We start from the raw sequence: 57,671 nt of genomic DNA, 5'->3' as shown, positions 1-57,671 counted from the left end.
TCACCGACGGGCCGGGGATCACCTGACCCGGCTTCACCGGCTGATCGCAGCGCGCGCCCGGCGCGGGGCAGGTGAGGATCTGGTTCGGATCGCCGAACCAGGGGTTGGCGCCCGCGGGAACGTAGGGTTTGGGATCGCGACATTCGCGCGGGCTGGCCGCCCGCTTTCCCGGCACGTCGACACAGGGGATGTTCCGCGAACCGCGGACATTGTTGGCGGGGGTGTCCATCGGAATCTTGCAATAGTTTCCGCTGGGCACCGGAATCACGCTGGTGTCCGCCGGCGAGCGCCACTCCGATGGCGGAATGAAGCCACTCAGACACGGCGGCGGCTGATTGATCGACAGGGCGATGTCGAGTGCGGCTTGGTCGGGAAACGGCGTGGCGATCGTCTGGTCGATCGAAGCGCCCTGCGGCATGTAGACCAGATACTGCTCAACGCCTTTGTGATAGCGCTTGAACAAGTCCAGCACCACTTCGATGTTCGCCAGGGTCTGTGGCAGTGCGTCGCCCACGTCGGTGAAGACGGACTTCACCTGATCGGCCGCTGGAGCAGCTTGGGACAGAACGCTTTTCAGGTTGTGGTCGCGCTGCGCGGCCTGTGCGGCCAGCACGTCGAGGTTGTGCGCCCATCGCTCGATGGCGGCCGCCGAGCCGACCTGACTGTTCAGGATGGGTCCCGAGTGCGCGATGATGTCGTCGATGTCGCTGAGTTGCGCATGAAAATCGCGGGCGGTTGCCTGGGTCGAATCGACCAGTCGTTGCAGTGCCGGGCCCAAACCCCCGACCGACTGCGCCGTCTCATCGAGCAGCGAACCGATCTTGTCGGTGGGCAACGCCGCAAGTCCCCGGTTGGCGCTGTCCAGGGCCGGCCCGATTTCGCTGGGCACGGTGGCTTTGGTGATCGTCTGCCCCGGCTGGAAGAACCCGCCCGGATTACCAGTCGAAACGAGGTCCAGGTATTGCTCACCGACCGCCGACACCGAGTGCACATTGGCTGTTGCGTCGATCGGGATCTGGTAGCGCGTGTCGATGCTCATCGTGACCCGCACGCCGTCCGGCGTCGGCTCGACGTCGGTGACTTTGCCGATCGTGATGCCCCGGTAGGTGACGTTGGCCGTGGGATACAGGCCCCCCGAGACGGGCAGCTGCGCGGTGAGTGGATAGCGATCGACACCGAACATGCTTGGAATCTCTAGGTAATACACGCCCAGCACCAGCAAAGCGACCACGGTCAGGATGCCGAGCACCACCAACTGGCGTATCTCGAACCGGGTTATGACCATTCGTCGGCTCAATCCCTTCCGCCAGGCCCTTGCTCGGGGTCGCGACACTGTCGGAAAGACCGGCCCCCGAGATTGAACAAGCCGCCTGTAGCGATCTCAAGTGAGAGAGCTTGCTGTGGTGCACTTTTGGCGCAACTGTGTGCGGTTTGAACAGTGCTATGTCAACTTGTTCGACACTGCGCCGCTAGCAGACGAGGCCTTTCACCACGCGGCCGTCCTTGATGATGGCGGCGAAGGCCTCGTCAGGTCGGGCGATGAGGGAGATGTCGGCTACCGGGTCGCCGTCGACGAGGATCAGGTCGGCCAAGGCTCCTTCGGCCACCACCCCCAAGCGTCCGGGGTAGGGGTTGCGTGGGCCGGACAAGGCCAGTAGCTCCGCGTTGCGAAATGTCGCTTGCTGCAACACTTCTGCCGGTGTGAACCAGCGGGTGAGTTTGGTCAGCATCGCGCCCTGCCTGCTGGCGAGGCCGGGGGCGAACAAGATGTCGGTGCCGAATGCGATCTTGACTTGATGCTTGATCGCGAGCCGGTATGCGGCGTCGGTACCGGCGGTCATCTCCTGCAATTTGGCTTGGTTCTCCGGCGGCAGCGGGACGGTGTCCTCGTCGCCCAGAAACGGTTGCAGTGACCACCAGATGTCTTTTTCCGCGAGCAGTGCGGCGGTGTCTTCGTCTATGAGCTGGCCGTGCTCGATGCACCGGACACCGGCGGCCACCGCGGTGCGGATCGCGCGCGGCGTATATGCGTGCACCGTGACGTAGGTGCCCCAATTTTCGGCGGCCTCCACGGCCGCGCGCATCTCGGCCAGGGTGAACTGGGAGACGTCGAGCGGGTCATAGCTCGAGGTCACGCCGCCGCCGGCCATCAGCTTGAGCTGTGATGCCCCGCGGCGCAGCATCTCCCGCGCACCACGCAGCACCTCGGCCTCACCGTCGGCGATCACCGCGGCACCGATGATTTCGGTGTAGCTGAGGTGGCCGCAGATACCTCGCGGCACCTCGTTGGGCATCCGGAAGTCGCCGTGCCCGCCGGTCTGGGAGATGAAGCCGCCCGCGGGGTAAATGCGCGGGCCCGGGACCAGGCCTTCGTCGATGGCCTGCTTCATCCCGAATACCGGGCCGCCGAGGTCGCGCACTGTGGTGAAGCCGCGCAACAGCGTTTCACCGGCGCTGACGATTGCGCGGGCGAAGACGTAGCCGATGTCGCTGGTCTGTGCGAGGAGGGCGGGGATGGTGGTGAACATGGCGTGCCAGTGGGCGTCGATCAATCCCGGCATCAACGTCTTGCCGGTGCCGTCGATGGTTGGCCCGGTGAAGTCACTTGCCCCCGGCGGGGTGAGCGATGCGATGAGATTGCCCCGAACGGTGACGTCCATCGGCCCGATGATCCGGGCCTGGACGCTGTCGAAGACCTTCGCGTTCGAGATCCGCATCTCGTGTGTGTCCATGACGGCTCCTCGCTCAGACTGCACGAACGTAACGTTTGTTGCCGGCTGAAGTCCAGTGGCGTTGGCGCTTATTACTTCAGGGGTCCCGCCCGCATGAAAGTCCTTGCAGCGCTTGGTGTTTCGTTGTGTGCCGCGGGCCACAGACGACATGCGCGGGCCCGGATCAGCTATGTGGAGACGGGTTCGGATCTAGGTCGCTTACGTAGCGGCGGCGGTCTTTTGCAAATCGGAACGGGCCGACGAGGTCCGTGGAGACACTGCGTTGATCGCGGCGCCGCAACAACGGCTGACCAATCACCCGTGACGCTCCTTGTAAAGGTTGGGCCGTCCGTCGTTAGGGGTGTACATGTAATGGTCACGCACCTGAAGGACCGATGACCACCGCGGAAAGCCGGCAATTATTTCCGCATCGGATAATTCTGTCATGTTCGGTGGTGCGCCGTCGAGTCCTTCGACATGTCCAATGTAGATTCGAGCGGTTAATCCCGATAGGGAAAGCCAGTCGAACTGCAAGATGTACTCCGCAGTTTTCTCCGTAGGAGGCGCGGTGGTCAGATAAGCGGCTGCAAGTTCATCAGCGTCGTTTGCCCACATATCCTCATGGTCCGGAATCATTGGCTGAGAAGATTCACTCGCAGTCGGTGTCCAATAGCCTCGCGTTGAGTACCACGGGTAACGTCTACTGGCGTCGTTTAACCAGGTGGCCTTCCCGACGCCGGTTAACACAACAAGTGCGGTGTTCGATCCTTTGAAATTGCACCAGCGAATATCGAATATAACGCCAGCGCGCGAACGCTGCGGAGAAAGGCGCATATCGATAAATTCGGCTTCGTTCAGGGCGCCCTGCTCAATCAACGGATTTGGACGCGAGGATATTGTCAACCCCACGTCCGGGGTGAACTCGTAGAGTTCGTTAATCGGGTAATCGGGCATGTGAATGATCAATTTTGAAGTTCGCCGCCGGATCGATCCATAGCGATAGCTTTGCTGGGGACTTTTATCGGAACTGCAACGGTGCCGGGCTCTTACAAGGTTACTGTCGCGACATCAATACCGACGGTCAGCCAGCGTTCACGAACCGCGTCAAGTTGATCGGCAGGAGCTGTGAGGATTAAGGCAAAGGCCGCTGGCGGCCTCGCCTCATCGCGATAATAGTTTCGATAAACCGGCATTTTACTGGCGAACCAAAAGAAATCCTCAGGTTGGTCAACCAAGAATAAGTGTGCATCAGTAATGACGCTCAGATAGCCGCGGGCGGGGGGCTTGCCTGTCGCTGTATTAAGCATATTGTCCAGATCGCGGATAAAGTCATTGAACGCATCCTTATTGCGTCCAAACCATGGCGGGAAGTGCCAAGCGGCGGCGAAGGCGTCGAATAGCGCATCTACACTATTGACACGTGCACCGTCGATAGCCCGTACCTCGATATCAGGCGGGACCGCCCACGTCGATGGTATCTCGGCCTGAATACCCACACAGGGTCCTTGGGCGGCTGCCGCCAACAAAAACTCGTTTAGGTTCACAGTTCAGTGCACCGCTATCGAATCCGATGAAATGTTCGGTAGTGATCGGTTGTGTACCACGCTGACCCGTCGCTGCCGGTCACAATGCGCTCGGTGTCCCGATCGTGGTTCGGTAGTCTTGGGTTGACATCCCACTCCTTGTATGTGATGGGGTTTCCAGACGCGTCTCTGGTCGGGAGGGTCTGATTGTCATTGTCGAAATTGCTGCCACCTTTAGTGCCGGGCGCATTTGCCGCTCCTGGCCATTTTCCAGCATCTATCTGATTCATCGTGTCCAGTACATTTTGCGGTACTGGCGGTTCTCCTGTAGTGGGAGGGGTTGGCTCGTCGTCGCCGACTGGTACGTCCAGTTCTGCCAGCCGGTTTCTAATCGCGGCCTGCCTCTCGAGGAGCGGTCCCCGGTCGGCAACACAGGTTTCGTAGGCTGCTTGCTCGTTCGGCAGCAGAAAGGTGCGTCCGCATCGGGCGTTGAATTGAGCGATGTCGGCGTTTACCGCCTCCCAGGCTGCGCGGGCCTGGGCTGCTGTCATGTCTTTTGGGTTGTCGGGCGTCGGTAGTGCTGGGTCTCGTTTCCAGGTGCGGTAGACCGCCTGAATTTGAGATTTGTGGCTATGTGGTGTCTCCCGGAAGGCGGTGGATGCCATTCCGGCCGTCGCGGTGGTGATCTTGGAGGCCACTTCGTGTTCGAGTCCGATGAATTGTGTTGCGTGCTGGCGGATGTCGCCGGCAAACGCTTGGGCTTGGACTTTGCGAGCGCTAAGTAAGGCCGTGCTGCGGCTAATTCGGGTGTCGGTGACCGACAGGTCTTCGTCAACGGCGAAGCCAGCGTGATGAGCATCTTGGATGCGGTAGATGACCCGGCGCTGGGCGGCGCCAATAGCTCCGGCGCCGTCACGGGCAATGGCCGCGGCCTGGCGCAATTGTTCGGCTTTGGCGCTCACGAGCGCCAAGTCGGCAGCGGTTCGTTGCCGTAGCCGATCACCACCGACGCCTTCCCAGGTGAGAATGTGGGATTGGGTGCGCACCTCGAGGAACACGTCTTCCCACTCATCGGCAGTTTTGGTCCAGCGGGTAGCCGCCTCGATGAGATGTTCGGTGTCCCAGGTGTGGAGTTCCGACAAGGTCGGCAGCACCTAGACCCTCCGCGATCGCACGGCGGCAATCGCGGCCGCGGCCGTCGTCTCGTTGTTGGTGTATCCCGCAGCCCCGGCGTCTACCGCGCTGCTAGTCGCCTGCGTCCGGATGGTCAGCGCCCCTGCTGCCAGGTCAACCGCTGCGTGCACACTGCTCACCGCCGCCGCGGTGGGTTGACGCGGCTGGCGCGGTAGGGGTGGTGCCGCGATGTCAAGTCGAGCGCTTGACTGACGCCATTGGTTGGCGGTGGCCCTTAGCTGGTGGATATCGACGCGCAGCTGACCAGATTGCATTTCGGGAAGTGTAACGGCACAGTAAGGATCGGCAACTCACCACGGGCCTGCAGTGTGCCACGACGCCTGCGCCCCGCCGACCCCTCACGGCACGGCGAACTGGCCACCCTGCGGTGGTAGTGGGGGCACCGCCCCATAGGCCATCTTGAACAAGAAACCGTGGTTGATTCGCGGCGCTACACTTCCAGAAAGTGCCTGGTGGGCGGGTCGGCGCGGACGAAAAGGGTGGTCGCCATTACGGCAGACGCTGCAGCCGAAATTTCACCGTTCGTCGGGGACAGCGAGATGGCGCTTCGCATGTCCGAATTCGACTGGGCGGCTTCGTCTTTAGGCCCGGTGCACAGCTGGTCGCGAAGTCTGCGCACGGCGGTAGGCATCTGTCTGAGTTCGCGCTATCCCATGGTCATCTGGTGGGGGTCGGGGTTGGTGCTTCTCTACAACGACGCGTGGATCCCCATCCTCGGCCCCGAAAAGCATCCGGCTCTTGGACAAATCGGTCGGCAGGTTTGGCCCGAGATGTGGCACATCATCGGCACGCAGCTGGCAGGTGTGCTCGCCACGGGCGAAGCCACCTGGTCTGATGATCAGTTGCTGCCGGCGATGCGCTTCGGATACCTCGAGGAAGCCTATTTCACCTACTCTTACAGCGCGATCCATGACGAGATGGGCTCCGTCAGTGGCGTTTTCACCGCCGTGACAGAGACTACGCAGCGGGTGCTCAGTGAGCGGCGACTGAGCATGCTGACTGCATTGGGCGAGGCCACCGGTCTGGCGTCGGCCGGTAGCAGCGCCAGCGTTGAAGACGTCTACGAAGCCGCGATGACGGCGTTGTCGCGCAATCGAGCCGACGTTCCCTTCGCCGCGGTGTACCGGCGTTCCGCCGGTGAGAGGCCAGGCGGGTTGGCGGCGGCAATGGGAGTGGCGGATCGCTCCCTGCTGGAACCGGAAACCGACCTGTGGCCCGGTCTATGGTCGATTTCGGCGCCGACCATTGCGTCGGTATCGACTCGATGCGCGCAGGCCATCGCGCCGGGGGCCAGCCCAGTCGGGGACTGGCCTCCCGCGAGTGCGTTGTTGTTGCCCTTGCAGAGCGCTGGGCAGAATGCGCCCGCAGCTGTACTGGTGCTGGGCATCACCGTTTACCGTGAATTCGACGAGCAGTTCCGGGGTTTCCTCGACTTGACAGCAGCTCAAATCAGCCGGGCTGTCAGCGATATCGTGTCCTACCAGGCCGAGCGGAGCCGCGCGCAGGCGCTGGCCGATCTTGACCGCGCAAAAAGTGAGTTCTTCGCCAACGTGAGCCACGAGTTTCGGACGCCGTTGGCCTTGATCGCCGGGCCTAGCGAGGACGGGCTTGTCGACGCGACTGAGCCGCTTGGTCCCAGGCAGCGCGAACGGTTCGAAATAGTCAGTCGAAACGCAGCTCGCCTGCGCCGCCTCGTCGACGACTTGTTGGATTTCTCGCAAATCGAGGCCGGCCACCGACAGCCCGAATGGCAGCTAGTCGACCTCGGCGCCGTCACACAGGAGTTAGTGCTGTCGTTCCAGCCGGCTGCCAGCCGCGCCGGACTGGCGCTTGGCACCGACATCTCGTTGTTGAATCAACCGGTATTGGTCGATATCGGTATGTGGGAAAAGATCGTCCTCAACCTGTTGTCCAACGCGGTCAAGTACACCATGGCTGGGCACATCGACGTCGAGTTCGGCGAAACGGCTGACCGGCTGACCCTATCGGTCAGTGACACCGGCATCGGGATCCCAGATAGCGAGCAGCCCAAGGTTTTTGAGCGTTTCCATCGTGTCCGCGGACACGACGGACGCAGCCACGAAGGGGCTGGCATAGGGCTTGCGCTGGTCGCCGAGCTGGTTCGCCTGCACGACGGCGAAGTCTTCGTGACATCGCAGAAAGATGTCGGTACCACCTTTACCGTCCAATTGCCGAAACGATCCGGTTGCGCTGAAGCCGCCACCGGTTCCCCGCGTGAGCGCCGGTCCGGCCGGGCCGCCGCCTATGTCGATGAGGCACTGCAATGGTCAGACGCTGCCGGGGGTGAGGGCGGTCCGGAGCGCGATGATGATTCGGCGAGCAAAGACGCGTGTGTCCTGATCGTTGAGGACAACGCCGACATGCGCGCCTTCATCCGGAACGCGTTGAGCCCGCACTGGCGTGTGCTGGAGGCCACGGATGGCCGCGAGGGCCTGCGGTTAGCGCACACCGAACACCCCGATCTGGTGCTGACCGACGTCATGATGCCCAAAATCGATGGGTTCGGACTACTTTCAGAGCTGCGCGCAGATTCGCGTACCGCCTCGGTGCCAGTGATATTCCTGTCCGCCCGGGCAGGCCAAGAAGCGGCTGTGGGTGGTTTGAATGCCGGTGCCGACGACTATCTCGTGAAGCCGTTCTCGACCATCGAGCTGGTCGCACGGGTGCGATCCAATTTGGAGATGGGCCGGTTTCGCAACCGGGAAGCCGACTTTCGACGAGCGCTCATCGATTCGATGCAGGAGGGGTTCTTCGTCGCCGACGACAAGGGCACGATCACCGAGGCCAATCATGCATTCTGCGACCTCACCGGCTACTCCGCAGACGGGCTGCCCTATCCCTGGCCACAACCCTGGATCCCGTCTCGCCGGACCGATGCCGAGGGCTGGGCCGTGCACCGCGAGGCATACCGTCGCTACCTCGCCGAAGGTGGCGGCAACTATACGGTCCCACTGCACCGGCCCGACGGGCGAGTGGTGTGGATTGCCTGCTCGACAGCGCGGGTTAGCGAACCGCACACGCGGCAACCCCGGTATGTCGGTACCGCGCGTGATATCACCGCCGAGTACCGCGCACGTCAGCGCGACGCCACCCTGGCGCGATTTGCCGGCGCACTGACACCACACGGTTCCAGCACCGCGCTGTTGCGGGCGGGCGCCCGGCAATTGCAGGAGGAATTTCGCGCCGCGCGAGTCATTGCGGGGCTGTGGCCGGTACGAGAAACCACGCCGCAGTTGTTCATGTGGCCGGATACCGAAATCTCGTACGAGCAGTGGCAGCGGCTGTGTTCGGCGCTTGATGAATCGCGGTATCTGAGCAGCTCGGTCGCTGAGCGTCGCGCCGACGACAACACCGTCGTGTATTCCGTGCCGCTGGCTGGTGTCGCTTCGGCAATAGCGATGGAAGTGGCTGTCTATCAAGGAGATACAGACAACCGCGAGCTGTTCGGATTATTGACCAGCCACCTGGCGCAGGCGCTGGCCACCGCACGCGAACTTGAGCAAGCCCGAGCGGTGGCCCTGACCTTGCAGCATTCGATTCTGGGTCCAACGGATCTGCCGCATGGCTTCGCGGTGCGCTACACACCAGCGGTTGAACCGCTCGAGGTAGGCGGTGACTGGTACGACGTGATCCCGTTGGACATCACCCACATTGGAATCGTGGTGGGAGACTGCGTCGGCCGTGGTTTGTCGGCTGCGGCAGTGATGGGTCAGCTCCGATCGGCAGCACGCGCGCTGCTGCTGCAAACGGCCGATCCGGCACGTGCTCTCGACGGGCTGGACTACTTCGCCCGGACCCTTCCCGATGCCCGATGCACGACCGTATTCTGTGCCGTGATCGATACGGCGGCTTGTACTGTGAATTACAGCAGCGCAGGGCATCCTCCCGCCGCGATCGTCGACGATGCCACCGGCCCCGTCCTACTCGACGCGGCACAGCAACTCCCGCTGGCGACTCATCCGACGAACCAGCCGCGGCCGCAGGCCACAACCCGGTTACCCCCGGGCGCGACGCTGATGGTCTATACCGATGGACTCATCGAACGGCGCGGGGAGCCGCTTACCCAGGGAATTCTGCGTGCGGCGGCCGTCGTGCGACTCATGCATGAGCAGCCCCCAGAGGCAATCGCCGACAGGGTCATATCTGAGCTGGCGCCCTGCGGCGGCTACGACGACGACCTCGCTTTGCTGCTCTTTCGCCAGCCGCCCGCGCCGCTGATCTTCACGCTGCCCGCGGCGCCGAAAAGCCTGGCCGACATACGTTCCCAACTTCGCCGGTGGCTCTCGACCGCGGCGATCGACCACGCCATTGCACACAAAGTGTTGCTGGCGGTGGGAGAGGCGACGTCCAACGCAGTCGAGCACGCCGGCGGCCCAAGCGACCTACCGGTCAAGTTGACGGTAACCGCGCAAATCTTGGCAAACCAGCTCACACTGACCATCGACGACACTGGCCAATGGCGACCAGCGGCGGCGAGCGCCAACCGAGGACACGGGATGCACGTAATGGAAGCACTAGTGGACACCATGCAACTGCGCTGCGGCGCCGACGGCACCAGCGTAGAACTCGGTATCGAGCTATGAACGCTCAGCAGTTCCATTTCGCCCCTGGTGAAGGTGACCGGGCGCCGGTCGTAACCGCCTGTGGCGACATCGATTTGGCCAACGTCGGCGAACTGCAAGAAGTGATCGCCTGCGCGATGGTTGCGGCCAACGCCGTCACCCTCGACCTCACCGCGGTGACCTATTGCGACAGCAGCACCGTTCGTGCGCTATTTGATGCCGCGGCGACCACTCAAGTCACCATTGTCATCGCAGACGACAGTGCGGTGAGAACGCTGTTGTCCATCTCTGGACTGGACCGCGTCGCCAACGTCATCACTGCGAATCGCGGGCAATCACCGGCGTAGTTCCGAGTCGCTTACCGGCGTATTCATCAACACATATAACGGGTGTTGACGCCGGGCTTTCTGCCAATTTCGCATCGTCGAACTCCCATACGACTGCGGCCGGCCCGATCTGCACCTCGGCTGCGCCCGGTTGCCGCACCATCTGACGATCGATTCGGGTGATAGCGAAGCGCGCAGGCCCTTGCATACGCAAGTACTACGTCCCGTTACGAATGCGAACCCTTCGGCGAATTCAAGCGGTCTCACAAGGTTACTGTCGCGACATCAATACCGACGGTCAGCCAGCGTTCACGAACCGCGTCAAGTTGATCAGCGGGAGCGGCGAGCAAGAGGCCGAACGCTGCTGCTGGACTGGCTTCGTCACGGTAGTAATCACGGTAGAACGGCATGCATGTGGCGAACCAGGAAAACGCTTCGGGTTGGTCGATTAGGAGCAAGTGTGCATCGGTTACCACAGTCAGGTAACCGCGAGCAGGGGGCCTTCCGGTAGCGGTATTGACCATGGTGTCCAGGTCGCGCATGAAAGCATCAAAGGCATCCATATTTCGGCCAAACCACGACGGGAAGTGCCAAACCTCCGCAAAGACATCAAACAAGGCAGCCCGAGTTTTGGCACGCGCCCCATCGACCATTCGCGCCTCGACACCGTCTGGGGAGACAAGCGGTGAGGATAATTGCGGGTATGCGCCTACGCACGGACCATAGTGAGCGGCTTGTGAGACGAATTCTTCTAAATTCACGTTCTGTGTCATTGCTATCGAATCCGATGGAATGTTCGGTAATGATCAGTTGTATACCACGCTGACCCGTCGCTGCCACTGATGATGCGCTCAGGCGTCACGGTCCTGGCCAGGCACCCTTGCGCCGGTCGACGCCCGCAAAATCTCGCTAATGTCACACGTATTCATCAACAGATATAACGAGTGTTGACGCCGGGCTATGGATATAGTCTATATAGTGATGCACCGCGTGGCTTGCGTTGATCATGGAAACGTTTTTCGCAGCAATTTCTGCCAATTTCGTATCGTCGAACTTCCATGTAATAGCGCCTGACCCGAGCTGCACCTCGGCCGCGCCCGGTTGCCGCACTATCTGATGATTAATTCCGTTGATGGTGAAGTGCGCTTGCCCTTGCATCCTTGCTGTCAATACCGCTGACTGGAAGGCGCGAAGCCCATCGCGATCCGCAACAGCAAGTACTACGTTCTCGTTGCCTAATGCGAACCCTTCCGCAAATTCAACCCGAAAGATACTCATCTTTCCTCATCATTTGTGCGTCTGAAAATCGCCGATGGAGATATTTTGCCACCCAGAGTTCGGTGTATCGTGCGGATTATAATCCCAATGCGGGTAGTGCCATCTATCATTACCAGGATCGAACCGCCATTCTCCGCCCCGATCGTCCCACAGACTTGAGCCTCCCCGAGCTTGTTCGCTAGGACGGCTGGGCTGTCCAACCGTTAGGTTGCCTTCGACGGGCGGGGTTATACCTGCTGGGGGTAATCCCCGGCCCGGCGGTTCGCCGGCGGGATCCGGAGAAGGTGGAAGCACACCTTCTACGGAGATACCCAGTTCCTCTAACCGAGCTCTGATCGCGGCTTGCCTCTCAAGGAGCGGTCTCCGGTCGGCAACACAGGCTTCGTAGCCTGCTTGCTCGTTCGGCAGCAGAAAGGTGCGTCCGCATCGGGCGTTGAAGTCAATTCACGCCTGGCGGTTAACCCTCACTCCTGCAGCCGCATCCGTAATCCCGTCGCGCGCAGGGCTCGTCGCTCAACCGCGTCCCGAACTTGCTGCTCGGATCCGACCACCCGTACCTTGTTCTTCGCCCGGGTGACCGCGGTGTAGAACAGCTCTCGCGTCAGTAACCGCGAATCGAGCTGTGGCATAAGAACCGTCACCTCATCGGCCTGGCTGCCCTGGCTCTTGTGGATCGTCATGGCATGCATGGTCTCGACGTCGGACAGCCGCCCGGTCGCGAAGTCGAGCCGCTCGGTAGCCCCGGCGATGACGGCCCGCAGCCCCTCAGGACCGACCACCGCGATGCCGGTGTCGCCGTTGTACACCCGCAGCCCGTAGTCGTTGGCGGTCACCAGCAGTGGCCGGCCGGCATACCACTGCGACCACGGCGGCTGACCCGTCTCTTCGGCAAGCCAGTTCTCCACTTGCCGATTCCAGTGCTGCACGCCGAACGGCCCGCGCCGGTGCGCGCATAGCAGACGATGTTCGTCCAACGTAGCCAGCGCGACCTCGACCGCACCCAACAGCGCCGCCTCGCGCAGCCGCAGCGCATGCGGCAGCAGAATGGCGCGCAGTCGCGCACCGGGGTCCTCGTCTTCGACGAACTCAATGTGATCGTCGCCCGTCCGCAGCAGGGCGATCACCTGATCTCCGTCGCCCGCGCGAATCGCTTCGGCCAGTGCCCCAATCGATTTCCCGAACCGGTGTGAAGTGCGCAGCGCCGCCACCCGCACGTCGGTGCGCGCCGACAGGCCGTCCACCAGATCCGCCAGCACCGCACCCGCCTCCACCGACGCCAGCTGGTCGGCGTCGCCGACGAGGATGAGCCGGGCTCCCGGACGCACCGCTTCCAACAACCGCGCCATCAACGTCAGGGAAACCATCGAGGTCTCGTCGACGACAATCACGTCGTGCGGCAACCGGTTTGACCGGTCGTGCCGGAACCTTGCCGAAGTGTCCGGTTTGCGGCCCAGCAGACGGTGCAGCGTTACCGCCGGCAACGGGCCCAGTCGCGCTTGATCGGCGGCGTGCAGTCCGCGAACTTCGTGCTGCACCGCCTCGGCCAGCCGCGCCGCCGCCTTACCCGTCGGCGCTGCCAGGGCGACCCGGGGCCGCGCCCGTCCGGCGAGCGCCGCCTGATCGGCGACCAGGGCCAGGAGGCGGGCCACGGTCGTGGTCTTTCCGGTTCCGGGGCCGCCGGTGAGGACGGTAACACCCTGGGAGAGTGCGGTTTCGGCCGCTGCGCGCTGTTCCTCGTAGCCGGGCGGGAAGAGTCGCTCAGAGGCGGGCATTTGAGTGGTTGGTCTGCAGGACAGCAACGCCAGCAGGTCGTCGCACACCTGCTTTTCCTCGCGCCAGTACCGGTCGAGGTACAGCAGCCGGTCGTCGTACAGGTGCAACACCGGTGGGGTGCCGCACAGTTGGCTCGCCCGCACCGCCGAGAGCCACGGCCCGAACGAAGGCCACGGCAGTTCGGCGCCCGCCTCGGCGACCGTCGACAGATCAACGCACACCGAGCCGGCCCGCAATGCGCGCACGGCCAACGCTAATGCCAGCGCCACCCGCTCATCGGTCTCCCGGCCCAATGCGCAAAGCCGCTGCGCTACATGAACATCCGCCAGATCCAGCACCTCGGCCTGGTTGAAAAGCTGCAACAAGCCGGTGGCCGCGACGGCCACTTCGACCTCGGTAACCGTCATGGCGCCCCCGCGTCTAGCAGATCCGATACGGCCACCACCAGTTCCGCCGGCGGAAGCCAGCTGAACACACCAGCCGGATGCCCGTCGGTGACCGGCGTCTGGGCACCGCACATACCCCGCACAAAGAGATACAGCACCCCACCGACATGGCGCGCCGGCTCATAACCGGGCTGGCGCCAGCGCAGAAAACGGTGCAGCACAACCGTATACAGCAATGCCTGCAGCGGATAATCCGAATGCAGCATCGCCTCGACCAGCCGCGGAAAACTGTAATCCGCGGCAGTAGGACCCAGGTTGTTGGTCTTGTAGTCCACCACCAGATAGTGCTGGCCGGGCAGCCGCAACACGACGTCGATGGAGCCTGCCAGGTAGCCTCGCAGCGATTGGCGGCCCAGTGCGGCCGAACTCAGCCGATCGGCATAGGAGAACAGCGGGTCATCGGCCGGCAGATGCAACCGCAGCAGCGAACCAACGTCGGACAGTGAAACGTCGGGAAGCTGGGCCCGCAGATCACCACCGGCTAAAGGCATCTCGAAATCCAACTCCCGCAACCGGTCTCGCGCCCCGATCTGCCGCAAGGTCATCCCTGCGGCCAGCGGCCCCAGCGAAGTGTCCTGCATCGGTACCAGCGCGGCACCGAGCACGGGGCCCGGGTCGGGCGCGCCGGTATCGATAGGCCACCACCCGATATGTCGCCGTACCTGCTCCGAGAGTTCGCCGGCCAGATCGGGAGCGTGCGGATCCGCGGTTTCCAGCACCGCATGCACCAGCGAGCCGAATGTCGCGCCCGACGTCATGTCCGCCAGCGGCGAGACGACGTCGGCACCCGCGCGCGGCGCGGTCACCACCGTGGCGTCCACCTCGTCGTCGCGGACTTCGACCTCCGGTTCGCTGACCACGTCGACGGCCTGGGCGTCGCGCACCAACGCCGAATACGACGTGCGCCGCCAAGCGGTGTCGATCGTCCGGTGAAAGTGCCGCACCGCCAACCCTGTTGCCGGCGCGACGGTATCGGGCGCAGCTGAGGGCACAATCTCCGACACTTCTACCGACGGCCCGCCCGCTGCTTCCCACTGCGCGAACACCGCGCCGGCATCCTCATCGCTGACGCGCGGGTTGCAGCTGTCAGGTACCTGCGAATCGCCGATGCCGCGACCACGCAACAGTCGCGACAAGCCGCCGTTGACTTCGTCTTTGGTCGGTGCCCACCACGCCACCAGCTGTGACTGGGCCCGGGTTAGCGCGACGTAGGTCAGCCGGATGTTGTCGCGCGCCGCCTCGACGCGATTGAGCTCCTCGACCTCCCGGCGGGCCGGACTGCGTCGTGAGCCGCCGATATACAGACAGCGGGTGTCCGTCTCGTCGTGGTAGAGCAGGATGTCGTCGCTGCGCACGTGCCGATTGAACATGAACGGCAAGTACACGATGGGGAATTGCAGACCCTTGGCCACGAACACCGTCATGATCTGCACGGCAGCGGCGTCGCTGTCCAGCCGGCGATTGTGCTCTATTGCACCGCTGCGGCCGTCGCACTGCTTGCGCAGCCAATCACGCAGTGCCGGAAGGCCATACCGCTGCTGATGCGCGATCTCGTGCAGCAGCTGGGCGATATGCGCCAGGTCGGTCATATGACGCTCGCCGCCGCGTTGCGCCAACACGCGGCGCCCCATGCCGGCCAGCTGGGCCGCTTCGAACACCGCCGCGACACCGCGCTGACGCGCCTGATCGGTCCATTGGCGCAGTGTGCCGGCAACGCGGTCGGTAAGCGCATTGCCCTGAGCGGCAAGGGTTTCAGCCGTCTCACCGAAGAACATGGTGCAGGCCGCCGCGCGGACCAGTCCGCTGCGCTGCGGCGCATCGAACGCCTCCAGCACACACAGCCAGTCCTTGGCCGCCTGCGATGCGAACACATCGGTGTCACCGGTGTAGATCGCCGGTATCCCCGCTGCGGCCAGGGCATCCCGACAGGCCCGCGCGTCTCGGTGGTGCTCGACGATCACCGCGATGTGCCCGGCCGCAACCGGCTGCCCGTCAAATGTCGCGCCGCTGGCCAACAGCGCCGCGATATCGGCGGCCAGGTCGGTGGGAATGTGGCGGCGCAGTACCTCGATCGGAACATTGGCGGTGCCCTCATAGCCGACCGCCGGCCGCGTGACGATACGCAGCCGAAACGGCTGTCCATGTGGCGCGCCGGCCAGGCGGTGCCCGCCGTGTCGGGCGTCGATGTCGTGAACGACGATCTCGGGATGGCCCAGGGTGGCACCGCGCAACACGGACTGCAGGCTCTGGACAAGTACCTTGTCGCTGCGCCAGTTGACGCCCAGTGTGTAGCGAGCATCGGCGGACCGGGCGGCCTTGAGATAGGTGTGGATATCTCCGCCGCGAAAGCCGTAGATGGCCTGCTTCGGGTCGCCGATCAGGATCAGCGCCGAATGACCGTGGAACGCGCATTCGAGTACCCGCCACTGAATGGGGTCAGTGTCCTGAAATTCGTCGACCAATACGATCCGCCAGCGTCTGCGCATCCGCTCGCGCGCCGGAGAATCCTCTGCCTCGAGGGCTTTGGCCAACCGGGTGAGCAGGTCGTCGTAGCCCAGGATGCGCAACCGGCGCTTGCGCTGTTCCAGCTCGTCGACCACTTCGGTGGCAAAGCGCAACCGGACCGCGGCTTCGCTGTCGGGTTCCGGGTCAAGCGGGCGCAGCTGCGCGCACGGGTCGTTCACGACCTCGCGGGCCAGGCTGAGGGCTTGAGCGTAGGACAGCACCGGATCGTCTTCGCTGCGACCGAAGTGTGCCAGGTAGCGGTCGTCGACGATCTCGGTGACCAGGTCGTCGAGGTCCTCGACCAGGGTCAGGCCGGTGTCCGTATCGCCGGCCACACCAAGTGATTTCAGCACCGAACCGCAGAACTCGTGGGTGGTGGCAATGGTAGCCGCATCGAAATTCGCCAGCGCGTCGCGCAGCCGGACACGCCTCGCGGCAAGTTCGGGGCCGCTGCCGCACACCAGATGCTCCACCAGATCGCTGGCCGGCGGCAGTCGACCATCGAGGGCAGCCACCGTCGCCACGATTTGGTCGCGAACACGTTCCCGAAGTTCGCGGCTGGCTGCGCGGTTGAAAGTGATGAGCAGCATCTCGTCGAGGGTGACGTCGGTTTCGGCGAGATAGCGGGTCACCAGTCCGGCCAGCGCGAATGTCTTGCCGGTGCCGGCACTGGCTTCCAGCACTGTGGTGGAACCGATTGCGGGCAGCGCACCCTGGAGATCGAAGCGTTCCATCAGCCGGGCTCCCGTTCCGAGCGCAGCACCGGTCGCCACAACCGCATCGCCAGCGCGCCCAGCCGGGTGTTTTCGCCCGGGATTTCTTCGCCGGCCCGCGGTGGGCCCAGCAGCGCATCGAGGGCGGGCCGCTCGCCCCAGACCCGCACATGTGCGGGTTCGCTGTCGTCACCGGGGCGGTAGTTGTTGGACTGCCAAGTTTGCAGTGCGGCCGCGTACGGGTCCTCGTCGTCGCGGCGCGCCTGTGCCCAGGCGCAGGACGTCTTCAGCGGCAGCGGTAGCGGCTCGCGACGGCCCGCGTCGTACAACGAAACCAGGTCTTGTAGCACGGCCGGCGGATCCGGCGGCGGCGCGAACAGTCGCTGGGCGATGCGGTTTCGGCTCTTGCCGCGCCCGATACACAGTGCGGTCCACTGCTGGCCCGGCGACTGCGCCGCCAAGGCGACCAACGCGATCCAGGCGGCCAGCACATGCTTGGGCGCCAGTTTCGAGTAGGTCACCGCCACCGTGTGCGCGCCGAACACCGGCGCGACCGTTCCGGTGAGCCGGCGCCCGCTGCCGAGGTCCACGTCGATGTCGTACGCGTCGCCGTCGCCCACGCGATGCCGCAGCGCGACCAGCGCGAGATCGCGTGCCAGGTCGCGGATTTCGGTTGCCTTGCGCATGCCGAGACGTCCGGGTGGCAGCGTGCCACGACGCCACTCGGCATGGGCGGCGGTATCGGGATGCATGCCGGCCAGCATGTCGCGCAGCATCCGGTCGCCGACGGTCCACGCCTCGAGGGCATCGATCTCGACGGGCATCGCGTCCTCGACGGTGTCGACGTCCCAGGGCAAGGTGTAGTCGAGCGCCCGGAAGAACCCCTTGACCGGGTCCTTGAAGAAGTCGAGCAGATCGGCCAGGGTCACGTCTTGCGGCGGTTCCGCCGGCAGCAGATCGGTGATGAAAGCCTTTGGGGTGCAACGCAGCCCGCTCACCGATTCGGCGGCGGCCAACGCGGCGGGGTCGAAGGTGAACGGCTGGCCGGGCAGCAGAGCACCGGGTGCGACGTTCTTGCGGTCGAACGGCTGCAGTGGGTGGCGGGTGACGACGTGCTCGCGAGCCGGCGCCTCAGTTGTGCCGTCCAGCGCGTCGAGCAACTCGGCCAGCGGGACCGACGGCGGCCGCGGCTGACCGCTGTGCTCGTCGGCGCCGGTATAGGTGATCACCAGCGTCTCGGTGGCAGCACCGATGGCGTCGAGCAGCAATTGGCGGTCCTCGGCGCGGATGTCACGCTCACCGGTCATCGGTTCCAGCGCCAGCACGTCGTCACCGTCGGGGATACCGTGCCGCGGGAAACGCCCGTCATCCAGCCCGACCAGGCACACCACCCGGTGCGGGACCGAGCGCATCGGCACCATCGTGCAGACCGTCAGCGTTCCGGTGCGGAAGTTGGCGCGGGTTGGGCGCCCGGCGAGGTGGCCGTCCAGCAATGCCGACACATCGGACAGGCGTAGTCGTGCTGACGCGCGGGGGCCGGCCTGGGCGACGACGGCGGCGAACTCGCGCTGCAACTGGGCGCGCGGCCAATCCTCATCGGTGCGGGCCAGCAGGCTCACGCCCGCGGCCAGGGCATCGAGCCATTCGGTCAATGGCCTGGTGCCGCTGAGGTTTTCGGTGACCAGCCGCAGCCGCTCGACGTATTCGGCCAGCCGGCCGGCCAATTGCACCCGATTGCTGCCGACGTCGTCGAGCGGCAGTGCGGTGTCCAGCCAGGCCCGCGAATCGTCGGACATCGCCACCCCGGTCAGGATGCGGTCGAGGCCGAAACGCCAGGTGTTGTGCACGAAATGGTCCAGCCCGTAGGGCAGGCGATGGCGCGAGTCGAAACCCCACCGAACGTTCGACTGGCGCACCCAGTCGGTGATCGCGTCCAGGTCGTCGTCGGTGAACCCGAAGCGGGCCCGCACCGGCGGGGCCTGGGCGAGGTTGAGCACCTGGCTGGCGGTGGCGCGGGTGCCGGCGATGGCGAGCAGTTCCGCGGCGACGCCGAGCAGCGGGTTGGTCTGGATGAGCGCCCGGTCGGCGAGCTTGACCCGCAATCGGTGCGCGGGGTGGCTGTCGCCGCTGACCTCGCCGAGCCCGAAGCCGGCGACGATCAGCGGCGCATAGGTTTCGATGTCGGGACACATCACCACGATGTCGCGAGGGTGCAACGTCGGGTCGTCCTCGAGCAGACCGAGCAGTACTTCGCGCAGCACATCGATCTGCCGGGCCGGTCCGTGACAGGCATGCACCTGCACCGTCCTGTCGCCGACGGCCAGTACCCGTCCGTCGGGACGGACTGCATTGGCGGCGATGTCGGACTGCAGCCAGCCGAGCAGGGTTTCGGGTTTGGTTGTGCCGCCGATGAATTCGTCAGTGGCGGGGGAGCCGGGCAGCGCTCGTTGCAGCTCGCGCAGGTCGCGGCCCAGCGTCTCGAGCAGCGGATGCCGGGCGGCTTGCCGGCTGGTGTCCATGCGTCGCGGAACCGCGCCGTGCAGGCCGCTGAGCGCCCGCCACACTTCGTCGCTGGGGTGCGGCAACCACAGGTGCAGATCGTGGTGGGTGGCCAGCGCGTCGAGCAACTCGATGTCGGTGACCGGCAGCCGGGTGTGGCCGAACAGCGACAGTCGGGAGGGCAGATCGGCGGGGGAGGCGTGCAGCCGGGCCACGGTGTTGGCGTGGCGGACGTGCGGCGGATCGGCCGATACCTGCGCGACCAGCGACCGCCACAGCGATGCCTGCCAGGCCAAGTCGCCATCGAGGCCGTCGCCCACATCGCCGTCCAGCCAGTCGGCCAGCAGCCGGGGCCGTTGCCGGGCATAGGAGGCGAACAGGCCGGCAAGCCGGCGGGCCACCGCGTAGCGACGGCCGCTGCGTAGCCGCGCCTCAGCCCCAGTGTCGAAGTGTCCCAAGTGTTTTGCCAGTGTGTGGCACCACGGCTCGTTCAGGCCGGCGTCGATCACTTCCAGCAGCGGCCACGTCATCGCTTCCGGCGACCACGGGTCTTCCTCGACGGTGCCGGTGATCTCGGCGATAAGCGACGCGGGACTGCGGAACGTCACGCCCGCGCATACGCCGTCACCAAGGCCACTGCCATGTGCCGCGCCCAAGACGTGCGAAAGCCGCTGACTTAGCCAGCGTTCGACCCCGCGCGCCGGCACTAGCACGAGTTCCTCGGCGAACGGGTCGGCCTGCGGTTCGGCCAGCAGCGCGCCGAGCCCATCGGCAAGTAGATCGGTGCGCTCGGCACGGTGGAGATGAAGCGCCATCGGGCGCCACCATAGACCGCCCCACCGACAGCGGTGGCACGATGGTCAAGACGAGGGAGGGGTGCGATGGAGACGTGGGACGCGATCTGCGCTCGGCGCAATGTCCGCCATTACGGGTCCGAACAGGTGTCAGGTGCCGGTGGCCTTCGTCCCTCGGATGGCGCATGTGGTGCGGCGGACCTTCGTTTTGCACGCGGCTGGTCAACGCCACGAAACCGCGGTGATCGGTGACCTGTAAACGGCATATCCCGTTTGCAGTGTGTCTTATGGGGTCTGTATGGGTCTGAAAATCGGCCGTAAACGGGCATGCTGGGGCAATGAACAGAAACGAGATCACCGAACAGATCGTCGTGGCCCGGCTGACCAAGGGCCTGAGCTGGCAGCAACTGACCGACGCCATCGACAAGCCGGTCATGTGGACCACTTCGGCGCTGCTCGGTCAGCATCCGATACCCGCCGAGCTCGGCAAGATCCTGGTCGAGATGCTGGGTCTCGACGATTCCGCGGTGCCGGTACTGGCGGCGTCACCGATGCGCGCCGGCCTGCCCAGCGCAATCCCCACCGACCCCACGATCTACCGCTTCTACGAAGCGCTTCAGGTCTACGGCGGCGCGATCAAGGAGCTGATTCATGAAAAGTTCGGCGACGGCATCATGAGTGCCATCAACTTCAGCGTCGACATGCAGAAGAAGGCGCACGAATCCGGTGACCGTGTGGTGGTTACATTCGACGGAAAGTTCCTTCCCTACCAATGGGTTTCGGCGGACAGCTGAGAGGGCGGTCCATGGCAGATCAGCGTTCCCCGCGGCCCAAGCCAGTGGACTTTGTCCTCTCGGGTGGGGGCGTCAAAGGTGTTGGCCTGGTCGGTGCCGTCGTCGCCGTCCTGGACGCCGGATACGCGGTCAAGCGGGTGTCGGGCGTCTCGGCCGGTTCCCTGGTCGGATCGATCCTGGCGGCCGCCTCCAACGGCGATCAGCTGACCACCGCGGACATCAAAGAAATCGCACTCACGTTGCCGTACGAGAAGTTTCGCGACGCCGGCCCCATCGGCCGGCTGCCGGTCCTGGGCCAGACCTGGGGACTGTTGCGTGACAACGGAATCTACCGCGGCGACTTCGCGCACGAATGGGTCCGCAGCGAACTGAAGAACCTCGGCGTGAGCACCTTCGGCGACCTCGCCCTTACCGACAAGCAGATTCGCGCGGAGCGTCGCTACCGTTTGGCGGTCACCGTCACCGACATCACCACCGGCCAGCTGGTCCGGCTGCCCTGGGACTATCAGCGCGTCTACGGACTGGATCCCGACGAGCAATCGGTTGCCGACGCGGTTCGCGCTTCGATGTCGATTCCGTTCTACTTCCGGCCGGTCACGCTGACCAGTGCCACCGGACTCACCTCCACCCTGGTCGACGGTGGAGTGCTGTCGAATTTCCCGATCGACTCGTTCGACCGGCCCGACGGAAAACCGCCGCGCTGGCCGACTTTCGGCGTCACCGTGCTGCCGAACCTGCCCGAAGGCAACGACCAGCTGATCCCCGGGGTGGGTGCGCTGCGTCTGCTGGGCCCGCCCTCGGTGCTGCTTGAACAGCTGATCACCACCATGTTCGTCGGGCGTGACCAGACTCATCTGAACCAGCCTTGGGTCAGCGCCCGCGCGATCCGGGTCGACTCAACCGCGGTCAACTTCCTCGATTTCGGCATTTCCCGCAAAGACGCCGAAGCGCTCTACCACCAGGGCTACCAGGCGGGACAGGAGTTTCTCTCGACCTGGAACTGGGTCGAATACCTCGAACGGTTCCGCCAGTACCACTAGCGGCGCAGCGCTAACTCGTCAACACCTGCGGCGAAAGTTCCTTGAGCATCGCGTTGGCCCAGCGCATCTGGCGCAGCGTTTCGGGATGACACCGGGACGTCAGCGCGACGAGCTCCTGGTCCTTGGCGGCCTGCGCGGCCTGCCCCAGCAGCTCCCAATCCAGCGACACGCCCGCGGCCAGCCGGTGTGTCCGGCGCAAATCGGCGAGCAACAGCAGCGCCGGTTCCGGGCGGTTGCGCAACAGCCCACTCGTTCGCGACCACACAATCCTGGCCGTGGCCCCCGTACGCGGATTCTCCGACAGCCGGAGCCCGTAGTTGCTGCCGTGGCTGGCCAGTTCGGACAGGTGGTGCTGTGACCACTGCGCCAGGTCGTGTGCGATGTGACAGATGTCCTGGTCGCTGTGATGCCGTGCGGCGATCACGTTGAGCCGGTGGGCCAGTTTGCGTTCGGAGCGATGCAGTTCGCGGATCGCCAATTTGAGCTTCATCGCGGGCCCTCCGCCCGCACGCGCGCGGCGGCCGTCTTGAAGATCGGCTGCTTGGACACCGGATCCCAATCGGTAAGGGTCAACTCGTTGCCGGCCCGGTGATGACCATCGTCATACCCGGTGTCCCAATAGCCATAGTGGAACGGCACGAACAGCACGCCGTCGCGGATGCCGTTGATGCGCACGGCGCAGGTGATGCTGCCCCGCGGTGTGCTCACGCTGACAAGATCACCTTCGGCTATCCCGAGCCGGCGGGCATCGCTCTTCGACATCTCCACCCACACTTCCGGAGCGGCGTTCTGAAGTTGGGGCGCCCGAGCGGTTTTGGTCCGGGTGTGAAAGTGATACACGGTACGGCCGGTGATCAACGCGAACGGATAGTCGCTGGACGGCTGCTCGTGTGGCGGGACGTACTCGGCGGCCTTGATGATCGCCTTGCCGTACGGATTCATTGCGCGGTACTCGGTGGGCTCCAGCGGTGCGCCGGTGATCAGGTCCTTGCCGTACGCCTCGCAGTAGTCGGGGGCCGACCAGAACTTCCCGTCCGCGTAGAGCCGCTCGGTTCCGTCGGGATGCTCTGCGTTGCAAGGCCATTGGATTCCACTGCCACGCAGTTTCGCATAGCTCAGGCCGGTGTAGTCACACGGCCGGCCGGCGCTGCATTTCTGCCATGCCTTGAACGCCGACTCGGGATCGGTCCACGGTGGCAGCGGCCGGCCGTCCTTGTCGCGGAAGTCCATGCGCCGCGCATAGTCGAGGAAGATGTCGAGGTCGGACCGCGCCGAACCCGGTGGCGCCACTGCCTTTTCGGACAGATGCACGGTCCGGTCGGCGTTGGTGAAAGTGCCCGTCTTCTCACCCCATGCGGCCGCCGGCAACACCACATCCGCCAGTTCCGCGGTCTCGGTCAGGAAGATGTCCTGGACGACGAGGAACAGCCGGGGCTGGGCGAGGATGTCGCGGATCCGGGACAGCTCCGGCAGTGACACCGCCGGGTTGGTTGCGGTGACCCACAACATCTTCAGGCTTCCCTCTTCGGCGAAGCGGAACATCTGCATGGCATGCGTCGGCGGTGCGTAGTGTGGAATCTGTTGCATCTCAAGGTTCCACAGCTTTGCGAGCTCGGCAATATGGTCGTCATTGGCCCAGTTGCGGAAGCCCGACAAGTCGCCGTCCGCGCCGCACTCGCGGGTGTTCTCCGCGGTGGGTTGCCCGTTCATCTGCAACAGCCCGCAGCCCGGCTTGCCGAGCATGCCGCGCAGCAGATGAATGTTGTTCACTTGCACACTGGCCGCCGTCGCCTGGTGTGACTGGTAAAACCCCTGCAATACCGTGGACAACAGCCGCTTAGCGGTCCCGAGAAGCCTTGCCGCACAGCGGATGTCGTCGGCGTTCACATCGCAGATCTGTGCCGCGCGCTCCGGCGGAAATTCCGCGACGCGACTGCGCAGTTCGTCGAACCCGACGGTGTGCTTGCCCACATACTCGTGATCGACCCAGTCGTTGGCGATGATCTCGTGCAGTAGCCCGTTCATCAAGGCGACGTTGGTCCCCGGCAGTGGCGCCAGGTGAACGGTCGCGTGCTGGGCCACCGGCGTCAGCCGCGGGTCGACACACACGATGGCCGGCGGCCGGTCACCGGCCAACCGGTCCAGCATCCGCATCCACAACACCGCTTGCGTCTCGGCGACGTTGTGCCCGAAAAGCGCGATGACGTCGGCGTGGTCGACATCGGTATAGGAGCCCGGCTGCCCGTCGCTGCCGAACGTTTCCTTCAGCGCCTCAGCCGCGGTGGCCGTGCACAGCCGGGTGTTGCCGTCGACGTGATTGGTCCCGATCGCGCCGTGCGCAATGACGGCCTGGGTGTAGTACTCCTCGAGGAACAGCTGCCCCGAGGTGTAGAAGCCGATCGAGCCGGGGCCGTGGCTGTCCAGCAATTGCTTGCTGTGCGCGACGATGCGCTCCATGGCGGTGTCCCAGTCGCACGGCCGCAATTCGCCGCGCACCCGAACCAGCGGCGAGGTGAGTCGGTCCTTGGCGGCGTTGGCCTGCCAGCCGAACATGTCCTTGGGGTCGAGGCGACCCCGGTTGACCCGGTCGACGCTGCGCCCGCGAATCCCGACGATGCGGTCGTCTTTGACCGCGATGTCCAACCCGTCGCCGTTGGAATGCAGTACCGCCGCCGACTGAACCCACCGGTCCACGGCCTCGGCCCGAACACCTTCGGCCAAATACATGTCGACCCGTTCTGGCCACATCTCGCCGGGGCCGTACGCGGTCCGGACGCCCCACGGGTCGGCGATGCGATCTATCGCCACCATGTGAGTTACGTACCCGGGGCCCGCCGGGCAAAACGTTTACAGGCCGAACTCGGCCTCTATCCCGTCGATACCGGCGCGAATCGCCTTGAGCGCGTCGGCGCGGGCACGCAACTTTGTCGCGGCATGGGCCTGTTGATGGAGGTTGGCGAATTCGTGCGCGGCCTCTTCGGCCCGGCTGACCAGTACCTCGGGCAGCGCAATCTCGTCGACAAAGCCTGCCGCGATGGCGGTTTCGCCGAAGAACGTCTTGGCTAACCCGGCTGCCTGCTGATAGGCCGACTGGGTCAGCCGCAGCTTCAAGATCTCCATTGCCGCCCACGGAATGGTCATGCCGATCGCGACCTCGTTGGCCTGAATGTTGTACGCGTGGGCCGCAATTCGGTGGTCACCGGAGCACAGCAGAAACGCTCCCATCGCGATGGCGGGCCCGGTGCAGGCGATCACCACCGGCTTGGGGTAGGACAGCAGGCGGTAGGACAGCTCGAAGCCGCCGCGCAGCATGTCGATCGCGGGCTGCGCCTCGCCGGAGGTCAGGATCTTCAGGTCGAAGCCGCCGCTGAACACCCGATGGTTACCGGTGATCACGAGCGCCCCGACATTGTCGCGGTCGGCGTTGTCGATCGCCTCGTTGAGTGCCTGCTGCATGGTCGGCCCCAGCGCGTTCACCTTGCCGTCGTCCATCCGGATGACCGCGATGTGCTCGTCGCGGGTATACGTGACCGGACCGCTCATTGCATATTTCCCTTCGATAGTCAGACGCGCTGGCTGCGATGTTTGCCTAGGTCGGCTTCGCCGTCACCCCAGCGCAGGCTGACGTCGGTGGGCTCGTCGAGCTGCCGGGTGCGCCATCTGTCCTGTGTTTCGGTCACGGCGCGGTTGATTCGGTCGATCTCGGCGCGAAACACGTCGGGGCGTGTTTCCTTGCTGGCGTAGTGGAAGTAGGTCAGCAGGCTGCGCAGCAGCTCCAGCTTCTGCTTCTCGCGTTTCGCCAGGTCGTGTGTGGTCATCAGCTCGATCCGCTGAACCGGCGGCAGGGCGTCCCAGTCCAGCACCACTTTGGTTTCCAGCGGACGCCGGTCCCGCTGCCAGAACCGCCAGCCCCGGGGCTGCGCGGGCCGGTCGAAGTAGGTCACCGTCCCCTCGAAGCGGGATTCCACGCTACGTCCGATTTCGGCGCGATCGAGTGCCGAGTCCCACACCATGCGCCATTCCTGGCCGGGCGCCAGTGTCGGCAGCTCGCGGGGCAGCTGCAGTTCGACGACGTCGGCGTAGCCCTCGGACGCATTCTCGTATTCGGCCACCGTCGGAGGATTAGGGAAGGAGAACCGGACGTCGTAGGCCGCGGTGCGGCCGAAATTGCGGACGACCAGCTCGATCACATGCCAATCGGCGACATGTGGCTCCATCAGCATGGCCACGTACGGACGGACCTGTTCTGCGGCCAGTTGCCGGTTGCGCTGGATCTGCCGATTAGTGACGACGAGCGCAACGACGCCCAGTGCGATTGCCGCCCATGCCGCCCACGCTAGCCAAGTGCTGGACTCGACGCCGGTGACCCCATTCCAGCTGCCTTGGACCCACCCCATCGAATCCACCCTCCGCTTATACCACAGTGGTTGCGAATGACCTCGGACCCGAACTTAGCCCCTCAGCCGCCCATCAGCATTCGCCACTGATCGAGATTGGTGGCTCGATACACGTAATTGGAACGTTTCACCGCAGAAAGAGCAGCGCTGGGTTCGGCCGAATACCAGTGCCCCGGAAACACCGTCGGATCACCGGGCAGCGCGGCCAGCTGCTGCAGGCTCCGGTAGATCTCGTCGGAATCGCCACCGGGAAAATCCGTGCGTCCGCAACCTTCCAGGAACAGCGTGTCACCGGCCACCAGCCGGCCGTCGAGCAGAAAGCACTGACTGCCCGGAGTGTGGCCCGGTGTGTGCAGCAGCTCTATCTCGATATCGCCGATGCTGACCGTGTCGCGGTGCTCGTGGGTGGTCAGGTCCCCGATGGGGATGCCGGTGATCCGCGAAACCCACAGGGCCTCATGGACATTCACGTGTACGGGGACGGTTTTCCGTTCCAGTAACTCGGTCAGCCCCTTGAGTTCGAAACCCATCATCGACCCGCCGACGTGGTCGGGGTGATGGTGGGTCACCAGGACTCCGGACAGGTGCATGCCGTCGGCCTCAAGTGCGTCCACGAGGTCTCCGGCGGCATAGGCCGGGTCTACCACCACGGCGTCCCCGGTTTGGCGGTCACCGATCAGGTAGGCGAAATTGCGCATTTGCGCCGCGATCATGTCGTTGGCGGCGAAATCGCGGCCGGAAAGCAGTTGGCGGAAGTACAGCCGGTCCGAATCTGACACGTCACCAGAGTATGGCGCGGCCACAGTCGGTCCAATCGGGCCTCACGATCCAGCGCGCGGTGCGGGCACCGAAGGAAACCTCGCGTAACGTTCGCGCCTTTTTTGGGTGCTCGGTATTGTTGGCCCATGCTCAAGAGGGTCGAGATCCTCGTCGACAATGACCTGCTTCAAGCGGTCATTCGTCGGTACCACCTGGCTGACGCACGCGAGGCGGTCCACCTTGCTCTCAAGGCGCTCCTCGACGAGGTCGATGGCGCCGAAAATGGGTCGGAAGAGGAAGAGTACGACGAGTTCAGCGATCCCAGTGCCTGGCTGCCCCGGCGCAGCAGCAGCGACACCGGATGACACGACCACACTCAGTAACGCGAGTGGTTTTGTGACGCTGCCGGGCACGCTGTAACCTCTTTTAGGCCCTTAAGAGCGCACCTGCACGACTGGTCGCTACGGGTGAACGGCCCCCTTAGCTCAGTCGGTAGAGCGTTTCCATGGTAAGGAAAAGGTCAACGGTTCGATTCCGTTAGGGGGCTCGGGCGGACGCCGAGCAGGCGGACGGCCCCGCTCCGCAAGGGGTGGGCCAGAGGCGATGTAGCTCAGTCGGTTAGAGCGAACGACTCATAATCGTTAGGTCGCCGGTTCGAGTCCGGCCATCGCTACAACACAACAACGAGACGTATAGAGAGACGGGCATGGCTTCCAGTACCGACGTGCGGCCGAAGATCACTTTGGCATGCGAGGTGTGCAAGCACCGTAACTACATCACCAAGAAGAACCGCCGCAACGACCCCGACCGGCTGGAACTGAAGAAATTCTGCCGCAATTGCGGCAAGCACCAGGCGCATCGCGAAACGAGGTAGGTCTAGAACCGTGGCGTTGACCGAAAGAATCGTCGGGATGCACTACCGGTACCCGGACCATTACGAGGTAGAACGCGAGAAAATCCGCGAGTACGCGGTAGCTGTGCAAAACGATGACCCTATTTTCTTCACGGAGGACGCGTCCGCCGAATTGGGCTACCACGCCGTGGCAGCACCGCTGACATTCATCAGCGTGTTTGGCTACAAGGCGCAATTGGCGTTCTTTCAGAACGCCAATATCGCGGTCCAGGACGCGCAGATCGTCCAGGTTGACCAGACGCTGAAATTCACGAGGCCCATCGTCGCCGGTGACAAGCTTTACTGCGACGTGTACGTGGATTCGGTGCGTGCGGCCCACGGCACCGAGATCATCGTGACCAAGAACATCATCACCAACCAAGCCGGTGAGCTTGTGCAGGAGAGTTACACGACCCTGGCGGGCCGCGCCGGCGACGACGGAGAAGAGGGATTTTCTGATGGCTCTGCGTGAGTTCAGCTCAGTGCAGGTGGGTGACCAGCTTCCGGAGCGGACCTACCCACTGACTCGCCAGGATCTGGTCAACTACGCCGGGGTGTCGGGTGACTTGAACCCGATCCACTGGGACGACGAGATCGCCAAGGTTGTCGGGCTGGACACCGCGATCGCGCACGGGATGCTGACCATGGGTATCGGCGGCGGCTATGTCACTTCGTGGGTTGGTGACCCCGGTGCGGTCACCGAATACAACGTGCGGTTCACCGCGGTGGTACCGGTGCCCAACGACGGCAAGGGCGCCGAGCTCGTGTTCAACGGCCGGGTCAAGTCGGTCGATCCGGACAGCAAATCGGTGACGATCGCCCTCACGGCCACCACGGGCGGCAAGAAGATCTTCGGCCGGGCCATCGCGTCGGCGAAGCTGGCCTAGCGGATGGCCCTCAAAACCGATATCCGCGGGATGACGTGGACCTACCCCGATTACTTCGAGGTGGGCCGGGAACAGGTTCGCGCATTCGCTCGCGCCACGAAGTGCAAGGATCCCGCCAATTTCGACGAACAGGCCGCGGCCGAACTCGGCTACGACAACATCATCGCCCCGCTGACCTTTGTGTCGATCTTCGCCAAACTCGTCCAGGACGATTTCTTCCGCAATGTCGACGTGGGATTCGAAACGATGCAGATCGTCCAGGTCGACCAGAAGTTCGTCTATTTCAAACCGGTGAGCGTCGGTGACAAACTCTTCGCCCGAATGGACGTTCATTCGGTGGACGAGCGTTTCGGCGCCGACATCGTCGTCACCAAGAACACCTGCACCAATGCCGATGGCGACGTGATTTTGGAGGCCTACACCACCTTGATGGGCCACGAGGGGGACAACTCCATCCAGCTCAAGTGGGACAAGGAAACCGGCCAGGTCGTCCGAACCGCGTAATTAGTATCTGGCTCGTGCGCCCATGTACACTCGGGCCTCGGGGTTTCCCAACATCAGCGCGCTTTCCGGGTTCGCGATCACCGAACGGGGAGCGCGTGTGTTGTGTAAGCCGCGACACGAGAGGGTTGGCCTGCCAACCGCGAAGGGGCGTAGCTCAACTGGCAGAGCAGCGGTCTCCAAAACCGCAGGTTGCAGGTTCAAGTCCTGTCGCCCCTGCTGTAAGGCGCAACGGTATCGTGCCATGGAGGACACTGGGAGTGTTCCCCATCACAGCGGGACGGCTCGCGGGATAGCTAGCGAACAAAGGAGCATGCGGTGAGCGACGAGGGCGACGCTGCCGACGACGCTGCCGCCGGCGGCGGCGACACGCAGGACGACCGCAACAGCGGTGGTCGCACCGCCCTGGTGACCAAGGCGGCGCGGCCGCAACGGCCGTCCGGCAAGCGTTCCCGGCAACGTGCACTGAGCGCCGACGACGATGAGTCGTCGACCGACGAATCGTCGGCAAAAGCCGAGGTCGCCAAGAAAGACTCGGCCAAGAAGGACACCTCGAAAACGGCCAAGGACAAGGCAGCCGCCAAGTCGAAGAAGGCCGGCAAGCCCGGCACCCGCAGCGTCAACCCGATCGCATTCGTCTACAACTACCTCAAGCAGGTCGTAAGCGAAATGCGGAAGGTGATCTGGCCGTCCCGCAAGCAAATGCTCACCTACACCTCGGTGGTGCTGGTGTTCCTGGCCTTCATGGTGGCGCTGGTCGGCGGCACCGACCTGGGCCTGAGCAAGCTCGTGCTGCTGGTGTTCGGCTGAGGTTCGAGAGTTACAGAGAGGACTGAAAACCGTGACTACCTTCGACGGTGACACGTCCGCGGGTGAGGCGGTCGACTTGCAAGAGGCGAGTCCCGCCCCGGAGGCAGCGGCCCCGGCCGAAGAGGTCGACCCCGCCGCGGCGCTCAAGGCAGAGCTGCGCAGCAAGCCGGGCGACTGGTATGTCATCCACTCCTACGCGGGCTACGAGAACAAGGTGAAAGCCAACCTCGAGACCAGGGTGCAGAACCTGGATGTCGGCGACTACATCTTCCAGGTGGAGGTACCCACCGAAGAGGTCACCGAGATCAAGAACGGCCAGCGTAAGCAGGTCAACCGCAAGGTGCTGCCGGGCTACATCCTGGTGCGGATGGATCTGACGGACGACTCATGGGCCGCGGTGCGCAATACGCCCGGCGTGACCGGGTTCGTCGGTGCGACCTCGCGCCCGTCGGCGCTCTCGCTCGATGACGTGGTGAAGTTCCTGCTTCCGCCGGGCGCGACGAAGAAGGCCGCCAAGGGGACGGCCGCCACCGCTGCGGCCGCCGAGACGGGTGGTCTGGAACGTCCGGTTGTCGAGGTCGACTACGAGGTCGGCGAATCGGTAACGGTCATGGACGGACCGTTTGCCACATTGCCGGCCACGATCAACGAGGTCAACGGCGAGCAGCAGAAGCTCAAGGTGCTGGTCTCCATCTTCGGCCGCGAAACTCCGGTGGAACTGACCTTCAGCCAGGTCTCCAAGATTTAGCCCGCTGGGCACTCAAAAGCAGGAAGGAACATAGACATCTCATGGCCCCGAAGAAGAAGAAAGTCGTTGGGCTGATCAAGCTGCAAATTACGGCGGGGCAGGCCAACCCTGCGCCGCCGGTTGGCCCCGCGCTCGGTCAGCACGGCGTCAACATCATGGAGTTCTGCAAGGCGTACAACGCCGCGACGGAAAACCAGCGCGGCAACGTCATCCCGGTGGAGATCACGGTTTATGAGGACCGTAGCTTCACGTTCGCGCTGAAGACTCCGCCGGCCGCCAAGCTGCTGCTCAAGGCCGCCGGCGTGGCCAAGGGCTCGGCGGAGCCGCACAAGACCAAGGTCGCCAAAGTCACCTGGGATCAGGTCCGCGAGATCGCCGAGACCAAGAAGACCGACCTCAACGCAAACGACATCGACGCGGCCGCCAAGATCATCGCCGGCACCGCTCGGTCGATGGGCATCACGGTCGAATAGCTCGACCCCGATAAAGCGTGGGAGGGCCAGCTTCGGCCCGTTCCTAACCACGAACCCAACCTGGATTGGATATTTCAATGAGCAAGAACAGCAAGGCATACCGCGCCGCCGCCGAGAAGGTGGACCGGACCAACCTCTACACCCCGCTGCAGGCGGCCAAGCTCGCCAAAGAGACGTCATCGACCAAGCAGGACGCGACCGTCGAGGTGGCGATCCGGCTCGGCGTGGACCCGCGCAAGGCCGACCAGATGGTCCGCGGCACGGTCAACCTGCCGCACGGCACCGGAAAGACCGCCCGGGTGGCGGTGTTCGCGGTGGGGGAGAAAGCCGATGCTGCCGTCGCCGCGGGAGCCGACATCGTCGGCAGCGACGATCTGATCGAGAAGATCCAGGGCGGGTTCTTGGACTTCGACGCCGCGATCGCCACCCCCGACCAGATGGCCAAGGTAGGCCGGATCGCTCGCGTGCTGGGTCCCCGCGGTTTGATGCCCAACCCCAAGACCGGCACCGTCACCCCCGACGTCGCCAAGGCCATCACCGACATCAAGGGCGGCAAGATCAACTTCCGCGTCGACAAGCAGGCCAACCTGCACTTCGTCATCGGCAAGGCCTCCTTCGACGAGAAGGCGCTGGCCGAGAACTACGGCGCGGCGATCGATGAGGTGCTGCGGCTCAAGCCGTCGGCGTCGAAGGGCCGGTACCTGAAGAAGATCACCGTGTCCACGACGATGGGCCCGGGCATTCCGGTCGATCCTTCGGTCACCCGCAACTTCGCCGCGGGGGAGTGATTTGTCCTCCGCCAATTGAGGGAGAGCGATTCGTCCATCAGCCTCTCCAATTGGCGGAGCGAGTTCCATCCATCACATGGGTAAATTCATCGGCTAACGGCCGCGACTGGCGCCGGAGTTTTCAACCCTGATTTCGCGTTGGATGGAATTTGCGCTGCAATGACGCAACTTGACGAAGCACTGGAACGATCCGCGGTTGCGCGCCGTGGTCCGCATTTGCGCAGCCATATCGAGGCCGCCGCCGATCACTTGCGCAACGATTCGGAAGAGATGCGCCAATGCTCGCCGGAACAGCTGCTGTACCACGAGTACCTGCAGGCCGGCGCGCCGCACGGGCCGGCGCTGTACGCCGTCAAGGGCGAACACTGGAACGGCGTCAGCCCGAAGTTCCTCGAATTCGTGAATGCCTTCCAGTTCGACCGCGCCACCATGGGGTACGCCGAATCCGGCTACGGCATCCAGCGCCACCGCAATTTCCTGCGCGGCCTGATCGTCGGAGAGCATGACCTGACCGGACGCGAGCCTGCCGCGGGTCTGGACATCGACGTGGGTTGCCTGGCGATGACGACCCGGATGGCCATGTATGACATGGCGAAAGTGGCGATGCGCCAAGCAAAGCAGAACTTTCCCGGGACGACTCCGGTGGCGCTGGTGCCGACGCCAGCATGGGACTACCGCGGCATCTTCAAGGACGTCGGGTTCGAAGTCGTGTTCCTGCCGCTGACACCCAAGAACGGCTGGCTGCCCGACCTCGAGGCGTGGGATGCGATCGTGCGCGACACCGTCGCGGACGGTACCCGTCATGTCGCCATGGCCGTGACCAACCCGCAGCACAATCCGACCGGCATGCAGTGGCCGGTCACGGTGACGCAATACCTGCTCGAACTGACCGCACGGCAGGGCGGCTTCCTGCTGCTCGATGACGCTTACTACTGCGTGCACGATCCACGGGTGGCCCGGGTGAACCACCTGAAGGCGATGCTCGATGCGTTCGACCGCAACGACGGAGACAATGAGCTCGTCGCCTCCGGCATGTTCGATCGCTGGGTGGCCACCCGTCCGTTCGGCAAGCAGTTCTCGTGCAACACGATGGGCGTGGCCGCCATCACTACGTCGCCGAAAATGCTGCGCCACCTCAGCCGCGAATCGTGGATCAACCGGTACCACACCAATACTCACAACGCCGAACTGATGTGCGCATGGCTGGCCACACCCGAGGCGGCCGCCTGGACGATCGAGACCGGTCTCTTCTACACCCGCCAAAAGGAATTGGTGCGGACCCGGCTGAAGGCACGGATGGGCTGGCCGGATACCGGGCTGTGCGTCGGTCCATCGACTTCCTACATGCTGATCGAAATACCGAAGGTGTACCAGCGCGCCGAGGGTGGTATCGACTGCTTCCGAGACGATCTGTTCTTTGCGACCGGAACGCTGGTGTCGGCGTCGCTGTTCAACCAGACGGCGCCGGTACCGTTCGTGCGCCTGCATCTCGGCAGCCATCCGGACGTGATCGAGGAATTCCTGCGCCGCTGGCAAGCTGCCGGTTTGCATTACGACATGCCAAAGCCGTTCGGCGGCAAGGCAGCGCTGGCGAGGCCGCTGGTGTTCTGATGTTAGGTCGTCTATCCGCCGCACTCGGCGATGCGCCGCCGCATAAAGTCACGGCCCGGCTCGGAGCCGTTGGACTCCAAGGCAATTCGGTACCAGTGAACGGCCTCGGGCCGGCGTCCAGCGCGCCGTAGCAGGTCCGCGCGCACTGACGCCACCAAATTCGACCGGGACAGCCGCGGATCGTCGGCGACTTCGTCCAGTGCGGTAAGGCCGGCGTCGTACCCATCGCGGAAGCCGACCGCCAGCGCGCGGTTGGCCAGCACCACCGGCGAGTCCGTCAGCTGTAGCAGCCGGTCGTAGGCGGCGCAGATGGTGGTCCAGTCGGTCTGCTCCCATGACGGCGCCGTGGCGTGCACCGCCGCGATCACCGCCTGCGGCAGGTAGGGGCCGGTCGACCCCTCGGCCTGCCGCAGCCGGTCCAGTCCCCGGGCGATGCGGCCGCGATCCCACCGGCGACGCTCCTGATCCTCGAGCGGCACCAACGCACCCGCGCCGTCAACGCGGGTTGCTCGCCGCGAATCATGTAGCAGCACCAGGGCTGTCAAGGCGTGGGCCTCAGGCTCGTGCGGCATCAGGGCGCACAATTCCCCGGCGAGCCGGACCCCTTCATCGCAGAGTTCGTCCCGGATGGCCGACGGGCCCGCCGTCGACCAGTAGCCCTCGGTGAAAACCGAGTAGATGCAGCCCAGCACGTGCGGTGTGCGCTCGGGTAACAGCTCGGCCGGTGGTACCCGCAGCGGGATATTGGCATGACGAATCTTGTTCTTGGCCCGCGTGATTCGCTGACCGATGGCCGCCTCGGTCTGTAATAACGAGCGGGCGATCTCGGCGACGGTCAGCCCCGACACCAGTCGCAGGGTAAGCGCCAATTGCGACTGCCGGTCCAGCGCCGGATGCGCGCAGGTGAACATCATTCGCAGTTCGTCGTCCCGGACCGGATGCGGTTCGGTGTGATCGGTACGCGCCCGGATGTCGTCCAGCACAGCGGCCAATTCCCTTCCAGGACGCACGGATTCACGGCGCAGCCGATCCCGGGCGCGATTGCGCGCGACCGTGATCAGCCACCCCCCGGGACGATCAGGCACCCCGTCACGCGGCCAGCTGCGCAGCGCCTCGGCGCAGGCTTCCTGGACGGCATCCTCCGCGACGGTCAGGTCGCCGGACCACCGCGCGATAGCGGCAACGGCGGGTCCCCACTCCCGGCGAAAGATGCCGTCCAGGTTGGTCATTGGCCCCAACTACAGCCCGGACACCCCAGCCAGCTGCCGCAATTCCACGGCCGATGCGGGAATCATGGCGGCGATCTTGACGGCCTCATCACGGTCGTCGGCGGCCAGCAGATAGAAGCCGCTGGCAACTTCCGCACCTTCCGCATACGGTCCGTCGGTGACGATCACTTCGCCGTTGCGCACCCGCACCGTGGTCGCCGCGGAGCGTTCATGCAAAGCGGCGCCACCGATCACGTGGTTGCCCGCGGCGGTCATGAACTCCCCGTGGCGCGCAGCCGCCGCCTCCCATTCCGGCGTGCCCGGCGTGTGCGCGGACCCCGGTGGTTCCAACAGCAGCGCGAGCCAGTCGTTGCCGGTCAGCAGGCGGGCCGGTTCAAGCGAGTGGACCGTCGGCCAGACCTCGACCGCGCCGTACTTGGCCAGAGGAATATCGCGGGCCAAAGCCAGTGCCTCGTCGAGGTTTTCGGCTTCGAATACGTAGTAGCCGCCGGCTACTTCGGCCCCTTCGGCATAGGGGCCATCCGTGATCATCGGCGCGTCCGGACCCCCGCCGACGCGCACCGCGGTTGCGGCGGATGCCAGGGCGTCACCACTGAGAATCGCCGACGCGGCTTTGGCGTGAAAGGCGCCATAGGCCGCCATCTCCGCGGCGCCCTCCTCAGGCGTGCGCTCTTGCTCCGTGCCGATCAACAACGCGAAGTACTGCATTTCTCGTCACCTCCGGTAGTGAGCGAAGCCGTCTGCTCCACTCTCTACCCATTCGACGAACGGCGCAGCCCCGATCCGACAGTCAGGCGGCAGCACCCGGTTTGAGGTAGGTCACCAGGCTGACGTCGAGCATCTCGTCGGTGAAGTAGTGCTCGCAGCCGCGCAGGTATTTCATGTACCGGTCGTAGACCTCTTCGGAGGTGATCGCGATGGCCTTGTCCCTATTGGACTCGAGCGTGTCCCCCCAGATGTGCAGCGTCTTGATGTAGTGCGGCCGCAACGAAAGAGGCTCGGGGACAACAAAACCAGCTTTTTCGCCGCGCTCGACCATCATCTCGGTGGACGGCAGCCGGCCACCCGGGAAGATCTCGGTGACGATGAACTTGATGAAACGCACCGTGTCGAAGGTGATCCGCTTGCCGCGGGCCGCCATCTCATAGGGGTGGTAGCTGACGCTGCTCTGGACGGTCATGCGGCCGTCCTCGGGCATGATGTCGAAACACCTCTTGAAGAAGTCGTCGTAGTTCTCGTGCCCGAAGTGTTCGAATGCCTCGATAGACACGATCCGGTCGACGGGTTCGTTGAAATCCTCCCAGCCGTGCAACAGCACCCGGCGTGAGCGATCGGTGTCGAGTGACTCCAGCACCTGTTGGGATCGCGCGTGCTGGTTCTTGGACAGGGTGAGCCCGACGACGTTGACGTCATACCGCTCGATGGCGCGCTTCATGGTGGTGCCCCACCCGCAGCCGATGTCCAGCAGTGTCATCCCCGGCTTGAGGTCCAGCTGGTCCAAGTTCAGATCGATCTTGGCGATCTGGGCTTCCTCGAGCGTCAGGTCCGGCGGCTCGAAGTAGGCGCAGCTGTAGGTCCGAGTCGGGTCCTGGAACAAGGCGAAGAAATCATCGGAGACGTCGTAGTGTGCCTGGATGTCTTCGAAGCGCGTCCGCGTCGGCGTGGTGCCGATCGGCTTTTCGACCATAATTGTTGTGTTCTCCTGATGATGTGCGTTGCCTAGTCGCACGCGTGACTGCGCCTGGTACCCGTGAGTGGCATCGAAAGTCTACTTCTGCAGCGTGAACTGGTGGCAGCCGACGTAGCCGACCCGGAATGACTTGGCGCATCCGGTCAGATACTTCATATACCGCTCGTAGACCTCTTCGGATTGAATCGCGATGGCATCTTCCTTGTGCGCCTCTAGGGCCTCGGCCCAAAAGTCGAGTGTTCTGGCGAAGTTCAGCTGCAGCGGATGAACGCGGGCCACGGTGAAGCCCGCCTTGGCCGCGTGGTCTTCGACCTTCTCAATCGACGGCAACCGGCCGCCGGGGAAGATCTCGGTGATGATGAACTTGATGAAGCGAGCCATCTCGAACGTCACCGGCATGCCGCGCTCGACGATCTGACCGCCGGTCAAGCCGGTGATCGTGTGCAGCATCCATACCCCGTCCGGCGGCAGGGTGTTGTAGGCCCATTTGAAGAACTCGTCGTAGCGCTGAAAACCGAAATGCTCCAGCGCTTCGATGGTGATGATCCGGTCCACCGGCTCGGTGAAGTCCGCCCAGTCGCTCAGCAGTACGCGGTACGAGCGGTCTGTGTCCACGCCGGCAAGCAGCTGCTGGCAGTAGGCGTGCTGATTCTCCGACAGTGTCAGCCCGATGACATTGACGTCGTACTTCTCCAGGGCGCGCTTCATGGTCGAGCCCCAGCCGCAGCCCACGTCGAGCAGGGTCATCCCCGGCTCGAGTCCCAGCTTGTCCAGTGACATGTCCAACTTGGCGATTTGGGCCTGCTCGAGGGTCATGTCCTCGCGTTCGAAGTACGCACAGCTGTAGGTCCGAGTCGGGTCCGTGAACAACTCGAAGAATTCGTTGGAGATGTCATAGTGCGCCTGGACATCGTCGTACTTCTTTCGCGTGTCCGTGGCGCCCGATGAGTTCTCAGACATATGTCCTCCCAATGGGACAGCACCCCCACGGGGCAACCATCTCCGGCACCCTACACGGACTAGGGCGCAACCCTGGCATTTGCGCTCGGTAGATCCGCACTTTCTGAACCGCCACTCACCTAGTGCGCACTCGGCGCTGCGGAGTCACTACTTTTCCAGCGTGAACTGGTTGACGTCGATGTAACCGGTGCGGAACGAGTTGGCGCAGCCGGTCAGGTACTTCATATAGCGCTCGTAGACCTCTTCGGACTGGATCTCGATGGCCTCGTCCTTGTGCGCCTCCAGCGCCTCGGCCCACAGGTCGAGCGTCCGGGCGTAGTGCGGCTGCAGCGACTGGCGGCGGGTCAGCGTGAAGCCCGCCTTCGCCGAATGCTCGCCGACCATCTCGATCGTCGGCAACCGGCCGCCCGGGAAGATCTCCGTCACGATGAACTTGATGAACCGGGCCATCTCGAAGGTCATCGGCATACCGCGTTCGGCGATCTGCGGCCCGGTCAAGCCGGTGATCGTGTGCAGCAGCATCACGCCATCGGCGGGCAGGATGTCGAAGGCGAACTTGAAGAAGTCGTCGTAGCGGTCGTGACCGAAGTGCTCGAACGCGCCGATCGACACGATCCGGTCGACCGGCTCGTCGAACTCTTCCCAGCCATTCAGCAGCACCCGCTTGCTCCGGGGGCTGTCCATCTCGTCGAAGGCCTTCTGGACGTGAGTGGCCTGGTTCTTGGACAGGGTCAGGCCGACGACGTTGACGTCGTACTTCTCGATCGCCCGCCGCATCGGGGCACCCCAGCCGCAGCCGACGTCTAGCAGCGTCATGCCGGGCTGCAGGCCGAGCTTGCCCAGCGCCAGGTCGATCTTGGCGATCTGCGCCTCTTCCAGCGTCATGTCGTCGCGCTCGAAGTACGCGCAACTGTAAGTCTGGGTCGGGTCCAGAAACAGCCGGAAGAATTCGTCGGATAAGTCGTAGTGCGCCTGCACATCGTCGAAGTGCGGTGTCAATCCCTGAGCCACGAGGTTGTATTGCCTTTCTGGACCTAGCGGCCCCACGGTGCATGCAACATGTAGTCAAGCCCCCCGGCATGCACGTTGCATGCTAGCCGACTTGGCGGGGCATCTCTAAATTGCGAAGCAATTTCCGCTGGTCAGAGTGGGTGCGTTGGGAACGGCAGGCTATTTGATGAGGGTGTACTGCGCGACGTTGGAGAGGCCCTTGCGAAAGAGTCCCGCGCAGCCGGTCAAATAGCGCATGAAGCGGTCGTAAACCTCTTCGGACTGAATGGCGATGGCGCTGTCCCGATTGGCTTGCAAATTGTCCGCCCAGATGTCCAAAGTGCGTACGTAGTGCGGCTGCAGGTATTGGATTTCGTCGACCGAGAATCCGCTGGCCTTCGCGTTGTCGACGATGTCGGATTCGCCGCACATCCCGCCGCCGGGGAAGATCTCGGTTGCGAGGAAGCGAAAGAACCGCAGATCGCTCATCGTCACCGTGATCCCGTGGTCCCGCCAGTAGGTCTGCGGATGCGTGAAGATGCTGTGCAACAGCATCCGCCCGTCGGCGGGAAGGATGTCATAGGAGCGCTCGAAGAACGCGGGCCAACGCTCCTTTTTGAACGCGTCGAAAGCCTCGAAGCTGACGATCCGGTCGACCTTCTCGTCGAACTCTTCCCAGCCCTGCAGCCGGGCCTCCGTGTGCCGGGTGGTCGGGATCGCCTCCAGTCGTGCTTTGCTGCGCTCGTAGTGATTTCGGCTGAGCGTTATGCCGACGACATTGACGTCGTATTTCTCCACCGCTCGGACCACCGCCCCGCCCCACCCGCAGCCGACGTCGAGCACCGTCATCCCGGGCTCGAGGTTCAGCTTGTCGAGGGCAAGGTCCAACTTCGCGGTTTGCGCCTCTTCGAGGGTCATGTCGTCGTTCTTGAAGTAGGCGCAGGTGTAAACCATATTGGGGTCCAGGAACAGCGCGAAGAATTCGTCCGAAATGTCGTAGGTCGCCTGTGATTCTTCGTAAAACGGTCTCAGTTCGGCCATTTTCGACAACCTCCTCGCGTCGTGCCGGTCATTTAAGTCTTAGGCTCGCCGAGCGACCGCTTCAGCCGGCCGCGGCGAAATTGGTTTTCAGCTCGCCTATCACTCGATCCCACAGCTGCCTGGGCAGGTCATGGCCCATACCGTCGACCAGCACCAACCGAGCACCGTCTATGGCGCGAGCGACGGCGCGGCCGCCGAACGGCCGCATCAGCTTGTCGGCCCGCCCGTGAATTACCACAGTCGGGGCGACGATTTGACGATCGTAGTGCAGCAGGCTGCCACTGCCCAAAATTGCGCTGAACTGTCGGGCCATGCCCCACGGGTGGAAATTGCGGTCGTAGCACTCGGCGGCATCGGCGCGAACCTGCTCGTCGGGTATGCGGTACTGCGGGCTGCCGATGATCCGGCTGACCCGTACCGCGTTGTCGAGGATGACGTCTCGCGGGGAGTCCGGAGCCGGGCCGCTGATGAGCGCAAGCAGCGCACGCGGCGCCGGCGGCGGCAGGAACCTGTGATTGTTGCTGGAGAAGATGACGCCCAGGGTTCTCGTGCGCTCGGCGAACTGTGCCGCGAAGATCTGGGCGATCATGCCGCCCATCGACGCCCCGACGATATGGGCGTGCCGGATGTCGAGATGATCGAGCACGGCCGCGGCGTCGCGAGCCATGTCTTCCAGCGTGTAGGCCGCCTTGCTGGGCAGGCCGAGCCAGGACCGGGCCAATCGGGTAACCAGCGGCTGCGCATCGCGCGTGGGCGGGGTCTTGCTGGACAGTCCGACGTCCCGGTTGTCGTAGCGGATGACGCGCAGGCCGTGCCTGACCAGTCGCTCGCAGAAGTCCGTCCGCCAGAGCAGCATCTGGGCGCCCAGGCCCATGATCAGCAGAACGGGCGGATCATCGAGGTTGCCCATGTCCTCGTAGTGCAGCTTGACGTCGCCAGATTCCGCTCTGGATATGGCAAAGCCGCTACGAACGTCCAACTAGGCCCCCTTACACCTCAACATCAGATTGATGCTCACGACTGACTTCGACCATAAAGTTGGCGAAGTAGCCGGTCAGCTGCGGGTCGGACATCATTTGCCATTTCGGCGCCAGCAGCTTCATATACCGCTCGACGTAGAGGAACTGCTTGCCGATCAGCACCAGCTCGCGGGGCAGCTTGACGTCGTATGCATCGGCCAGCGCCGACAGCTGGCGGCCGATGTCGGCATACGACATGTCGCCCAGCGTCTGCATGGTCAGCGGAGTGGCGAACTTCTCCAGGTCCTTGGCGGCTTCCGCCTCAGGCTTCATGGTCCCGACGGCGCCCATCAACACGACGATCTTGCCGGCCGCGGCATGATCCTTCTTGACCAGCAGCGCGTACACCAGCTCGCGCAGCAGCCAGCGGGTCCGCGGATCGATGCGGCCCATGATTCCGAAGTCGAAGAACACGATGCGGCCCTGGTCGTCGACGTAGAGGTTGCCCGCGTGCAGGTCGCCGTGAAACAGCCCGTGCCGCAGACCACCTTCGAAGACCGAGAACAGCAGCGCCTTCACCAGCTCGGTGCCGTCGAACCCGGCCCTGCGGATGGCGGCGGCGTTGTCGATGCGGATGCCGTGCACCCGTTCCATGGTCAGCACCCGCTCACCGGTGAAGTCCCAATGCACATGCGGCACCCGGATGTTCTTGCCCAGCGGCGAGGCATGCAGGTGCGAGACCCAGGCTTCCATCGACTGAGCCTCGAGCCGGAAGTCCAGCTCCTCGGCCAGGTTGTCGGAGAAGTCCGCCACCACATCTTGGGCCGAGAGCCGGCGGCCGACTTTGGCCAGCTCGACGGCTTGGGCGAAGCGCTGCAGGATCTGCAGATCGGCGGCTACCCGGCGGCGGATGCCCGGCCGCTGGATCTTGACGACGACTTCCTCGCCCGTCTTGAGGGTCGCGAAGTGGACCTGGGCAATGGACGCCGAGGCAAACGGTTCTTCGTCGAAGCTGGCGAACAGGTTGGCCGGCTCGTCGCCGAGTTCCTCGATGAATAGCTTGTGCACTTCGTCGGTGTCGGCGGGCGGCACCCGGTCGAGCAGGCCGCGGAATTCGCGCGACAGCGATTCGCCGAATGCGCCGGGACTGGACGCGATGATCTGTCCGAATTTGACGTAGGTCGGCCCCAGGTCGGCGAAGGTCTGCGGGATCTCTTTGATCACTTTCTGCTGCCATGGGCCTTTGCCCGGCAGGTTGGTGACGACGCGGGCGGCGGTGCGGGTGACCTGCCATCCGGTGACGGCTACCCGGGCCGCTTCGACCGGCAACGGCACCCGATCCAGCTTGGCCACCTCACGGTGTTTGGTGGAACTCATTCAAGCAGTGTGCCAAATCCGGGCAGTCAATTCCCAATTCGCGTGAGCCCACACACGCCCGAAATTCGGGGCGATTAGCCGTTCGGATTAGCGTTTCTGCCAGGGCGTGAGCCACGGCCGCGGTTCCCAATTCTCCAGGCCCGCGATCAATTCGTACATGGTGGCGCCCGCCGGCCGCTCGCCGAGATTGCCGTGAGGGCCGTGATTCGGGCGTCAATCACAACCTTGGTGGCAATCTCGGCGCGGCACGTGTAAGTACAGGTCGCGAAGACAGGCGATTTCGGCGCCGTGGTGGATCGCTTCGCGGTTGATGTGCAGGATCAGTTCGCTCAGCGAGTGCTCGGCGTAGGGGCCTTCGGCGGGGCCGCACGGCCGGTCGAGATCGGCCGCCGACAAGGACCGCACGCCGGCAATCCAGGCCGCGTAGCTCTCGTCGAGTTGCTGCAGCGCGGTCGCCGCGTCGGTGGCGTACTGCCAACTCTGATAGTCGGCGGGCGGTCCCGCGAAATGGTTGTGGTTGCGCATGGCGAACACGCCGACGATGACATGCGCCAGCCGCCAGGCGATGGTGGTGAACGGCACCGGGCTCGGTGGTGGGAATGCGAAGTCGATCGAGCCGTCGGGATGGATGGTCCAGCAGTTGGGCACCGGCTGCCAGAAGTACTCGTCATCGGTGAGCCCGTCCAGGCGGGGGCGCAGTTGCGCGCGCCAGTGCCAATCGAGCTGGTCGGCCAGTTGGTTGATCAGATCCGCCATAACCCGAGCGTAAGGTGCTGGCATGCAGGTGGTTTCGGCCGAGTCGACCGAACTGTTCGTTGGTCCGCCGCAGGCTCCGGTGCAGCTGGCGCGGGTGACGATCACCGACTGCACCGAGCCGGCAGCCATTCGCGTCGAAGGTGACGGTCTGCGCGGCGAGGCGGTCGCCGCACCCGGGACTGCGGTCGTCGAGGTCGCTGTCGTCGTCGATCAACCGCTGGTCGGCCAGCGGCGGGCCGCGGTCGTGCACGCGGGCGACAACGGCACTGAAACCAAGCCGTTCGAGTTCACCGTGGCTGAGCCGGGGTGGACCATGTTCATGGTCAGTCACTTCCACTACGACCCGGTGTGGTGGAACACCCAGGGCGCCTACACCAGCGAGTGGACCGAAGACCCGCCGGGCCGTGCCCGTCAGACCAACGGCTTCGAGCTGGTGCACGCCCATCTGGAGATGGCGCGGCGCGAACCCGAGTACAAATTCGTGCTGGCCGAAGTCGACTACCTCAAGCCGTACTGGGACACCCGGCCCGAAGACCGCGCCGACCTGCGCCGGTTCCTGGCGGAAGGCCGCATCGAAGTCATGGGCGGCACCTACAACGAACCCAACACCAACCTGACCAGCCCGGAGACGACGATCCGGAACCTGGTGCACGGCATCGGTTTTCAGCGCGACGTGCTGGGCGCCGATCCGGCCACCGCGTGGCAGCTCGACGTGTTCGGCCATGACCCGCAGTTTCCCGGCATGGCCGCCGATGCCGGGCTGACGTCCAGTTCGTGGGCCCGCGGGCCGCACCACCAATGGGGGCCCGGGCAGGGCGGTGATATCGACCGCATGCAGTTCTCCAGCGAGTTCGAGTGGATATCGCCATCCGGTCGGGGCCTGCTCACCCACTACATGCCGGCGCACTATTCAGCGGGCTGGTGGATGGACTCCGCAGCCTCGCTGGCCGAGGCCGAGCAAGCCACCTTCGAGCTGTTCTGCCAGCTCAAAAGGGTCGCGTTGACCCGAAATGTGCTGTTGCCAGTGGGCACCGACTACACCCCGCCGAACAAGTGGGTCACCGCTATCCACCGCGACTGGGCAGCGCGGTACACCTGGCCACGTTTCGTGTGCGGGCTACCGAAGGAGTTTTTCGCGGCGGTGCGCGCCGAGTTGGGGCAGCGCGGTCAGGAGCCGTCGCCGCAGACGCGGGACATGAACCCGATCTACACCGGCAAGGACGTGTCCTTCATCGACACCAAACAAGCCAACCGCGCCGCTGAGAACGCGGTCCTGGACGCCGAGCGCTTCGCCGTGTTCGCCGGGGTGATCGCGGGAGGCGAGTACCCGCAGGCGGCGTTGGCCAAGGCCTGGGTGCAGCTGGCCTACGGCGCCCACCACGACGCCATCACCGGCTCGGAGTCCGACCAGGTTTACCTCGACCTGCTGACCGGATGGCGCGATGCGTGGCAGCTCGGCTGCGCCGCCCGCGACAACGCGCTGCAGCTGCTGTCCGGTGCGGTTGCCGGCCCGCATGACTCGGTCGTCGTGTTCAACCCGCTGACTCAGCAGCGCACCGACATCGTCACGGCCCGGCTCGACCCGCCGCTGCCAGCCGGGGTGCGGGTGGTAGATGCCAACGGCACCGAGCTGCCCGCGCTCGTCGAGCACGACGGTCGGTCGGTCACCTGGCTGGCGCGCGATGTGCCGTCACTGGGCTGGCGCGCTTACCGGCTGGTATCGGGCGACGCCGGCGCGGGCTGGGAACCGGCGCCCGGATCCGAGATTGCCAACGAGCATTACCGGCTGGCTGTCGACCCGGCACGCGGTGGGGCGGTGGTGTCGTGGCTACACGGTGGACGCCAGCTCATCGCGCACGGCCGGGTAGGCAACGAGCTTGCAGTCTACGAGGAATACCCTGCGCACCCGACGCAAAGCGAGGGACCGTGGCACCTGCTGCCCAAGGGGCCGGTGGTCGGTTCTTCGGAATCGCCGGCCCGGGCGCAGGCGTACCACAGTCCGCTGGGCCAGCGGCTCGTCGTGAACGGCCGAATGGGCGACGTGCTGCGCTACACCCAGACCCTGACCCTGTGGCGCGGCATCGCGCGGGTGGATTGCCGAACCACCATCGACGGGTTCACCGGGCAAGACCGGTTGGTGCGACTGCGCTGGCCGTGCCCGGTGCCCGGCGCGATGCCGGTCAGCGAGGTGGGGGACGCCGTCGTCGGCCGCGGTTTTGCTCTGCTGCACGACGGAGATCGTTCGGTGGACACCGCGCAGCACCTGTGGACCCTGGACAATCCGGCCTACGGCTGGTTCGGGTTGTCCAGCGCGGCGCGCGTGCGCGCCGGAGACGCTTGGCGCGCAGTTTCGGTGGCCGAGGTGGTCACGCCGGCCGAGGCGGTGTCCGGCCCGATCGCGCGCGACCTGATGGTCGCGCTGGTGCGGGCCGGAGTGACGGCCACCTGCAGCGGCGCGGAAAAGCCGCGCTACGGCCACCTCGACGTCGACTCGAATCTGCCGGACGCCCGGATCGCCCTGGGCGGGCCGGCGCGCAACGCGTTCACCAAAGCCGTACTGGCACAGGCTGATCCGGTCTATACCGCGGAACTGGAGCGTCAGCTGGCCGAGACGGGCCGGGCCAGGGTATGGGTGCCGGCTGGCGCCTCGCTGGCGGCGGTCTGGCAGCCCGGTGCCGACCTGCGTGCGGCGCTGGCGCTGCCGGTACTGGTCATCGACGGCCGCGACGACAGGACGCTGGCGGCCGCGATCGCCGCGGTGGCCGATGATCTGGGCGACGCTGAAATCCACCTGGACCAACAGGTGCCGGCCGGCATGGAACCGTCCGAAGCGCGCACTGTCGCGCTGCTCAACCGCGGCGTGCCGAGCTTCGCCGTCGACTCCGAGGCCACCCTGCATACCGCGCTGCTGCGGTCGTGCACCGGCTGGCCGTCGGGGATCTGGATAGACGAACCGCGCCGCACCGCACCCGACGGCTCGAACTTCCAACTCCAGCACTGGACACACGATTTCGACTACGCACTGATCAGCGATGAAGGCGACTGGCGGGCGGCCGGCATTCCGGGCCGCAGCGCGCAGTTCTCCCAGCCACTGCTCGCGGTGACTCCGCGGCAGCGACAGTCAAAGCTGCCGCCGATCGGTTCGCTGTTCTCGATCGAGCCGGCCGACCGCGTGCACCTGGGCGCGCTGAAGGCGGCCGGCAACCCACTCACGGCAGGCAGCTCCGCGCCCGTCGACCCGGCCGCGGTGGCACTGCGGCTGGTGGAAACGACCGGCGCGCCGACGCGCGTCACCGTCACCTCCGACTTGGGCAAGGTGGGCGCATTCCGGTCAGCCGACCTGTTGGAACAGCCTCAGCACCGCAAGAAGACCATCGACCTGCACGGCTACCAGGTGGCCACCGTCCTGGCCCGGCTCGACGTCCCGGCAGTGCTGGCCGGAGATGGCTTTGCTCTTGCTCCACAATCCGAGCCGGCCCAGCCCCTGTACGCGCGTTACTGGTTGCACAACCGCGGTCCTGCGCCGCTGGGTGGGTTGCCGGCGGTTGCTCATCTGCAGCCCCACCAGGCCAGCGCCGAGCCGGGCGGCGATCTGGTGCTGCGGCTCACCGCGGCCAGCGACTGCACCGATTCGCCGTTGAACGGCTCGGTAGAAGTCGTGTGTCCGGACGGCTGGTCGCTAGCGCCCACCGAATGGCCGTTCACGCTGTGTGCCGGGCAATACCTGGAAACCGATGTGGTGCTGGCGGTGCCCGCCCGCACCCGGCCGGGGCTGTACCCGGTTCGGGCGCAGCTGCGGATCACTGACGCGGGCCTACCGGCCGCGTGGCGGCAGGTCGTCGAGGATGTGTGCGTGGTGGCAATCGGGGTGGACCACACCGAACTCGTCTACCTCGTCGACGGGCCGGCCGAGGTCGAGGTGGACGCCGGCCGCTCGGCGCGCCTGGCCGTCACCGTGGGCAACCGTGCCGGCGCCGACTTGGCCGTGGAGGCGCACCTGATCAGCCCCTGGGGTACCTGGGAGTGGATCGGTCCCGCGGCCGTCGGCGCCGTTGTCCCGGCGCGCGGCACGGCCGAACTCGTCTTCGACGTAAGCCCGCCGGCCTGGCAGGAGCCCGGCCAGTGGTGGGCACTGATCCGGGTGGGCTGTGCGGGCCGGCTGGTCTATTCGCCCGGGGTAAGGGTGAGCGTGACGTGACTAGTCAGCTGGTCGCCACCGTTGCCGGCACGCCGATCGCTATCGGGGAAGTTGACGCGCGGGAAGCGCGACTGCGCGCCGGCCCGCGGGCCGCTGCGCTGCCGGCCGGCGGCACCAGCGAGGGCCGGCAATTGCGGCGCTGGCTGACGCAACTCATCGTTACCGAGCGCGTGGTCGCCGCCGAGGCGGCCGCGCGCGGGCTGACCGCGGCGCACGCCCCGAGCGAGGCGGAGCTACTGCCCGATCTGACGGCCCGGCTGGAGATCGGCAGCATAGCCGCGGCGGTCCTGGCGGACCCGTTGGCGCGTGCGCTGTTCGCCGACGTGACCGCCGACGTCGCGGTGTCCGACGCCGACGTGACGGGCTATCACACCCGCAACCCGATGCGCTTCGCCGCGGCGCGTTCCGGCGGCCACGGTTGGCGCACCGCGCCGCTCGCCGGGCCGCCACTGGACCAGGTGCGTGTGGTGATAACCGAGCACCTGCGCGGCGCCGCGTGCCGCCGCGCCTTCCGGACCTGGCTGGACGCCCGACGGGCCGTGCTGGTGCAATTGGCTCCCGGCTACGAGCACCCCGGCGATCCCCGTCAACCCGATAACACCCACCGACACTGATGCTGACCCTCTGCCTCGACATCGGCGGCACCAAGATTGCCGCCGGCCTCACCGATGACGATGGCGCGCTCGTCCACAAGGCCACCTGTCCCACTCCGGCGGGCGGTGAAGCCGAACAAGTCTGGGCCGCCGTCGCCGCGATGATCTCCGACGCCCTGCGCGCGGCCGGCGGAACCGTCGCCGCCGTGGGTATCGCCTCGGCCGGGCCGGTCCATCTGGACAGTGGGACGGTCAGCCCGATCAACGTCAAATGCTGGCGCGGTTTTCCGCTGCGGGACAGGGTCGCGGCCGCGGTGCCCGGCGTGCCGGTGCGCCTGGGCGGCGACGGCGTGTGCATGGCCCTCGGCGAGCACTGGCGCGGGGCCGGACGGGGTGCGCGGTTCATGCTGGGCATGGTGGTGTCCACCGGTGTCGGCGGCGGGCTGGTGCTCGACGGCGTTCCCTACGACGGGCGCACCGGCAACGCCGGCCATGTGGGCCACGTGGTGGTCGAACCGGGCGGCGAACGTTGCTCGTGCGGTGGCCGAGGCTGCGTCGAGACCGTGGCCTCCGGGCCGTCGATGGTCCGCTGGGCGCGCGCCAACGGCTGGGCCGCAGCGCCGGGCGCGGGCGCCAAGGAGCTGGCCGACTCCGCCGGGACCGGGAACGCGGCGGCGCTGGCCGCTTTTCGCCGCGGCACCACGGCGCTGGCGGCGATGATCGCGTCGGTGGCCGCGGTGTGCGACCTCGACCTCGTCGTCATCGGCGGGGGAGTAGCCAAGTCGGGATCGCTGCTCTTCGACCCGCTGCGCACGGCGTTGGCCGACTACGCCGGACTGGACTTCTTGACGGGACTGCGCGTGGTGCCGGCCGGGCTCGGCGGCGACGCGGGTTTGATCGGCGCCGCCAAGCTCGTGCACGGTGCAGCCCGTTTTGGCTGATCGCGGCGGCCACGCTATTGTGATTGCCGATCCACCGAAGACCGTCGGTCACCGAGCAATCGGTTGAAGGTCCGGGAACATCCCGGCGGCCCACGCAGGAGGACGAGGCAGCAACGCCGGCGTACGCGCCGGCCCATCTTTACGCCCCGGCCTATTCCTGCGCCGGGGCGTTCGTCGTTCTCAGGCGTTCTCACACTTTTCAGGAGGCATGCATGGCCAGGGCTGACAAGGCCACCGCCGTTGCAGATATCACCGAGCACTTCAAGGCCTCGACCGCGACCGTCATCACCGAATACCGGGGCCTGTCGGTTGCCAACCTGGCCGAGTTGCGCCGGTCGCTGGGGGAGTCGGCCACCTACGCGGTAGCCAAGAACACCCTCATCAAGCGAGCGGCCTCAGAAGCCGGTATCGAGGGGCTCGACGAGCTGTTCGCCGGGCCCACGGCGATCGCGTTCGTCACCGGGGAGCCGGTCGATGCGGCCAAGGCCCTCAAGACCTTCGCCAAGGAGCACAAGGCGCTGGTCATCAAGGGCGGCTACATGGACGGTCACCCGCTGACCGTCGCCGAGGTCGAGCGCATCGCCGACCTGGAATCCCGCGAGGTGCTGCTGGCCAAGCTGGCCGGTGCGATGAAGGGCAACCTCGCCAAGGCCGCGGGGCTGTTCAACGCGCCCGCATCGCAGATGGCCCGACTGTTGGCCGCCCTGCAGGAAAAGAAGCAATCAGAGCCAGCCGCAGCAGCACCGGCAGTCGAGACGCCGGCCCCCGAAGCACCGGCTGCAGAACCAGCATCAGCCGAATAACCCGTAAGAACCAGGAAGGACCCACACCATGCCCAAGCTCTCCAGCGACGAACTGCTTGACGCTTTCAAGGAAATGACCCTGTTGGAGCTCTCTGACTTCGTCAAGAAGTTCGAGGAGACCTTTGAGGTCACCGCGGCCGCTCCGGTCGCCGTTGCCGCTGCGGGTGCCGCGCCGGCCGGCGGTGCCGCCGAGGCCGCCGAGGAGCAGTCCGAGTTCGACGTGATCCTCGAGGCCGCCGGCGACAAGAAGATCGGCGTCATCAAGGTGGTCCGTGAGATCGTCTCCGGCCTGGGCCTCAAGGAGGCCAAGGACCTGGTCGACAGCGCGCCCAAGCCGCTGCTGGAGAAGGTCGCCAAGGAAGCCGCAGACGAGGCCAAGGCCAAGCTCGAGGCCGCCGGCGCCACCGTCAGCGTCAAGTAGCTCAACGACACGAAAGCCCCCGGGGCCCCCGGGGGCTTTCGTGTACTCAACGAGAGCCCGCCGCCGCGCGCAGCGACTCGTGTGCCCGCTCGGGTGAATCGCCCAGGGCCACCAGCAGATTCGTGACCATGGCGGCGCGTACCGGTCCGACGGACGCCGCGTCGTCGTCGCGGATGAAGCCGGCCAGCTCGAGCATCACAAACCCGTGCATGGTCGCCCAGAATTGGCACGCCGTTGCCACCACCGCTGCGTCGGAATCCGCCCCGGCGATCCGGCCCGCCAGCATCGAGCGATGCACCCCGCGCACCACGTGCGCAAAGCTCGCGTGATGCTCCTCGATCTCGGCGATCGACAACGTCAGCACATTGCGGGTCGGTGCATTGATGCCATGCGCGCTGGTGCTGCCGAACATCAGCCGGTACATGTGCGGGTGCTCGATGGCAAAGCGCCGATAGGCGAGGCCGACGGCCAGCAGGTCGGCAACCGGATCGGCGGACTGCGGCACGCTGAGCGCGGCGTCGAATTGCCGCAAACCCTGCTCGGCGACCTCGGCGATCAGCTCGCGCATCCCACCGAAATGGGTGTAGACGGCCATGGTTGAGGTACCGGCGGCGCCGGCCACCTTACGGGTTTGCAGGGCGTCCGGCCCGTGCTCGTGCAGCAGGTTCACGGCCGCATCGAGCATGTCGTCGCGAACGCTGCGCGGGGCCAACGCGGTCGGGTTCGCAGGCGTCTTCCCAGTCATCTCACCAGACATCATTGCCATCTTCTCATCGGCGGCGTACCGTGCCAATAACAGCGTAATAACAATGTTATAGGAGCTCAGCCATGACGGCCACGCATACCGCTGCATCCGCGAACCCCTATCTCGACGGCTTCCTGGCGCCGGTCAGCACCGAAGTAACCGCCACCGATCTGCCGGTCACTGGGCACGTTCCGGACCATCTCGACGGACGCTATCTGCGTAACGGTCCCAACCCGGCCGCCGAGGTGGACACGGCCACCTACCACTGGTTCAGCGGCGACGGAATGGTGCACGGCGTCGCGCTGCAGGACGGCCAGGCGCGCTGGTACCGCAACCGCTGGGTGCGCAGCCAGCCCGTCTGCACTGCGCTCGGCGAGCCGGCGCCGGCACGACTCAACCCGCGCGCGGGCATGCTGTCCCTGGGCGCCAACACCAATGTGCTGACGCACGCCGGACGAACTCTGGCGCTCGTCGAGGGCGGCGTCGCCAACTACGAACTCACCGCTGACCTCGACACCGTCGGAACCTGCGACTTCGACGGCACCCTCACCGGCGGCTACACCGCCCACCCGCACCGCGACCCCCGCACGGGCGAACTGCACGCAGTCTCCTACTCATTCGCCCGCGGGCGCAGCGTGCAGTACTCGGTGATCGACACTCAGGGGCGCGCCCGTCGCACGGTGGACATAGAGGTGAGCGGGTCGCCGATGATGCACGACTTCTCGCTCACCGACAAATATGTGGTGATCTACGACCTGCCGGTGACCTTCGACCCGGTGCAGCTGCTGCCGGTGCAGGTGCCGCGCTGGCTTGGGCTGGCCGGCCAGCTGGTAATGCGGTCGCTGGTCGGGCGCGTGCGGGTACCCGACCCCATCGCCGCGAGAGTCAACCGCAACATCAAGCCGTCCGACCGCATGCCGTATGCCTGGAACTCCGACTACCCGGCCCGGATCGGGGTCATGCCGCGCGAGGGTGGCAACCGGGACATCCGCTGGTTCGACATCGAGCCCTGCTACGTCTACCACCCGCTCAACGCTTACTCCGAGCTGCGTGACGGCGCTCGAGGGAGCTCTGAGGTGCTGGTCCTCGACGTGGTTCGCTATGCGCGGATGTTCGACCGCGACCGGCGCGGCCCCGGCGACACCCCGCCGTCGTTGGACCGCTGGACCATCAATCTGGACACCGGCGCGGTGACCACGCAATGTCATGATGACCGGTCGCAGGAGTTCCCGCGGATCAACGAGACGCTGTTGGGTGGCAAACACCGGTTCGGCTACGCGCTGGGCTTCGACGGCGGCTACTTGTCCGGCGGCGCGTCCGAGATGTCCACCTCGCTGTACAAGTACGACTACGCGACGGGATCCAGCCAAACCGCCGCGCTCGATCCGGCCCTGCTGCTCGGCGAGATGTCATTCGTCCCGAATCCGGAAAGCCGGGCCGAAGACGACGGCGTCCTCATGGGCTACGGCTATCACCGTGAGCAAGACGAAGGCCAGTTGCTGTTGCTGGATGCCCAGAGTCTGGAGCCGGTTGCTACGGTGCATCTGCCACAACGAGTCCCGATGGGCTTCCACGGCAACTGGGCGCCCGCGGGCTAACGGACCAACAGATCGTTACCTCGGCAACCCTGATGTGGGGCCCCACCCGTGCGCTACAGTGACTCAAGCCACAAAAAGGGGCAGGTGGCGGATACGCGCGACGGCGGAAGGATTTCCCATGGGCGTCAGCATCGAGGTCAACGGCCTCACTAAGTCGTTCGGCTCCTCGAGAATCTGGGAAGACGTCACGCTCGAGATCCCCGCCGGGGAGGTCAGCGTGTTGCTGGGCCCCTCGGGTACCGGCAAGTCGGTGTTCCTCAAGTCCCTCATCGGTCTGCTGCGGCCGGAGCGCGGCTCGATCATCATCGACGGCACCGACATCATCGAATGCTCGGCCAAGGAACTGTACGAGATCCGCACGCTGTTCGGTGTGCTGTTCCAGGACGGCGCGCTGTTCGGTTCGATGAACCTCTACGACAACACTGCCTTCCCATTGCGTGAGCACACCAAGAAGAAGGAAAAGGAAATCCGTGACATCGTCATGGAGAAGCTGACCATGGTCGGTCTTGGTGGCGACGAGAAGAAGTTCCCCGGCGAGATCTCCGGCGGTATGCGCAAGCGTGCCGGCCTGGCCCGCGCCCTGGTGCTCGACCCGCAGATCATCCTCTGCGACGAGCCCGACTCGGGTCTGGACCCGGTACGTACCGCCTACCTGAGCCAGCTGATCATGGACATCAACGCCCAGATCGACGCGACCATCCTGATCGTGACGCACAACATCAACATCGCCCGCACGGTGCCCGACAACATGGGCATGTTGTTCCGCAAGCACCTGGTCATGTTCGGGCCCCGCGAAGTGCTGCTGACCAGCGATGAGCCGGTGGTTCGGCAATTCCTCAACGGCCGGCGCATCGGGCCCATCGGCATGTCCGAAGAAAAGGACGAGGCCACCATGGCCGAAGAGCAGGCCGCGCTCGACGCCGGTCAGCACGCCGGCGGTGTGGAGGAAATCGAGGGCGTGCCGCCGCAGATCGTCGCGTCGCCCGGTATGCCGGAGCGCAAGGCGGTCGCCCGCCGTCAGGCCCGGGTCCGCGCGATGCTGCACACGCTGCCCAAGGATGCCCAGGCGGCCATCCTCGACGACCTCGAGGGCACGCACAAGTACCAGTCCCACGAGTTCTAAAAAAACTTCGCTCAGCGTGATTGTGTGGGGGCCCTGACGGTTCAGCGCGCCCGTCACCAGATGATTTTTCGAATAACTCGCAATAACTTGGTGTAACTCGCCGCCCCTCCCCTTGACGCCGGAGCCTAAACGGGTCAATCTGTTGGGCAGCATGTGTCGCACGTGTCCGGGGCGATTCGAGATCGCCAGCCAGCGCCGGTCCCCGAGCACGGCTACCTGTCGTGGGTATTTGAGGAATACGCGCGTCTGCGCTATTGTTGGACGTTGCGCTGGCTACTTCCTGCCCACCTCACCCGCCACTTGACACCGTGGTCCTAGCCTGAGCCCATTTCCAGGCTCAGCTATCGGTTGCGTGCGTGTGATCCGGACAGTTCGTTCGCCGGCCGAACCGATAAATTACCTGCGGCGAACAGGCCCGGCGGGCACCGGCTCCTCATAGGGCTCCCGTTAGTCGCACGAGGTGCTGGAAGGACGCATCTTGGCTGATTTCCGCCAGAGCAAGACAGACGCTAGCCCCCCGCAAAGTTCTTCAAACAGCTCCGTACCGGGAGCGCCCAACCGAGTTTCCTTCGCCAAGCTCCGCGAACCGCTTGAGGTTCCGGGGCTGCTTGACGTTCAGACCGATTCGTTCGAATGGCTGATCGGCTCGCAGCGCTGGCGCGAATCCGCCGCTCGACGCGGCGACGTGAAGCCGGTCGGCGGCCTCGAAGAGGTGCTCTACGAGCTGTCGCCGATCGAGGACTTCTCCGGGTCGATGTCGCTGTCTTTCTCCGACCCCCGTTTTGACGAAGTCAAGGCCCCGGTCGACGAGTGCAAAGACAAGGACATGACGTACGCGGCCCCGCTGTTCGTCACGGCCGAGTTCATCAACAACAACACCGGCGAGATCAAGAGCCAGACGGTGTTCATGGGCGACTTCCCGATGATGACCGAGAAGGGCACCTTCATCATCAACGGGACCGAGCGTGTGGTGGTCAGCCAGCTGGTCCGTTCGCCCGGTGTCTACTTCGACGAGACCATCGACAAGTCCACCGAGAAGATGCTGCACAGCGTCAAGGTGATCCCCAGCCGCGGCGCATGGCTGGAGTTCGACGTCGACAAGCGCGACACCGTTGGTGTGCGTATCGACCGCAAGCGTCGCCAGCCCGTCACCGTGCTACTCAAGGCGCTGGGGTGGACCAGCGAGCAGATCACCGAGCGGTTCGGCTTCTCCGAGATCATGATGTCGACGCTGGAGAAGGACAACACCGTCGGCACCGACGAGGCGCTGCTGGACATCTACCGCAAGCTGCGTCCGGGCGAGCCGCCGACCAAGGAGTCCGCGCAGACCCTGCTGGAGAACCTGTTCTTCAAGGAGAAGCGCTACGACCTGGCCCGCGTTGGCCGCTACAAGGTCAACAAGAAGCTCGGCCTGAACGTCGGCGCACCGATCACCAGCTCCACGCTGACCGAAGAGGACGTGGTCGCCACCATCGAGTACCTGGTCCGCCTGCACGAGGGCCAGACCACGATGACCGTCCCCGGCGGCAGCGAGGTGCCGGTCGAGACCGACGACATCGACCACTTCGGCAACCGCCGGCTGCGCACCGTGGGCGAGTTGATCCAGAACCAGATCCGGGTCGGTATGTCCCGGATGGAGCGCGTCGTGCGCGAGCGGATGACCACCCAGGACGTCGAGGCGATCACGCCGCAGACCCTGATCAACATCCGGCCCGTCGTCGCCGCGATCAAGGAGTTCTTCGGCACCAGCCAGCTCTCGCAGTTCATGGACCAGAACAACCCGCTGTCGGGTCTGACCCACAAGCGCCGTCTCTCGGCGCTGGGGCCGGGCGGGCTGTCCCGTGAGCGTGCCGGGCTGGAGGTCCGTGACGTGCACCCGTCGCACTACGGCCGGATGTGCCCGATCGAGACGCCGGAGGGTCCGAACATCGGTCTGATCGGGTCGCTGTCGGTGTACGCACGGGTCAACCCGTTCGGATTCATCGAGACGCCCTACCGCAAGGTCGTGGACGGAGTCGTTACGGATGAGATCCATTACCTGACCGCCGACGAGGAGGACCGCCACGTCGTGGCGCAGGCCAACTCGCCGATCGACGCCGACGGACGGTTCGTCGAGGGACGCGTTCTGGTCCGCCGCAAGGCGGGCGAGGTCGAGTACGTGCCCTCGTCCGAGGTGGACTACATGGACGTGTCGCCGCGCCAGATGGTGTCGGTGGCCACCGCCATGATTCCTTTCCTCGAGCACGACGACGCCAACCGCGCCCTGATGGGTGCCAACATGCAGCGCCAGGCGGTTCCGCTGGTGCGCAGCGAGGCGCCGCTGGTGGGTACCGGTATGGAGTTGCGCGCGGCCATCGATGCCGGCGACGTCGTCGTGGCCGAGGAGGCGGGCGTCATCGAGGAGGTGTCGGCCGACTACATCACCGTCATGCACGACGCCGGCACCCGGCGCACCTACCGGATGCGCAAGTTCGCCCGGTCCAACCACGGCACCTGCGCCAACCAGTCGCCGATCGTGGATGCCGGTGAGCGTGTCGAGGCCGGCCAGGTGATCGCCGACGGACCCTGCACCGAGAACGGTGAAATGGCGCTGGGCAAGAACCTGCTCGTCGCGATCATGCCGTGGGAGGGCCACAACTACGAGGACGCCATCATCCTCTCCAACCGGCTGGTTGAAGAGGACGTGCTTACCTCGATCCACATCGAAGAGCACGAGATCGACGCCCGCGACACCAAGCTGGGCGCCGAGGAGATCACCCGGGACATCCCGAACGTCTCCGACGAGGTGCTGGCCGACTTGGACGAGCGGGGCATCGTGCGCATCGGCGCCGAGGTTCGCGACGGCGACATCCTGGTCGGCAAGGTGACCCCCAAGGGTGAGACCGAGCTGACCCCGGAGGAGCGGCTGCTGCGGGCCATCTTCGGTGAGAAGGCCCGCGAGGTCCGCGACACCTCACTGAAGGTGCCGCACGGTGAATCCGGCAAGGTGATCGGCATTCGCGTGTTCTCCCGCGAGGACGACGACGAACTGCCCGCCGGCGTCAACGAGCTGGTCCGCGTCTACGTGGCCCAGAAGCGCAAGATCTCCGACGGCGACAAGCTGGCCGGACGCCACGGCAACAAGGGCGTGATCGGCAAGATCCTGCCCGTCGAGGACATGCCGTTCATGCCGGACGGTACCCCGGTGGACATCATCCTGAACACCCACGGCGTGCCGCGACGTATGAACATCGGCCAGATTCTGGAAACTCACCTCGGGTGGGTGGCCAAGGCCGGCTGGAACATCGAGGGTGCCCCCGAGTGGGCGGTCAACCTGCCCGAACAGTTGCGGCACGCGCAGCCGAACCAGATCGTGTCCACTCCGGTGTTCGACGGTGCCAAGGAAGAGGAGCTGCAGGGCCTGCTGTCCTGCACGCTGCCCAACCGCGACGACGATGTGATGGTCGACGCCGACGGCAAGGCGGTGCTGTTCGACGGGCGCAGCGGTGAGCCGTTCCCGTACCCGGTGACGGTTGGCTACATGTACATCATGAAGCTGCACCACCTGGTGGACGACAAGATCCACGCTCGCTCGACCGGTCCGTACTCGATGATCACCCAGCAGCCGCTGGGCGGTAAGGCGCAGTTCGGTGGCCAGCGGTTCGGTGAGATGGAGTGCTGGGCCATGCAGGCCTACGGCGCCGCGTACACGCTGCAGGAGCTCTTGACCATCAAGTCCGACGACACCGTCGGCCGGGTCAAGGTCTACGAGGCGATCGTCAAGGGCGAGAACATCCCGGAGCCGGGCATTCCGGAGTCGTTCAAGGTGCTGCTCAAGGAGCTGCAATCGCTGTGCCTCAACGTCGAGGTGTTGTCGTCCGACGGCGCGGCGATCGAGCTGCGTGAGGGTGAGGACGAAGACCTGGAGCGGGCCGCGGCCAACCTGGGAATCAACTTGTCGCGCAACGAATCCGCCTCTGTCGAGGATCTCGCTTAAGTATTTGGTCACTAAACCCGTTAGGGGAAAGGGAGTTACGTGCTAGACGTCAACTTCTTCGATGAACTCCGTATTGGCCTGGCTACTGCGGAGGACATCAGGCAATGGTCCTACGGCGAGGTCAAGAAGCCGGAGACCATCAACTACCGCACGCTCAAGCCGGAGAAGGACGGCCTGTTCTGCGAGAAGATCTTCGGACCTACTCGGGACTGGGAGTGCTACTGCG

At 65.0% G+C, this 57,671-nt stretch carries 49 protein-coding genes, 3 tRNA genes and 1 pseudogene (2 of these 53 only partly in view); 26 read left to right on the top strand and 27 right to left on the bottom strand.

The features are described from left to right. The 6 genes from BST12_RS09775 to BST12_RS09750 all read right to left on the bottom strand — a co-directional run. Positions 1–1,285, bottom strand: partial view of an MCE family protein gene (locus BST12_RS09775; protein WP_083112908.1) — the 5' portion only. 290 nt of this gene lie to the left of the window's left edge; 1,285 of the gene's 1,575 nt are visible here — the first part of the coding sequence; the start codon lies at positions 1,283–1,285; its stop codon lies off the left edge, out of view. A gap of 184 nt (positions 1,286–1,469) precedes the next feature. Then, the gene (locus BST12_RS09770) at positions 1,470–2,732 is read right to left on the bottom strand and encodes a metal-dependent hydrolase family protein (RefSeq protein WP_083112907.1); all 1,263 of its coding nucleotides are present in this window, start codon (positions 2,730–2,732) and stop codon (positions 1,470–1,472) included. A gap of 294 nt (positions 2,733–3,026) precedes the next feature. Next, positions 3,027–3,677, bottom strand: coding sequence for a hypothetical protein (locus BST12_RS30720; RefSeq protein ID WP_139801576.1), 651 nt, complete (start codon positions 3,675–3,677; stop codon positions 3,027–3,029). An 80-nt stretch (positions 3,678–3,757) separates the two neighbouring features. Further along, a complete protein-coding gene (locus BST12_RS09760) occupies positions 3,758–4,207 on the bottom strand; it encodes a barstar family protein (RefSeq protein ID WP_170062089.1) in 450 nt (149 codons plus the stop codon). A gap of 62 nt (positions 4,208–4,269) precedes the next feature. Beyond that, a complete protein-coding gene (locus tag BST12_RS34605; RefSeq protein WP_372510998.1) occupies positions 4,270–5,388 on the bottom strand; it encodes a ribonuclease domain-containing protein in 1,119 nt (372 codons plus the stop codon). Continuing rightward, on the bottom strand, positions 5,389–5,682 hold the full coding sequence (locus tag BST12_RS09750) for a hypothetical protein (RefSeq protein WP_083112904.1): 294 nt from the start codon (positions 5,680–5,682) through the stop codon (positions 5,389–5,391). 297 nt (positions 5,683–5,979) lie between these two features. Between BST12_RS09750 and BST12_RS09745 the strand changes: the two genes are divergently transcribed. Continuing rightward, on the top strand, positions 5,980–10,032 hold the full coding sequence (locus BST12_RS09745) for a SpoIIE family protein phosphatase (RefSeq protein WP_170062088.1): 4,053 nt from the start codon (positions 5,980–5,982) through the stop codon (positions 10,030–10,032). Further along, positions 10,029–10,358 carry an STAS domain-containing protein gene (locus BST12_RS09740; RefSeq protein ID WP_083112902.1) on the top strand — a complete coding sequence of 110 codons (330 nt, stop codon included), beginning with the start codon at positions 10,029–10,031 and terminating at the stop codon, positions 10,356–10,358. Before BST12_RS09745 ends, BST12_RS09740 begins: the two co-directional genes overlap by 4 nt. Before the next feature lie 242 nt (positions 10,359–10,600). Here BST12_RS09740 and BST12_RS09735 read toward each other — a convergent pair whose 3' ends face one another. The 6 genes and pseudogenes from BST12_RS09735 to recC all read right to left on the bottom strand — a co-directional run bounded on the left by BST12_RS09735 (position 10,601) and on the right by recC (position 20,366). Next, positions 10,601–11,110 (bottom strand): barstar family protein, encoded by a 510-nt coding sequence (locus BST12_RS09735; protein ID WP_083112901.1) that lies wholly within the window; start codon positions 11,108–11,110, stop codon positions 10,601–10,603. Between the two features lie 142 nt (positions 11,111–11,252). Beyond that, on the bottom strand, positions 11,253–11,615 hold the full coding sequence (locus BST12_RS32840) for a hypothetical protein (RefSeq protein WP_083112900.1): 363 nt from the start codon (positions 11,613–11,615) through the stop codon (positions 11,253–11,255). Positions 11,616–11,624: 9 nt separating this feature from the next. Next, positions 11,625–12,053, bottom strand: a pseudogene (locus BST12_RS34600) (hypothetical protein); the annotation flags it as partial. 26 nt (positions 12,054–12,079) lie between these two features. Next, a complete protein-coding gene (gene recD, locus BST12_RS09720) occupies positions 12,080–13,795 on the bottom strand; it encodes an exodeoxyribonuclease V subunit alpha (protein ID WP_083112899.1) in 1,716 nt (571 codons plus the stop codon). Next, the gene (recB, locus tag BST12_RS09715; RefSeq protein WP_083112929.1) at positions 13,792–17,073 is read right to left on the bottom strand and encodes an exodeoxyribonuclease V subunit beta; all 3,282 of its coding nucleotides are present in this window, start codon (positions 17,071–17,073) and stop codon (positions 13,792–13,794) included. Before recB ends, recD begins: the two co-directional genes overlap by 4 nt. Then, on the bottom strand, positions 17,073–20,366 hold the full coding sequence (gene recC, locus BST12_RS09710) for an exodeoxyribonuclease V subunit gamma (RefSeq protein WP_083112898.1): 3,294 nt from the start codon (positions 20,364–20,366) through the stop codon (positions 17,073–17,075). The genes recB and recC overlap by 1 nt, the downstream gene beginning before the upstream one ends. Positions 20,367–20,683: 317 nt before the next feature. Here recC and cynS point away from each other — a divergent pair, with 317 nt between their 5' ends. Beyond that, positions 20,684–21,139 carry a cyanase gene (cynS, locus tag BST12_RS09705; RefSeq protein WP_083112897.1) on the top strand — a complete coding sequence of 152 codons (456 nt, stop codon included), beginning with the start codon at positions 20,684–20,686 and terminating at the stop codon, positions 21,137–21,139. Positions 21,140–21,150: 11 nt separating this feature from the next. After that, complete coding sequence (locus BST12_RS09700) at positions 21,151–22,179, top strand: patatin-like phospholipase family protein (RefSeq protein WP_083112896.1); 1,029 nt, start codon at positions 21,151–21,153, stop codon at positions 22,177–22,179. 10 nt (positions 22,180–22,189) lie between these two features. Here BST12_RS09700 and BST12_RS09695 read toward each other — a convergent pair whose 3' ends face one another. The 5 genes from BST12_RS09695 to BST12_RS09675 form a co-directional block, all read right to left on the bottom strand. Further along, the gene (locus tag BST12_RS09695; RefSeq protein ID WP_083112895.1) at positions 22,190–22,669 is read right to left on the bottom strand and encodes a hypothetical protein; all 480 of its coding nucleotides are present in this window, start codon (positions 22,667–22,669) and stop codon (positions 22,190–22,192) included. After that, positions 22,666–24,987: a molybdopterin oxidoreductase family protein gene (locus BST12_RS09690; RefSeq protein ID WP_083112928.1), complete on the bottom strand. Its 2,322-nt coding sequence runs from the start codon at positions 24,985–24,987 to the stop codon at positions 22,666–22,668. Before BST12_RS09690 ends, BST12_RS09695 begins: the two co-directional genes overlap by 4 nt. Positions 24,988–25,026: 39 nt before the next feature. Then, on the bottom strand, positions 25,027–25,722 hold the full coding sequence (locus BST12_RS09685) for a crotonase/enoyl-CoA hydratase family protein (protein ID WP_083112894.1): 696 nt from the start codon (positions 25,720–25,722) through the stop codon (positions 25,027–25,029). 20 nt (positions 25,723–25,742) lie between these two features. After that, positions 25,743–26,576 carry a hypothetical protein gene (locus tag BST12_RS09680; RefSeq protein WP_083112927.1) on the bottom strand — a complete coding sequence of 278 codons (834 nt, stop codon included), beginning with the start codon at positions 26,574–26,576 and terminating at the stop codon, positions 25,743–25,745. A 62-nt stretch (positions 26,577–26,638) separates the two neighbouring features. Beyond that, positions 26,639–27,355 carry an MBL fold metallo-hydrolase gene (locus BST12_RS09675; RefSeq protein ID WP_083112893.1) on the bottom strand — a complete coding sequence of 239 codons (717 nt, stop codon included), beginning with the start codon at positions 27,353–27,355 and terminating at the stop codon, positions 26,639–26,641. Between the two features lie 126 nt (positions 27,356–27,481). On the opposite strand from BST12_RS09675, the gene BST12_RS09670 reads away from it, so the two are divergent. The 13 genes from BST12_RS09670 to BST12_RS09610 all read left to right on the top strand — a co-directional run bounded on the left by BST12_RS09670 (position 27,482) and on the right by BST12_RS09610 (position 34,045). Next, on the top strand, positions 27,482–27,700 hold the full coding sequence (locus tag BST12_RS09670; protein WP_083112892.1) for a type II toxin-antitoxin system VapB family antitoxin: 219 nt from the start codon (positions 27,482–27,484) through the stop codon (positions 27,698–27,700). Positions 27,701–27,809: 109 nt separating this feature from the next. Beyond that, positions 27,810–27,882 (top strand) — tRNA-Thr (locus BST12_RS09665). A 52-nt stretch (positions 27,883–27,934) separates the two neighbouring features. Beyond that, positions 27,935–28,008: transfer RNA gene (locus BST12_RS09660), tRNA-Met, on the top strand. A 33-nt stretch (positions 28,009–28,041) separates the two neighbouring features. Next, complete coding sequence (gene rpmG, locus BST12_RS09655; protein WP_083112891.1) at positions 28,042–28,209, top strand: 50S ribosomal protein L33; 168 nt, start codon at positions 28,042–28,044, stop codon at positions 28,207–28,209. Positions 28,210–28,219: 10 nt separating this feature from the next. Further along, a complete protein-coding gene (gene hadA / locus BST12_RS09650) occupies positions 28,220–28,699 on the top strand; it encodes a (3R)-hydroxyacyl-ACP dehydratase subunit HadA (RefSeq protein ID WP_083112890.1) in 480 nt (159 codons plus the stop codon). After that, positions 28,686–29,114 (top strand): (3R)-hydroxyacyl-ACP dehydratase subunit HadB, encoded by a 429-nt coding sequence (gene hadB / locus BST12_RS09645; RefSeq protein WP_083112889.1) that lies wholly within the window; start codon positions 28,686–28,688, stop codon positions 29,112–29,114. Before hadA ends, hadB begins: the two co-directional genes overlap by 14 nt. Before the next feature lie 3 nt (positions 29,115–29,117). Then, the gene (gene hadC, locus BST12_RS09640) at positions 29,118–29,618 is read left to right on the top strand and encodes a (3R)-hydroxyacyl-ACP dehydratase subunit HadC (protein ID WP_083112888.1); all 501 of its coding nucleotides are present in this window, start codon (positions 29,118–29,120) and stop codon (positions 29,616–29,618) included. Between the two features lie 143 nt (positions 29,619–29,761). Then, positions 29,762–29,834 (top strand) — tRNA-Trp (locus BST12_RS09635). A 99-nt stretch (positions 29,835–29,933) separates the two neighbouring features. Further along, positions 29,934–30,425 (top strand): preprotein translocase subunit SecE, encoded by a 492-nt coding sequence (gene secE / locus BST12_RS09630; protein WP_083112887.1) that lies wholly within the window; start codon positions 29,934–29,936, stop codon positions 30,423–30,425. 31 nt (positions 30,426–30,456) lie between these two features. Further along, complete coding sequence (gene nusG / locus BST12_RS09625) at positions 30,457–31,173, top strand: transcription termination/antitermination protein NusG (protein WP_083112886.1); 717 nt, start codon at positions 30,457–30,459, stop codon at positions 31,171–31,173. 41 nt (positions 31,174–31,214) lie between these two features. Then, positions 31,215–31,646 (top strand): 50S ribosomal protein L11, encoded by a 432-nt coding sequence (gene rplK / locus BST12_RS09620; protein ID WP_083112885.1) that lies wholly within the window; start codon positions 31,215–31,217, stop codon positions 31,644–31,646. Between the two features lie 77 nt (positions 31,647–31,723). Then, entirely contained in the window at positions 31,724–32,434 is a 711-nt protein-coding gene (gene rplA, locus BST12_RS09615) for a 50S ribosomal protein L1 (protein WP_083112884.1), read from the top strand. Positions 32,435–32,593: 159 nt separating this feature from the next. Then, complete coding sequence (locus tag BST12_RS09610) at positions 32,594–34,045, top strand: pyridoxal phosphate-dependent aminotransferase (RefSeq protein WP_083112883.1); 1,452 nt, start codon at positions 32,594–32,596, stop codon at positions 34,043–34,045. 11 nt (positions 34,046–34,056) lie between these two features. Here the strand turns inward: BST12_RS09610 and BST12_RS09605 are convergent, their stop codons facing one another. From BST12_RS09605 to BST12_RS09565, 9 genes are all read right to left on the bottom strand, one after another. Continuing rightward, on the bottom strand, positions 34,057–35,274 hold the full coding sequence (locus BST12_RS09605; RefSeq protein WP_083112882.1) for an RNA polymerase sigma factor: 1,218 nt from the start codon (positions 35,272–35,274) through the stop codon (positions 34,057–34,059). A 9-nt stretch (positions 35,275–35,283) separates the two neighbouring features. Then, a complete protein-coding gene (locus BST12_RS09600; protein ID WP_083112881.1) occupies positions 35,284–35,982 on the bottom strand; it encodes a YciI family protein in 699 nt (232 codons plus the stop codon). 82 nt (positions 35,983–36,064) lie between these two features. Then, complete coding sequence (mmaA4, locus tag BST12_RS09595; protein WP_083112880.1) at positions 36,065–36,961, bottom strand: hydroxymycolate synthase MmaA4; 897 nt, start codon at positions 36,959–36,961, stop codon at positions 36,065–36,067. Positions 36,962–37,042: 81 nt separating this feature from the next. Then, on the bottom strand, positions 37,043–37,924 hold the full coding sequence (locus BST12_RS09590) for a cyclopropane mycolic acid synthase family methyltransferase (protein ID WP_083112879.1): 882 nt from the start codon (positions 37,922–37,924) through the stop codon (positions 37,043–37,045). Between the two features lie 147 nt (positions 37,925–38,071). Continuing rightward, complete coding sequence (mmaA2, locus tag BST12_RS09585; RefSeq protein WP_083112878.1) at positions 38,072–38,935, bottom strand: cyclopropane mycolic acid synthase MmaA2; 864 nt, start codon at positions 38,933–38,935, stop codon at positions 38,072–38,074. A 159-nt stretch (positions 38,936–39,094) separates the two neighbouring features. Next, the gene (locus tag BST12_RS09580) at positions 39,095–39,955 is read right to left on the bottom strand and encodes a cyclopropane mycolic acid synthase family methyltransferase (protein WP_083112877.1); all 861 of its coding nucleotides are present in this window, start codon (positions 39,953–39,955) and stop codon (positions 39,095–39,097) included. 61 nt (positions 39,956–40,016) lie between these two features. Then, positions 40,017–40,934, bottom strand: coding sequence for an alpha/beta fold hydrolase (locus tag BST12_RS09575; protein ID WP_083112876.1), 918 nt, complete (start codon positions 40,932–40,934; stop codon positions 40,017–40,019). Positions 40,935–40,944: 10 nt separating this feature from the next. Next, positions 40,945–42,291 carry an ABC1 kinase family protein gene (locus tag BST12_RS09570; RefSeq protein ID WP_083112875.1) on the bottom strand — a complete coding sequence of 449 codons (1,347 nt, stop codon included), beginning with the start codon at positions 42,289–42,291 and terminating at the stop codon, positions 40,945–40,947. 213 nt (positions 42,292–42,504) lie between these two features. Beyond that, positions 42,505–43,047 (bottom strand): DinB family protein, encoded by a 543-nt coding sequence (locus BST12_RS09565; protein WP_083112874.1) that lies wholly within the window; start codon positions 43,045–43,047, stop codon positions 42,505–42,507. 22 nt (positions 43,048–43,069) lie between these two features. Between BST12_RS09565 and BST12_RS09560 the strand changes: the two genes are divergently transcribed. The 5 genes from BST12_RS09560 to rplL all read left to right on the top strand — a co-directional run bounded on the left by BST12_RS09560 (position 43,070) and on the right by rplL (position 50,003). Further along, complete coding sequence (locus BST12_RS09560) at positions 43,070–47,245, top strand: glycoside hydrolase family 38 N-terminal domain-containing protein (protein ID WP_083112873.1); 4,176 nt, start codon at positions 43,070–43,072, stop codon at positions 47,243–47,245. Then, positions 47,242–47,859, top strand: a complete 618-nt coding sequence (locus tag BST12_RS09555) for a DUF7158 domain-containing protein (protein WP_083112872.1) — start codon at positions 47,242–47,244, stop codon at positions 47,857–47,859. Before BST12_RS09560 ends, BST12_RS09555 begins: the two co-directional genes overlap by 4 nt. Beyond that, a complete protein-coding gene (locus BST12_RS09550; protein ID WP_083112871.1) occupies positions 47,859–48,779 on the top strand; it encodes an ROK family protein in 921 nt (306 codons plus the stop codon). The genes BST12_RS09555 and BST12_RS09550 overlap by 1 nt, the downstream gene beginning before the upstream one ends. Positions 48,780–48,991: 212 nt before the next feature. Beyond that, a complete protein-coding gene (rplJ, locus tag BST12_RS09545; RefSeq protein ID WP_083112870.1) occupies positions 48,992–49,582 on the top strand; it encodes a 50S ribosomal protein L10 in 591 nt (196 codons plus the stop codon). Positions 49,583–49,610: 28 nt separating this feature from the next. After that, positions 49,611–50,003, top strand: coding sequence for a 50S ribosomal protein L7/L12 (gene rplL / locus BST12_RS09540; RefSeq protein WP_083112869.1), 393 nt, complete (start codon positions 49,611–49,613; stop codon positions 50,001–50,003). Between the two features lie 46 nt (positions 50,004–50,049). Here rplL and BST12_RS09535 read toward each other — a convergent pair whose 3' ends face one another. Beyond that, positions 50,050–50,748: a TetR/AcrR family transcriptional regulator gene (locus tag BST12_RS09535; RefSeq protein ID WP_083112926.1), complete on the bottom strand. Its 699-nt coding sequence runs from the start codon at positions 50,746–50,748 to the stop codon at positions 50,050–50,052. A gap of 83 nt (positions 50,749–50,831) precedes the next feature. Here BST12_RS09535 and BST12_RS09530 point away from each other — a divergent pair, with 83 nt between their 5' ends. The 4 genes from BST12_RS09530 to BST12_RS09515 all read left to right on the top strand — a co-directional run. After that, on the top strand, positions 50,832–52,346 hold the full coding sequence (locus tag BST12_RS09530) for a carotenoid oxygenase family protein (RefSeq protein WP_083112868.1): 1,515 nt from the start codon (positions 50,832–50,834) through the stop codon (positions 52,344–52,346). Positions 52,347–52,464: 118 nt separating this feature from the next. Continuing rightward, entirely contained in the window at positions 52,465–53,469 is a 1,005-nt protein-coding gene (locus BST12_RS09525) for an ABC transporter ATP-binding protein (RefSeq protein ID WP_083112867.1), read from the top strand. Positions 53,470–53,947: 478 nt separating this feature from the next. Further along, on the top strand, positions 53,948–57,445 hold the full coding sequence (gene rpoB, locus BST12_RS09520) for a DNA-directed RNA polymerase subunit beta (RefSeq protein WP_139801573.1): 3,498 nt from the start codon (positions 53,948–53,950) through the stop codon (positions 57,443–57,445). A gap of 39 nt (positions 57,446–57,484) precedes the next feature. Next, on the top strand, positions 57,485–57,671 hold the beginning of the coding sequence (locus BST12_RS09515; RefSeq protein ID WP_083112865.1) for a DNA-directed RNA polymerase subunit beta'. It continues 3,764 nt past the right edge of the window; only the first 187 of its 3,951 coding nucleotides appear in the window; its start codon is at positions 57,485–57,487; its stop codon lies off the right edge, out of view.

This window comes from Mycobacterium angelicum, from assembly GCF_002086155.1.
In the GTDB taxonomy this organism is placed as follows: domain Bacteria; phylum Actinomycetota; class Actinomycetes; order Mycobacteriales; family Mycobacteriaceae; genus Mycobacterium; species Mycobacterium angelicum.
This window is presented reverse-complemented; position numbering and strand designations above follow the sequence as displayed.

What these genes read in the sequence shown, in the direction of transcription:
- BST12_RS09770 (WP_083112907.1), bottom strand. Translation starts at nt 2,732, where the DNA reads ATGGACACACACGAGATGCGGATCTCGAACGCGAAGGTCTTCGACAGC.
- BST12_RS09750 (WP_083112904.1), bottom strand. Translation starts at nt 5,682, where the DNA reads ATGCAATCTGGTCAGCTGCGCGTCGATATCCACCAGCTAAGGGCCACC.
- BST12_RS09745 (WP_170062088.1), top strand. Translation starts at nt 5,980, where the DNA reads ATGTCCGAATTCGACTGGGCGGCTTCGTCTTTAGGCCCGGTGCACAGC.
- BST12_RS09740 (WP_083112902.1), top strand. Translation starts at nt 10,029, where the DNA reads ATGAACGCTCAGCAGTTCCATTTCGCCCCTGGTGAAGGTGACCGGGCG.
- BST12_RS09735 (WP_083112901.1), bottom strand. Translation starts at nt 11,110, where the DNA reads ATGACACAGAACGTGAATTTAGAAGAATTCGTCTCACAAGCCGCTCAC.
- BST12_RS32840 (WP_083112900.1), bottom strand. Translation starts at nt 11,615, where the DNA reads ATGAGTATCTTTCGGGTTGAATTTGCGGAAGGGTTCGCATTAGGCAAC.
- recD (WP_083112899.1), bottom strand. Translation starts at nt 13,795, where the DNA reads ATGACGGTTACCGAGGTCGAAGTGGCCGTCGCGGCCACCGGCTTGTTG.
- recB (WP_083112929.1), bottom strand. Translation starts at nt 17,073, where the DNA reads ATGGAACGCTTCGATCTCCAGGGTGCGCTGCCCGCAATCGGTTCCACC.
- recC (WP_083112898.1), bottom strand. Translation starts at nt 20,366, where the DNA reads ATGGCGCTTCATCTCCACCGTGCCGAGCGCACCGATCTACTTGCCGAT.
- cynS (WP_083112897.1), top strand. Translation starts at nt 20,684, where the DNA reads ATGAACAGAAACGAGATCACCGAACAGATCGTCGTGGCCCGGCTGACC.
- BST12_RS09700 (WP_083112896.1), top strand. Translation starts at nt 21,151, where the DNA reads ATGGCAGATCAGCGTTCCCCGCGGCCCAAGCCAGTGGACTTTGTCCTC.
- BST12_RS09695 (WP_083112895.1), bottom strand. Translation starts at nt 22,669, where the DNA reads ATGAAGCTCAAATTGGCGATCCGCGAACTGCATCGCTCCGAACGCAAA.
- BST12_RS09685 (WP_083112894.1), bottom strand. Translation starts at nt 25,722, where the DNA reads ATGAGCGGTCCGGTCACGTATACCCGCGACGAGCACATCGCGGTCATC.
- BST12_RS09680 (WP_083112927.1), bottom strand. Translation starts at nt 26,576, where the DNA reads ATGGGGTGGGTCCAAGGCAGCTGGAATGGGGTCACCGGCGTCGAGTCC.
- BST12_RS09670 (WP_083112892.1), top strand. Translation starts at nt 27,482, where the DNA reads ATGCTCAAGAGGGTCGAGATCCTCGTCGACAATGACCTGCTTCAAGCG.
- rpmG (WP_083112891.1), top strand. Translation starts at nt 28,042, where the DNA reads ATGGCTTCCAGTACCGACGTGCGGCCGAAGATCACTTTGGCATGCGAG.
- hadB (WP_083112889.1), top strand. Translation starts at nt 28,686, where the DNA reads ATGGCTCTGCGTGAGTTCAGCTCAGTGCAGGTGGGTGACCAGCTTCCG.
- hadC (WP_083112888.1), top strand. Translation starts at nt 29,118, where the DNA reads ATGGCCCTCAAAACCGATATCCGCGGGATGACGTGGACCTACCCCGAT.
- rplK (WP_083112885.1), top strand. Translation starts at nt 31,215, where the DNA reads ATGGCCCCGAAGAAGAAGAAAGTCGTTGGGCTGATCAAGCTGCAAATT.
- rplA (WP_083112884.1), top strand. Translation starts at nt 31,724, where the DNA reads ATGAGCAAGAACAGCAAGGCATACCGCGCCGCCGCCGAGAAGGTGGAC.
- BST12_RS09610 (WP_083112883.1), top strand. Translation starts at nt 32,594, where the DNA reads ATGACGCAACTTGACGAAGCACTGGAACGATCCGCGGTTGCGCGCCGT.
- BST12_RS09605 (WP_083112882.1), bottom strand. Translation starts at nt 35,274, where the DNA reads ATGACCAACCTGGACGGCATCTTTCGCCGGGAGTGGGGACCCGCCGTT.
- BST12_RS09600 (WP_083112881.1), bottom strand. Translation starts at nt 35,982, where the DNA reads ATGCAGTACTTCGCGTTGTTGATCGGCACGGAGCAAGAGCGCACGCCT.
- mmaA4 (WP_083112880.1), bottom strand. Translation starts at nt 36,961, where the DNA reads ATGGTCGAAAAGCCGATCGGCACCACGCCGACGCGGACGCGCTTCGAA.
- BST12_RS09590 (WP_083112879.1), bottom strand. Translation starts at nt 37,924, where the DNA reads ATGTCTGAGAACTCATCGGGCGCCACGGACACGCGAAAGAAGTACGAC.
- BST12_RS09580 (WP_083112877.1), bottom strand. Translation starts at nt 39,955, where the DNA reads ATGGCCGAACTGAGACCGTTTTACGAAGAATCACAGGCGACCTACGAC.
- BST12_RS09570 (WP_083112875.1), bottom strand. Translation starts at nt 42,291, where the DNA reads ATGAGTTCCACCAAACACCGTGAGGTGGCCAAGCTGGATCGGGTGCCG.
- BST12_RS09565 (WP_083112874.1), bottom strand. Translation starts at nt 43,047, where the DNA reads ATGGCGGATCTGATCAACCAACTGGCCGACCAGCTCGATTGGCACTGG.
- BST12_RS09560 (WP_083112873.1), top strand. Translation starts at nt 43,070, where the DNA reads ATGCAGGTGGTTTCGGCCGAGTCGACCGAACTGTTCGTTGGTCCGCCG.
- BST12_RS09550 (WP_083112871.1), top strand. Translation starts at nt 47,859, where the DNA reads ATGCTGACCCTCTGCCTCGACATCGGCGGCACCAAGATTGCCGCCGGC.
- rplJ (WP_083112870.1), top strand. Translation starts at nt 48,992, where the DNA reads ATGGCCAGGGCTGACAAGGCCACCGCCGTTGCAGATATCACCGAGCAC.
- rplL (WP_083112869.1), top strand. Translation starts at nt 49,611, where the DNA reads ATGCCCAAGCTCTCCAGCGACGAACTGCTTGACGCTTTCAAGGAAATG.
- BST12_RS09535 (WP_083112926.1), bottom strand. Translation starts at nt 50,748, where the DNA reads ATGACTGGGAAGACGCCTGCGAACCCGACCGCGTTGGCCCCGCGCAGC.
- BST12_RS09530 (WP_083112868.1), top strand. Translation starts at nt 50,832, where the DNA reads ATGACGGCCACGCATACCGCTGCATCCGCGAACCCCTATCTCGACGGC.
- BST12_RS09525 (WP_083112867.1), top strand. Translation starts at nt 52,465, where the DNA reads ATGGGCGTCAGCATCGAGGTCAACGGCCTCACTAAGTCGTTCGGCTCC.